General features: G+C 51.0%; 44 protein-coding genes and 1 riboswitch (1 of these 45 running past the window's edge). Of the genes, 24 read left to right on the plus strand and 20 right to left on the minus strand.

Translation table 11 applies throughout. The annotated features are described in order from the left end of the window. Positions 1-666: 666 nt before the first annotated feature. Positions 667-2,952 carry a RelA/SpoT family protein gene (locus H6F94_RS00005; RefSeq protein WP_190800182.1) on the minus strand — a complete coding sequence of 762 codons (2,286 nt, stop codon included), beginning with the start codon at positions 2,950-2,952 and terminating at the stop codon, positions 667-669. 282 nt (positions 2,953-3,234) lie between these two features. On the opposite strand from H6F94_RS00005, the gene patD reads away from it, so the two are divergent. Continuing rightward, entirely contained in the window at positions 3,235-3,615 is a 381-nt protein-coding gene (patD, locus tag H6F94_RS00010; RefSeq protein WP_190800183.1) for a heterocyst frequency control protein PatD, read from the plus strand. Positions 3,616-3,673: 58 nt separating this feature from the next. Here the strand turns inward: patD and dusB are convergent, their stop codons facing one another. Further along, positions 3,674-4,729 carry a tRNA dihydrouridine synthase DusB gene (gene dusB / locus H6F94_RS00015; protein ID WP_190800184.1) on the minus strand — a complete coding sequence of 352 codons (1,056 nt, stop codon included), beginning with the start codon at positions 4,727-4,729 and terminating at the stop codon, positions 3,674-3,676. 188 nt (positions 4,730-4,917) lie between these two features. Here dusB and malQ point away from each other — a divergent pair, with 188 nt between their 5' ends. Next, positions 4,918-6,441 carry a 4-alpha-glucanotransferase gene (gene malQ / locus H6F94_RS00020; RefSeq protein ID WP_190800185.1) on the plus strand — a complete coding sequence of 508 codons (1,524 nt, stop codon included), beginning with the start codon at positions 4,918-4,920 and terminating at the stop codon, positions 6,439-6,441. Positions 6,442-6,576: 135 nt separating this feature from the next. Further along, positions 6,577-7,809, plus strand: a complete 1,233-nt coding sequence (locus tag H6F94_RS00025; protein WP_190800186.1) for a hypothetical protein — start codon at positions 6,577-6,579, stop codon at positions 7,807-7,809. A gap of 20 nt (positions 7,810-7,829) precedes the next feature. On the opposite strand, the gene H6F94_RS00030 is transcribed toward H6F94_RS00025, so the two are convergent. The 4 genes from H6F94_RS00030 to pdxA all read right to left on the minus strand — a co-directional run bounded on the left by H6F94_RS00030 (position 7,830) and on the right by pdxA (position 11,807). Beyond that, positions 7,830-8,561 carry a PP2C family protein-serine/threonine phosphatase gene (locus tag H6F94_RS00030; protein WP_190800187.1) on the minus strand — a complete coding sequence of 244 codons (732 nt, stop codon included), beginning with the start codon at positions 8,559-8,561 and terminating at the stop codon, positions 7,830-7,832. A gap of 31 nt (positions 8,562-8,592) precedes the next feature. After that, a complete protein-coding gene (locus H6F94_RS00035; RefSeq protein ID WP_199320098.1) occupies positions 8,593-10,293 on the minus strand; it encodes an ABC1 kinase family protein in 1,701 nt (566 codons plus the stop codon). Positions 10,294-10,401: 108 nt separating this feature from the next. Next, complete coding sequence (locus H6F94_RS00040) at positions 10,402-10,722, minus strand: DUF6825 family protein (RefSeq protein ID WP_190800188.1); 321 nt, start codon at positions 10,720-10,722, stop codon at positions 10,402-10,404. A gap of 53 nt (positions 10,723-10,775) precedes the next feature. Then, complete coding sequence (gene pdxA / locus H6F94_RS00045) at positions 10,776-11,807, minus strand: 4-hydroxythreonine-4-phosphate dehydrogenase PdxA (RefSeq protein ID WP_190800189.1); 1,032 nt, start codon at positions 11,805-11,807, stop codon at positions 10,776-10,778. Between the two features lie 207 nt (positions 11,808-12,014). On the opposite strand from pdxA, the gene H6F94_RS00050 reads away from it, so the two are divergent. Continuing rightward, positions 12,015-12,197, plus strand: a complete 183-nt coding sequence (locus H6F94_RS00050) for a YqaE/Pmp3 family membrane protein (RefSeq protein ID WP_190800190.1) — start codon at positions 12,015-12,017, stop codon at positions 12,195-12,197. Positions 12,198-12,301: 104 nt separating this feature from the next. Here H6F94_RS00050 and H6F94_RS00055 read toward each other — a convergent pair whose 3' ends face one another. After that, positions 12,302-14,851, minus strand: coding sequence for an adenylate/guanylate cyclase domain-containing protein (locus tag H6F94_RS00055; RefSeq protein ID WP_242040905.1), 2,550 nt, complete (start codon positions 14,849-14,851; stop codon positions 12,302-12,304). A 266-nt stretch (positions 14,852-15,117) separates the two neighbouring features. Next, entirely contained in the window at positions 15,118-16,881 is a 1,764-nt protein-coding gene (gene recN, locus H6F94_RS00060) for a DNA repair protein RecN (protein WP_190800191.1), read from the minus strand. Between the two features lie 166 nt (positions 16,882-17,047). Here recN and H6F94_RS00065 point away from each other — a divergent pair, with 166 nt between their 5' ends. The 8 genes from H6F94_RS00065 to H6F94_RS00100 all read left to right on the plus strand — a co-directional run bounded on the left by H6F94_RS00065 (position 17,048) and on the right by H6F94_RS00100 (position 26,262). Continuing rightward, positions 17,048-19,141, plus strand: coding sequence for an ABC1 kinase family protein (locus H6F94_RS00065; RefSeq protein ID WP_190800192.1), 2,094 nt, complete (start codon positions 17,048-17,050; stop codon positions 19,139-19,141). A gap of 69 nt (positions 19,142-19,210) precedes the next feature. Next, positions 19,211-19,969, plus strand: coding sequence for a ribonuclease III (rnc, locus tag H6F94_RS00070; RefSeq protein ID WP_190800193.1), 759 nt, complete (start codon positions 19,211-19,213; stop codon positions 19,967-19,969). 104 nt (positions 19,970-20,073) lie between these two features. Continuing rightward, a riboswitch (cyclic di-AMP (ydaO/yuaA leader) is annotated at positions 20,074-20,226 on the plus strand. Between the two features lie 87 nt (positions 20,227-20,313). Next, positions 20,314-21,168 carry a nitrate ABC transporter permease gene (gene ntrB, locus H6F94_RS00075; protein WP_190800194.1) on the plus strand — a complete coding sequence of 285 codons (855 nt, stop codon included), beginning with the start codon at positions 20,314-20,316 and terminating at the stop codon, positions 21,166-21,168. A 165-nt stretch (positions 21,169-21,333) separates the two neighbouring features. Then, on the plus strand, positions 21,334-22,755 hold the full coding sequence (locus tag H6F94_RS00080; RefSeq protein WP_190800195.1) for an ABC transporter substrate-binding protein: 1,422 nt from the start codon (positions 21,334-21,336) through the stop codon (positions 22,753-22,755). 65 nt (positions 22,756-22,820) lie between these two features. After that, positions 22,821-23,660: an ABC transporter ATP-binding protein gene (locus H6F94_RS00085; RefSeq protein WP_190800196.1), complete on the plus strand. Its 840-nt coding sequence runs from the start codon at positions 22,821-22,823 to the stop codon at positions 23,658-23,660. Positions 23,661-23,782: 122 nt separating this feature from the next. Next, on the plus strand, positions 23,783-24,976 hold the full coding sequence (locus H6F94_RS00090) for a glycosyltransferase family protein (protein ID WP_190800197.1): 1,194 nt from the start codon (positions 23,783-23,785) through the stop codon (positions 24,974-24,976). Between the two features lie 80 nt (positions 24,977-25,056). Continuing rightward, positions 25,057-25,638: a DUF6508 domain-containing protein gene (locus tag H6F94_RS00095; RefSeq protein WP_190800198.1), complete on the plus strand. Its 582-nt coding sequence runs from the start codon at positions 25,057-25,059 to the stop codon at positions 25,636-25,638. A gap of 135 nt (positions 25,639-25,773) precedes the next feature. Then, positions 25,774-26,262, plus strand: a complete 489-nt coding sequence (locus H6F94_RS00100) for a peptidoglycan-binding domain-containing protein (RefSeq protein ID WP_190800199.1) — start codon at positions 25,774-25,776, stop codon at positions 26,260-26,262. Positions 26,263-26,388: 126 nt separating this feature from the next. Here H6F94_RS00100 and mnmG read toward each other — a convergent pair whose 3' ends face one another. Next, positions 26,389-28,305: a tRNA uridine-5-carboxymethylaminomethyl(34) synthesis enzyme MnmG gene (gene mnmG, locus H6F94_RS00105; protein WP_190800200.1), complete on the minus strand. Its 1,917-nt coding sequence runs from the start codon at positions 28,303-28,305 to the stop codon at positions 26,389-26,391. Between the two features lie 354 nt (positions 28,306-28,659). On the opposite strand from mnmG, the gene preA reads away from it, so the two are divergent. The 3 genes from preA to H6F94_RS00120 all read left to right on the plus strand — a co-directional run bounded on the left by preA (position 28,660) and on the right by H6F94_RS00120 (position 32,083). Further along, positions 28,660-29,796, plus strand: coding sequence for an NAD-dependent dihydropyrimidine dehydrogenase subunit PreA (gene preA / locus H6F94_RS00110; RefSeq protein ID WP_190800201.1), 1,137 nt, complete (start codon positions 28,660-28,662; stop codon positions 29,794-29,796). Between the two features lie 328 nt (positions 29,797-30,124). Next, a complete protein-coding gene (locus H6F94_RS00115; RefSeq protein ID WP_190800202.1) occupies positions 30,125-31,498 on the plus strand; it encodes an L-serine ammonia-lyase in 1,374 nt (457 codons plus the stop codon). A gap of 369 nt (positions 31,499-31,867) precedes the next feature. Further along, on the plus strand, positions 31,868-32,083 hold the full coding sequence (locus H6F94_RS00120) for a hypothetical protein (protein WP_190800203.1): 216 nt from the start codon (positions 31,868-31,870) through the stop codon (positions 32,081-32,083). Between the two features lie 66 nt (positions 32,084-32,149). On the opposite strand, the gene H6F94_RS00125 is transcribed toward H6F94_RS00120, so the two are convergent. After that, positions 32,150-32,506, minus strand: a complete 357-nt coding sequence (locus H6F94_RS00125; RefSeq protein WP_242040906.1) for a hypothetical protein — start codon at positions 32,504-32,506, stop codon at positions 32,150-32,152. 488 nt (positions 32,507-32,994) lie between these two features. On the opposite strand from H6F94_RS00125, the gene H6F94_RS00130 reads away from it, so the two are divergent. The 3 genes from H6F94_RS00130 to H6F94_RS00140 all read left to right on the plus strand — a co-directional run bounded on the left by H6F94_RS00130 (position 32,995) and on the right by H6F94_RS00140 (position 35,513). Continuing rightward, on the plus strand, positions 32,995-33,555 hold the full coding sequence (locus tag H6F94_RS00130; RefSeq protein WP_190800205.1) for a Uma2 family endonuclease: 561 nt from the start codon (positions 32,995-32,997) through the stop codon (positions 33,553-33,555). A gap of 232 nt (positions 33,556-33,787) precedes the next feature. After that, on the plus strand, positions 33,788-34,147 hold the full coding sequence (locus H6F94_RS00135) for a hypothetical protein (protein WP_190800206.1): 360 nt from the start codon (positions 33,788-33,790) through the stop codon (positions 34,145-34,147). Positions 34,148-34,457: 310 nt separating this feature from the next. Then, a complete protein-coding gene (locus tag H6F94_RS00140; RefSeq protein ID WP_190800207.1) occupies positions 34,458-35,513 on the plus strand; it encodes a coiled-coil domain-containing protein in 1,056 nt (351 codons plus the stop codon). Between the two features lie 1,448 nt (positions 35,514-36,961). On the opposite strand, the gene H6F94_RS00145 is transcribed toward H6F94_RS00140, so the two are convergent. Both H6F94_RS00145 and H6F94_RS00150 read right to left on the minus strand, forming a co-directional pair. Then, on the minus strand, positions 36,962-37,375 hold the full coding sequence (locus tag H6F94_RS00145; RefSeq protein ID WP_190800208.1) for a hypothetical protein: 414 nt from the start codon (positions 37,373-37,375) through the stop codon (positions 36,962-36,964). Positions 37,376-37,797: 422 nt separating this feature from the next. Next, a complete protein-coding gene (locus H6F94_RS00150) occupies positions 37,798-38,124 on the minus strand; it encodes a hypothetical protein (protein WP_190800209.1) in 327 nt (108 codons plus the stop codon). A 1,199-nt stretch (positions 38,125-39,323) separates the two neighbouring features. On the opposite strand from H6F94_RS00150, the gene H6F94_RS00155 reads away from it, so the two are divergent. Next, complete coding sequence (locus H6F94_RS00155; protein ID WP_190800210.1) at positions 39,324-42,947, plus strand: WD40 domain-containing protein; 3,624 nt, start codon at positions 39,324-39,326, stop codon at positions 42,945-42,947. A gap of 88 nt (positions 42,948-43,035) precedes the next feature. Here H6F94_RS00155 and H6F94_RS00160 read toward each other — a convergent pair whose 3' ends face one another. The 4 genes from H6F94_RS00160 to H6F94_RS00175 form a co-directional block, all read right to left on the minus strand. Beyond that, the gene (locus H6F94_RS00160; protein WP_190800211.1) at positions 43,036-43,704 is read right to left on the minus strand and encodes a response regulator transcription factor; all 669 of its coding nucleotides are present in this window, start codon (positions 43,702-43,704) and stop codon (positions 43,036-43,038) included. Then, the gene (locus H6F94_RS00165; RefSeq protein WP_242040907.1) at positions 43,701-45,203 is read right to left on the minus strand and encodes a sensor histidine kinase; all 1,503 of its coding nucleotides are present in this window, start codon (positions 45,201-45,203) and stop codon (positions 43,701-43,703) included. The genes H6F94_RS00160 and H6F94_RS00165 overlap by 4 nt, the downstream gene beginning before the upstream one ends. 11 nt (positions 45,204-45,214) lie before the next feature. Next, complete coding sequence (locus H6F94_RS00170) at positions 45,215-45,796, minus strand: cytochrome b (protein WP_313949187.1); 582 nt, start codon at positions 45,794-45,796, stop codon at positions 45,215-45,217. Between the two features lie 267 nt (positions 45,797-46,063). Continuing rightward, entirely contained in the window at positions 46,064-46,345 is a 282-nt protein-coding gene (locus H6F94_RS00175) for a hypothetical protein (protein ID WP_190800212.1), read from the minus strand. Between the two features lie 291 nt (positions 46,346-46,636). On the opposite strand from H6F94_RS00175, the gene H6F94_RS00180 reads away from it, so the two are divergent. Both H6F94_RS00180 and H6F94_RS00185 read left to right on the plus strand, forming a co-directional pair. Continuing rightward, entirely contained in the window at positions 46,637-47,140 is a 504-nt protein-coding gene (locus H6F94_RS00180; protein ID WP_190800213.1) for a DUF192 domain-containing protein, read from the plus strand. Between the two features lie 358 nt (positions 47,141-47,498). Beyond that, positions 47,499-48,590: a hypothetical protein gene (locus H6F94_RS00185; RefSeq protein ID WP_190800214.1), complete on the plus strand. Its 1,092-nt coding sequence runs from the start codon at positions 47,499-47,501 to the stop codon at positions 48,588-48,590. 47 nt (positions 48,591-48,637) lie between these two features. Here H6F94_RS00185 and H6F94_RS00190 read toward each other — a convergent pair whose 3' ends face one another. Next, positions 48,638-49,627, minus strand: coding sequence for a zinc-dependent alcohol dehydrogenase family protein (locus H6F94_RS00190; protein ID WP_190800215.1), 990 nt, complete (start codon positions 49,625-49,627; stop codon positions 48,638-48,640). A gap of 720 nt (positions 49,628-50,347) precedes the next feature. Here H6F94_RS00190 and H6F94_RS00195 point away from each other — a divergent pair. Further along, positions 50,348-51,856, plus strand: a complete 1,509-nt coding sequence (locus H6F94_RS00195) for a peroxidase family protein (protein ID WP_199320099.1) — start codon at positions 50,348-50,350, stop codon at positions 51,854-51,856. A gap of 125 nt (positions 51,857-51,981) precedes the next feature. Here the strand turns inward: H6F94_RS00195 and H6F94_RS00200 are convergent, their stop codons facing one another. Next, positions 51,982-52,221, minus strand: coding sequence for a hypothetical protein (locus H6F94_RS00200; RefSeq protein ID WP_190800216.1), 240 nt, complete (start codon positions 52,219-52,221; stop codon positions 51,982-51,984). A 179-nt stretch (positions 52,222-52,400) separates the two neighbouring features. Between H6F94_RS00200 and H6F94_RS00205 the strand changes: the two genes are divergently transcribed. Beyond that, positions 52,401-55,241, plus strand: coding sequence for an NACHT domain-containing protein (locus H6F94_RS00205; protein WP_190800217.1), 2,841 nt, complete (start codon positions 52,401-52,403; stop codon positions 55,239-55,241). Between the two features lie 9 nt (positions 55,242-55,250). On the opposite strand, the gene H6F94_RS00210 is transcribed toward H6F94_RS00205, so the two are convergent. Beyond that, the gene (locus tag H6F94_RS00210) at positions 55,251-56,111 is read right to left on the minus strand and encodes a class I SAM-dependent methyltransferase (protein WP_190800218.1); all 861 of its coding nucleotides are present in this window, start codon (positions 56,109-56,111) and stop codon (positions 55,251-55,253) included. Between the two features lie 318 nt (positions 56,112-56,429). On the opposite strand from H6F94_RS00210, the gene H6F94_RS00215 reads away from it, so the two are divergent. Further along, on the plus strand, positions 56,430-56,816 hold the full coding sequence (locus H6F94_RS00215; RefSeq protein WP_190800219.1) for a hypothetical protein: 387 nt from the start codon (positions 56,430-56,432) through the stop codon (positions 56,814-56,816). Positions 56,817-56,842: 26 nt separating this feature from the next. Here the strand turns inward: H6F94_RS00215 and H6F94_RS00220 are convergent, their stop codons facing one another. Next, positions 56,843-57,671, minus strand: partial view of a Sll1247 family protein gene (locus tag H6F94_RS00220; RefSeq protein ID WP_190800220.1) — the 3' portion only. 509 nt of this gene lie beyond the right edge of the window; the window shows 829 of its 1,338 coding nt (coding positions 510-1,338); the start codon falls outside the window, past its right edge; the stop codon is at positions 56,843-56,845.

Genomic DNA, 57,671 nt, shown 5'->3' on the forward strand with positions numbered 1-57,671 from the left:
TAACGGCTTCGATCGCTTTGGTGCGTAGGTCATAACTGTAAGGCGCAGGCATGGGTGTATCTCAATGCTTCTCTCTCTAGAATAGCGTCCTAACGTGCGTGCGTAGGGCTATAATAATTAATAACGTCGCGAATTCCAGGCATGGCAAAGCCCCCATAAAAAACTCAATCTTTGAGCTGCTTTTGCTAGAGCCTATTACGACCAGCAGTACAACGAGCAGCACAAACCAGCGCCACAGGTAGGCATAGAAACCCATGACTAAACCCTGCCCAGTAAACCTCCGTAGCAAAGGTGATTCAGCAGTTAGAAGTACGCTTAACGACTAAATTGCAGAATCACCGAGTTAGCAGCACTCAGTGAATAGAACTCAGTGAACAAACCAGGAATAATGCCGGTATAATACAAGATACTACACACGAATTATGATGTCGTCAAGCTCCACAAAACCATGCAAGAAGTCGTACACGGCTTGAAGCTCAGCAGCCATCAGCCACTGAGCAGTTCTCGGTGCGATTCTCAATCGGTAATGCAAAGGGCTTCTACACCTCATGCTGAGTAGCAATGGGTGGACTGAAGCCAAAAAACAACGGGTCAAAACCGACCGATCAAAACTGACCGGTCAAGACCAATGATTCAAGCTGATATCAGAACCATCAAGCCCACAGTTCACGACTCATCATGACTAAGACGACGAATCAGAATGGTATCCGACATTCTGTCGATGCGGTCGAGCGTGCGTTGCAACTGTTCGCGGTCGGTCACCTCAATGCACATATTGATAAACGCCGTCTCGCCCGGATTGGTTTTGACCTCTGCATTGCGCACATTGATATTGCTATCGGCCAATCGAGTCAGAATGTCCTTCAGCACACCTACTCGGTCGATAACCTCAACCTGGATATCAATGGGATAGGTAGGTGCACGACCTGTGTCTTCCATGCGATTCCAACTGACGGGCACTAAGCGATCCCCAGGAATACTGTCGGCATTTGTACAGCCCTGCCGGTGGATGGAGATACCTCGCGCGCTGCGCGTCACCACCCCGATAATGGCCTCACCCGGCACCGGTTTACAGCAGCCCGCTAAGTGATAGAGCAGCCCCTCAACGCCAATGATTGGCGACTTACGATTACCACCCGTGGACGCAGGCGCGGTTGGTGTGGGACGGATGCTGAGCAGAGCAGCAGCACTATCGCTCAGGCGGGCCGTTGGGTCGGGGGATACCTGAGACTTGACGTTCTCCCGTAGCTTATTGACAACAGCAGTAATCGTCACTTCGCCGTAGCCTAAACCCGCTAGGAGATCTTCTGAGCTGTGATAGTTGCATCGTTCGGCAACCAAGCGCATCTGGTCAGACTTCAGCAGGGATTCGAAGCCTTTTTTGCCGATTTCACGCTCTAGGAATTCACGGCCTCGGGCTAGATTCTCTTCACGGCGGGAGCGCTTGAACCACTGACGAATTCGGTTGCGAGCTGAGGCAGTCGCAACAAAGTTAATCCAATCCAAGCTGGGATGGGCGTTCTTGTTGTTCAGAATATCGACAATGTCACCATTCTTGAGCCTGGTGTCTAGAGGCATCATGCGCTCGTTGACACGGGCACCACAACAGCGATTGCCCACCTCTGTGTGAATGCGATAGGCAAAATCAACAGGGGTTGAGCCTTGAGCTAGCGCAATCACATCGCCCTTCGGCGTAAAGACATAGACCTCGCTATCAAACAGATTTTCGCGGATCGAGTCTAGATATTCCTGAGCATCTTTGAGATCGCTTTGCCACTCGACTAATTGCCGTAGCCAGGTGAATTTTTCATCTTCAGGCTTGACGGCATTGCTGGTGCCAGATTCTTTGTATTTCCAGTGGGCAGCAATTCCATATTCGGCAACATGGTGCATCTCCCGCGTGCGAATCTGCACTTCTAAAGGCCGACCGCTGAGGCCAATGACGGCGGTGTGCAACGATTGGTAGCGATTGGGCTTGGGCAAGCCGATATAATCTTTGAAACGTCCAGGAATTGGACGAAAACAGTCGTGAACGACTGCCAGGGCACGGTAGCAATCGCCATTGTCACCATTGATAATGACCCGTACCGCAGCGACATCGTAGATCTCGTGGTACTCCTTGTTTTGGCGCTGCATCTTTTGGAAGATGCCGTAGAGATGCTTGGGGCGCCCAGTAATATCAGCATCGCGGAGGCCGGTTCCAAGCAGCCGTTCGCGCAGCAACTCTACCGCTCGATCAATATGCGCTTCCCGTTCGGTCCGCTTTTCGCTGACCAGTTCCTGCATGCGCCGGTAGTCTTCTGGCTCCAGATATTTGAACGCCAGATCCTCCAGTTCCCACTTAAAACGCCAAATCCCCAGGCGATTGGCCAGGGGAGCAAAAATCTCACGAGTTTCTCGAGCAATGCGACGCCGCTTGGCATCAGGCAGATGCTCTAAAGTTCGCATATTGTGCAGCCGGTCGGCTAGCTTCACCACGATGACGCGAATATCCTGGGCCATTGCCAGAAACATGCGTCGAAAATTCTCAGCCTGACTCTCGGTTTTGCTTTCAAAGTTAAACTTTGAAAGTTTGGTAACGCCCTCTACCAGGCAACGCACTTCTGCACCGAAATGCTGCTCTAATTGCTCAGCAGTGATCTCAGTGTCTTCAACTACATCGTGCAGGAAGCCTGCAGCGATCATGGCGCTACTCCCACCCAAATCGCGTAGCATACCAGCTACAGCAACAGGGTGAGCAATGTAGGGTTCACCGGACTTACGGTACTGGCCTTCATGCAGACGATAGGCGAAGTCAAAGGCTCGGCAGATCAGAGCAGTATCGCTGCTAGGGTCGTTAGCCCGTTGATTCTGGATCCAACAGGACTGAAGCCAGTCAGGAACGGCGAAATCTAGAGATGACAGGACTAGCTCTGAGTCCTGTTCAGAGAGCGAGGCTACCGTCAGATTCATACTGCTGAGCCTATTCAGGTTGGTAGAAGATGGCTGTTGTTTTTATTGTAAAGAGTGTATCAGAACACACATGTAACAAAAGCAAAGATCATTGCCAGGGCAGTTACCTCTACCAATGGTTTACTCCTCTCTACAGCCTAAGAGAGACCCAGAAGCGTTTTCAAGTGAGGTTTGTGTGGGGCAAAATGGCAGATTACCGAGCCCTGACTTAGTTTTCCCATACAGGTCAACTCTGCTTGCTCCGGCAACTATATAGAGATTTGATCACAATTCTGGTTTGCCATGTTGCCTGACCCACACCGCCAGTCCTATCTAGCCTTTCAAGAGCGTTTGGATCAACTCCAAACCTTAGTCGGAAAGGCGAATCCAGCTCCCGCCCAATTGCTCCAAGTGTTTCTGGAAGCTCAACAGTTTTTTCAGGTGCAGGTGCTGGGTCTGGACGCAGAGGTATTACCTTTAGAAACCGAGCAGCAGTTGCGAGCCTACCAAACCGAAATTCAGCGGGAGTTGCGTCTGCTAGGAACCGATCTGTCGTTTTTGCAGGCAGCTCGGAAGCCAGAAACGGTGCAGCAACGTCAGGGACAAATCCAACAGCGTCTAGCTACCCTAAGCCGTTACTGTAAGGCCATCTTAGGTGAAGGCGGTGAAGGCGCAGGGGCTTAATTTCAGGGCTCAAATAGGTTCGAACAGGCCCAAACTAAGTCTAGGAACCAGCCTGGGATCAGAGCATGACTGGCTCAGCGAGTTCTGACAGCTCTACGACACCCTCGCGCCGGATTCGCTCCATCGCTTCATCCAGCAGGTCTGACCCTTCCTGCACAGTTGCGATGCGGCACAGTTTACCGCGCAGGTCCCCGGCACCGTAAAACCCCTTGGCATACCAGGTCAAGTGCTTGCGAGCCTGACGCACGCCGCGCTCACCTTTGTACTCCCACAGCGCCCAGAGATGATCACGTGCGCACTCTAGCCGTTCCAAAACTGTAGGTGGGACTTTATGCTCCCCAGTCTTCAGGAAATAATCAATTTCACCAGCCAGGAAGGGATAGCCGAGCGTGCCACGTGAGCACATCACGCCATCAGCGCCGGTTTCTTCCAGGCACTTCACCGCTGCTTCCACCGAGAACATATCGCCATTAGCGATCACGGGGATCGAAAGCTTCTCCTTAACCTTGCCGATCCAGTGCCACTTAGCAGGGCCGTTGTAACCTTGAGCACGGGTGCGGCCATGGACTGTGATCAGCTGGGCTCCGGCATCCTGCATGCGTTGGGCAAATTCCAGAATATTGATCTCCGAGTCGCACCAGCCCAAGCGAGTTTTGACAGTTACAGGTACTTTCACAGCCTTGGAGACCGAGCGCACAATAGCTTCGGCAACTTCCGGCTGACGCAGGAGCGAGGAGCCGCCACCATTTTTGGTGATTTTATTGACTGGACAACCCATGTTGATATCTACCAAGTCCGCGCCTTCCTCCACCGCTTTTTGGGCAGCTTCTGCTAAGAAATCAGGGCGGCAATCGAAGAGTTGAATACCAATGGGGGTTTCGTCCCGGTCTACCTCCATGATCTTGGGCAGTTGCTTGACGTAGTGCAGCCCAGTTGCATTGACCATCTCGGTATACATCAGCGACTCTGGCGAGTAACGTCGCACCAGCCGACGAAACACTTTGTCAGTAACACCTGACAAAGGCGATTGCAAGACTCGGCTATGCACCGTGAAATCGCCAATGTTGAGCGGGGCCGCTAAGCGGGCTTTCAAGCTGGGAGGCAGGCTAACCATAACGAAACACTGACGCAAAATGACTGGGACGGGACGGCACACTGGGCCCAACCCTAAACTCAACATCGAGCTGAGCCCTGTCTCCATCTTGCCTGTTAGTCGCATCCATTGGTGGGGAGAGTTCTAACCGCATCAGAATTCAATAGGATATTGAGTGATTTGCCTTTTGCTTTTGAGGTCTTCTCACCATGCCCTTTCCTCGTTCCAGTGGCATTTTGTTGCACCCGACTTGTTTACCAGGCCGCTATGGAATTGGAGATTTGGGGCTAGAGGCGTACCAGTTTGTAGATTTTCTAGCTCGCAGTGCTCAGCAACTATGGCAAGTGTTGCCGCTGGGTCCAACTGGTTTTGGCAACTCGCCTTACATGTGTTTCTCTGCAATAGCAGGCAACCCATTGCTGATTAGCCCCGAAGTGTTGAGAGACAATGGCTTTCTGGGCGAGGATGACCTGCGCAACGTGCCTGACTTTCCCTTAGATCAGGTAGATTTTGAGCGAGTGGTCGCCTGGAAGCTGCCACTGCTACGCAAAGCCAGTCAAAACTTTGCCCAGCATGCTACTGCGATCCAGCAGATGGAATTTGATGGCTTCTGTCGTGGTAAGGCGAGCTGGCTCGATGACTACACGTTGTTTATGGCGTTGCTAAATACACGGGAGGAGGCAACCTGGAACCAGTGGCCGCACGAGTTGCGCCATCGCAAGCCTGAAGCATTAGAGGCAGCGCGGCAGCAGCTAGCCGACGAAATTTTCTTCCACAAATACATGCAGTTCGAGTTCTTCCGGCAATGGTCTGAACTCAAGCGCTATGCCAATGATCAAAACATTCAAATTATTGGCGATATCCCAATTTATGTAGCGCACAACAGCGTTGATGTTTGGGCTCACCCAGAAATTTTCCAGCTCAACCCAGAAACTGGCGAACCGCAAGAGATGGCTGGCGTTCCACCCGATTATTTCTCAGCGGATGGGCAGCTTTGGGGCAATCCAGTTTACAACTGGCCGTATTTAGAATCGACCCGCTTTAGTTGGTGGATCGAACGCATTCGCGCTTTGTTGACTTACGTAGACCTGATTCGCATTGACCATTTCCGAGGGCTGGAGGCCTATTGGTCTGTGCCTGCCGGCGAGGAAACTGCGATGAATGGTCGCTGGATTAAGGCCCCCGGCTATGCGCTATTTGAGACGATTCGAGAAGAACTCGGTAGCCTGCCTATCCTGGCAGAAGACCTAGGGGATATTAGTCCAGAGGTGCTGCAACTGAGGGATCATTTCGAGTTTCCTGGCATGCGCATTCTGCAGTTTGCCTTCGGCAATGATGCCAAAAATCCGTTTTTACCGTTTAACTTCAGTGCCAATAGTGTCGTCTATACCGGCACTCACGACAACAACACGACCGTGGGTTGGTACAACCAAATCTCTGATTACGAGCGAGGTCGCTTGCACGAATACTTGGGCTGCACAGGCTCCTATGGCATCGCCTGGGACATGATTCGATTGGCCCTCAGCTCCGTGGCCAACCAAGCCCTAATTCCGCTTCAAGACATTTTCAGTTTAGGCTCGAATGCCCGTATGAACTTTCCCAGCAGTGCCGAGGGCAACTGGGCTTGGCGCTATCGCAGTGAAGCCCTAACCGAGGACTACAGCAATCGCCTCAAAGCCATGGTGAAGATCTACGGTCGCTATGCTGAATTCCCTGGGGCCAGGCTGGAGTGAGAGGGAGCTGAGGCAGGAGAGCCAGACCATAGCTCAGCCAAAAGCGAGAGGTGCAGAATCACTCTCTAGCTACAAGTTGCTCAGCGTATCCTGCGTAACTATCAGGATTAGGAGCTGTTGCCTTGATGAGCCGCTATGGAAACCAAACCTGCCCAGCCCGCTACCCTGAAAGATGTGTCTGCCCCTGAAACTAAGCCGTTAAGCCAGTCACCAGTTCAATCATCGCGTGTGAAGTTTGCGCTGTTTAGGTCTATGGTGGGTGCCCTTGCTAATCTTGGCCAGGCTTTCAGAGAACGAGTGACGCAGGCGGGTGGTGCTGCTGCCCAAACTGGCAAAACAGTCCTGGGCACCGCAACTGGTCTCGGCACAACGACAGCTAAGCACAGCCACCGCCTGCTCAAGCAAGCAACTGAAAATACGGGGCAGGCGTTTACCTGGGTCAGTGAAAGCCCCTTGCTGCGTCGTGCCTCAAAAGCAGTACGTATGGATTGGCTACTCGGCATCCTAGACCGGGTCGACCTGGTCAAAGCCGAAAACCAGGTCAAAAAGCTCCAGCAAGAACATCCCGAGGATTCTCCTAGCCAAATTGCCCATCGCCTGATGCTGGAGAAGGCAGTCTACACCGGTGGTATTGGCCTTGCGACCAGTCTGGTTCCTGGTCAAGCAGCAGCGCTGCTGACCGTTGACCTAGCAACCACCACCCTGCTCCAGTCTGAAATGGTTTATCAAATCGCTGCTGCCTATGGGCTTAGCCTTCAGGATCCAGCCCGTAAAGGCGAAATCCTGGCAATTTTCGGGCTGGCCTTGGGTGGAGGAAGGGCCATCAAGGCTGGTTTAGCCCTGCTACGCAATACCCCAGTCGCTGGAGCAGTGATTGGCGCAGGTGCCAATGCAACCATGCTCTACTCATTAGGGTATGCAGCCTGCCGCTTCTACGAAGCGAGACTTGATACGTCAGTCCCTCAAGCGACGCTGGCCGACTCTAAAACAGTAAGCGATAACTATTTGGCAGCAGCGATTGCTCAAGAAACAGTGATGGATCAGATTCTGGTCCATGTGATCCTGGCAGACCATCCTGATCAGTCTTGGCAAACTATTCTGCCGGAGCTTCAGGCTTTGCAGTTTAGCCCTACCTCTTTAGAAGCAATTGAGCAGCATATCCGCTCGCCCCAGCCGCTCGACAGCTTATTGAATCAGCTCAATAAAGACTTCGCTGTGCCTTTACTAGCTCGTTGCTATAAGATTGCTCAGCTCAACCAGACAAGCTCGCCAGACGAAGACCGGGTGCTCAATCAGATCGCTAGCAAATTCGACATTAGCCTCGATTCAATTAGGAAGATGGCTCTACTGGAGCAGCGCTGGAATTAAGGCGCTTAAGTCGGTGCTAATCAAGTCAGCGCATCCAAAGCCACAATGACCACAGTGATATTGTCTCGTCCCCCCCGGTCCTTGGCAGCATCAACCAGGGCAATTGCAGCTTTCTCGCAGGAGCGGATTTGCTTAAGCCGGTCGGCGATCAGGTGATCGGACAATTCCTCAGTCAAACCATCGCTACACAGCAAGAGCCGGTCCCCAGCCTGAAAATCAAACGCCTGGATTTCTATAGGGTCTAAGTCTTCTCGGCCCAGACATTGAGCCAAGACGTGCCGCCAGGGATGGCTGCGGGCTTGGTCAGGACTAACCTCTCCATGCTTCAGGGCTCGGGCAATCCAGGTGTGATCCTCTGTAATTTGCTCAAGCTTGGGACCCCGCAGACGGTAGAGCCGCGAGTCTCCAATGTGAGCACACCAGGGCTGATCACCCTCGAACAGCACGATCACAACTGTCGTGCCCATATCTGAGCGTTCTGGGTGCTCGTGTTGGTCTTTAAGGATCGCCCGGTTGGCCGCTTGCAATGCGCCCTCTAGAAGGCTTTTGGGTGGCTGACCACTACTCCAGTGGTCCTCTAAGTAATAGCGGATCGTCTCTGTTGCCAGGCGGCTGGCCTCCTGCCCCCCGGCATGACCACCCATGCCATCAGCCACCACAAAGAAGCGTCCCTCACGGTCGATATGATAGGCGTCCTGATTGGCTGAACGCAGGAGGCCCCGATCCGTTACACCTGTGAACAGTCGTTTCATGGCGCAAAACAATCGAATCTAAATCCCGGTACTAAAACATTTGCTCCGTACGATTGATACGCAGAAGCACTCGAATAAATGCGCCCACTGCAACCGCAGCTAAAACTCCCATACCAAGTGCTAGCCAACCTTTTCCACTGATCAGTAGCAGCGTTGCCGAGAGGACAAAGGAACCCGCTAGAAGGACGTAGTTAGTGCCCATATTGACACTCCCAAGCCGTCGCAGCAACCGGTCTGTCTCTTGAGACCGCACCCGAATGCGAATGTCACCCCGTTCAAGCTTATCGATCGTGTCATCAATTCGCCGAGGCAGACCCAAGGCCGTGTTGCTGACTTGAGCCGCTTGCCGCCCAATCTGGCTGATAATATCGCCGCCCGTTTCGAGGGGAGAACCGTTGCCGCTCATCATTTCTGTCGCAAAAGGTTTTGCGACCTCCATAAAGTTGAAGTCCGGATCCAACCCTTTCCCCAGACCCTCTAGAGTTGAGAATGCCCTCAAAACGAAGGTAAATGTCGCTGGGAAGCGAAAAGGTTGATCGTAGGCCAGCTCATACAGGTCGTCGCTGATGGATGCAATCGAAACATCAGTATGAGCATTGAAGGGCTGGTCCATGAAGTTGTCGAGCATGTACTGGACCGAACGCCGTACAGGCCCCATGTCGCCAGTGGGCACCAATGCGCCAAGATCAACCAGCGATTGCACAACTTCATCGGCATCCTTTTGGGCAACGCCAAAGAAGGTGCGCATCAGCTTAGACCGAGTAACCGGCTGGATCTGGCCCATCATGCCGAAATCGTAGAAGATTAGCCCCCCATCGGGACTAACCGCCAAGTTGCCGGGGTGAGGATCTGCGTGGAAGAAACCGTTCGTGAGGATCTGCTGCAGATAGGTGCGGGCCCCAATGTGAGCAATCTCCTTGCGATCTAACCCTGCAACCTCTAGGGCTTCGTAGTGATTGACCTTAATGCCAGGCGCGTATTCCAGAGTCAAGACCCGTGGTGACGTGTAGCGCCAGTAGATACGCGGCACGATGACCTGCGGATCGTCACGGAAGTTGCGACGAAAAGTATCTGCATTACGCCCTTCGTTGAGATAGTCAACCTCCTCGTAAAGGATGCGACGGCACTCGTCGTAGATCCCTATCCAGTCTCGGCCCTTGCCCCATTTCGGGTGGTTTTGGTAGCGATTGGCTATCTGGCGCAGAATCGCCAAATCGATTTCGAATAGTTTGCGCAAGCCGGGTCGCTGGATCTTGACTACGACCTCTTCGCCGGTTTTAAGCTGAGCCCGATGCACCTGTCCCAAACTAGCGGCAGCTAAGGGCGTTGGGTCAAAGAACTGATACAGCTCTGGAATGGTTTTGCCAAACTCTGCTTCGATGATCGCCTCAACCCTGTCGTAGCTGAAGGCAGGCACCTTGTCTTGAAGTTTGGAGAGCTCCTCGACATACTCAGCAGGAAACAGGTCAGCCCGAGTCGAAAACAGCTGGCCAACCTTGATGAAGGTAGGACCGAGATTGAGCAGAGTTTCACGTAGCCAGATAGCACGAGATCGACGACGCCTTGAGCGAGCTTCGTCAGTTTTGCCACCGGGGTAGCTCCACTTCTTCCCATCCAGCCAGAGATAAAGCAGCAGGGTTAAAACCGCCTGCCAAATATCCACCTGGCGACGGGTGGTGGAATAGTTCTCCCGGCTCCAGCGGTAAGCAGAATCAGAGGGCAGGACGGACAAGGCGGTTTTCTCTCGGTTCTTTGATGCAGTGCCTTTGGGGCAGGGTGGAATAGGGGAATGAGCCTCTACTACCTACATACAGAGTAGGACCGGGAGGTTAAAAAGAAATCAGCCTTGACGGCTACTCCGGTAGCGCTGGAGTTCTGAGCGTAATTGCGCAACCTCAGCCCGTAGCTCGTCAATTGTGGCTTGGAGGTCATCGCTTCCAGTTTTGACCAAGGCTGAGCGGCTACCTAGCATGGCACCTTGCTCATCCGCCAGGGCTCTATCCTGCGCTTGATTGACAAAGCTACGCATCTTTTCACGTTGCTCGGCGTCGAACTTGCCGAGTTCGCTTAAAGCATCAGTGAAAGCATCTTCAAGTTGCTCCAGCAGCATGTTTGCCACCGCTCGACCGAAGAAGAAAGCACGGACTTGGGGACTACTCATGAACAGCTTGGAGGTCTATAATGCGTCGTCTGAGGAAATTATAACCCGACTGCCTAGACCAGAGACCTCTGTCGCAGTGCTGTCAAGCTGGCAGCAAGAGCAATAGCCTCCAGAAGACTGGTTGGATCAGCAATGCCGCGTCCGACAATATCAAAAGCGGTGCCGTGGTCTGGAGAGGTGCGCACAAAGGGCAAACCGATGGTTGTGTTGACAGCTCGGTCAAAGGCCATGAGCTTGACCGGAATCAGACCTTGGTCATGGTAGAGCGCTAGGTAGGCGTCGTGAGCACTGCAACCCGGCTGGAACCAAGCCTGACCGGGTTTGACCCAAAGGGTATCTGGCGGGACTGGACCGCTGAGGTTGACAGCCGGATTTTGGGCTTGCCAATCGGTCAGAGCACTGCGCAACCAGTCGCGCTCCTCGCTGCCGAGTTGCCCGTCCTCACCGCTGTGGGGATTGAGGCCAGCGACCGCAATTTGAGCCTGACTCAAACCGAAATCGGTTTGCAAACAATGCCACAACAAGTCGAGCTTACGGTGGATCAGGTCAGGGTTTAGGGTACTGGGCACTTGGGCGAGGGGAATGTGCGTGGTTACCAGCAGGGTGCGCAGTAGCCAACCGGTATGGGGTGAGCGAGCCACAAACAGCATGCCAAAGCGCTCAGCACCGCTGAGCTGGGCCAGCAACTCAGTCTGGCCTGGATAGTGGTGGCCTGCTGCTTTCCAGGCAGACTTGGCAATGGGAGCTGTGACCACACCATCGAACTCTCCGGCCATGGTGCGCAAAATAGCTTCTTTTAAATAGTCGAAGCTGGCTCTGCCACTCTGGGCATTGCCCGAGCCGGGTGTGATTTGAGTTCCAGTGTCCAGTTCCAGCAACTCGATAGCATCAGGCTCAGCCAACGGCGTTTCAGTCTGCCGCCGCAGTTGAGTGTAAGCCTGCTCCAGCACGTGACGCTCACCCACCACGGTCAAGCGGCAATTACTAGGCAGATGGGCTAAGGCTTTGAGCACGACCTCCGGTCCAATACCGGCAGGATCTCCTAAGGTCAGTGCCAACTTGGGTAGATGAGACGTTGACAGCATGAAGGGACGGAGTTCTCTTACAAGTTCTCTAGAGCAAAGTTCTCTAGGGCGAAGCTCTTTAGGGACTTCTCTAGGGCTTTTCTAGGTTAGCTGAGCCTGTAGTTCTGCCTACAGAATACTGATTTCAGCCCAAGGCGGGAGCCAAGCAGCTATCTGCTTGTGCGAAGACTGAAGAAGCCATTGAAGAGCTCATAGAGAACTACAACCATGAATATTTTGAGAATCATCTTTGCTATCTTGTTGCCGCCCCTCGGCGTGTTTCTAACCACGGGTGTTAGCAGCGCGTTGCTAGTCAACATCTTGCTCACCCTACTAGGTTATGTGCCCGGCATTATTCATGCTGTGTGGATTATTGCCAAGCAAAACGAAGCTTATGGAGACCGGGCCTAGATTTGAGCTCTAGAGTTTAAAACTCTTGATTTTTAAACTCTAGGTTCAATCTCTAGCTCAAGCCCAGACAACGCCTTTTAACAACGCAACTCCGGCCCCAGCTTCTATTTTTCGACGATGTTCCAAACTCCGTCCCAAGCTGGGCCCGGGGGATTGCGGATCAAACTTTGACAACGCTCAATGTGTAGCAGGGTAGCTCGGTCATTAGGGCGCATCGTGAAGGCGTCACGAAAGTGATTGATCGCAATCCGGAACTCTCGACAGTCGTAAGCTTGCCGCCCCCTCTCATACACCTCTAGAAACCGGCTGAGTTCTGAGTCTAATTGTTCACCGTGAGAGCCGATTAACTCGTATAGGGTAATCGGCTCATTACGGTTACGCACTCGAATCGTATCTAGCTCGCGCGCTCGGATGTGATCCTTGCACAAGGCATAGGTGTGCTGGCTGAGGATGATGTCGCACTTGTACTGCTTGGTGGCATCCTCTAGCCGAGAGCTGACATTTACACCATCGCCGATCACGGTGTAGTCCATACGCTTACGGGAGCCGATGTTGCCCGAGACAACCTCGCCGGAGCTGATACCAATGCCCACCCGTACTGGGGTTAGGTTATCGGCAATTCTAGCCCGATTGAACTCCTTGAGCAGTTCGCGCATTTCTAAGGCTGACTGAGTAGCGCGGTGAGCATGGTCGGCAAGAGTCATCGGCGCACCGAAGACTGCCATGAGCGCGTCCCCAATGAACTTGTCGAGGGTGCCTTCGTACTTGAGTACGGCCTCGACCATCTTGTCAAAATAGCTATTGAGCAGCGAAACGACCTCGCTAGCGCCCAGATCCTCGGTCAGGGCGGTGTAGCCGCGGATGTCGGAAAACAGGATAGTTACATCCCGCCGTTCGCCTTCCATCAGGGAGTCGTCAGCAGTCGCCAGAACCCGCTCAGCAACGTCTTTGGTCACGTAGCGATAGAGCATGGATTTCATGCGTTTTTCTTGGCTGATGTTTTCCATCACTACCAAGCCGCCACAAACACCGCCTTCAGGGTCAGAAAGTGGATTGACCGAGAGGTTCACACTCAGTTCGCCCTGCTTGCCATCTGGCCCCATCAGCCTTAAATCTTGACCGGGGAAGTCTAGCTTGCTCTGGTTACGGAGGCTCTCGTGCAGATTGTGTTCTAGCTCGTCAAGCGGCACAATGTCCCAGACAAAGCAGCCTTCAATGCTCTGGGCCTCTGTCAGGTTGAGCAGTTTGTAAGCCGCTTCGTTAATCGTGACGATCCGCCCTTCCAGATCGGTGGAAATCACGGCATTGGACAAGCTGCGCAGTACGTCTTCCTGGTAACGCTTTTCCCGCGAGATTTGCAGGTTCTGCTCGGTGATGCGGCGGTTTTGCTCGGTGATGCGCTGGTTTTGATCCAGCACACTCTCGAACAGCTGGGCATTCTCCAGAGCGACCCCAGCCTGGATATTGAAAGCCCGCATGAATTCTTCATCGGAGCTGGTGAAGCTGCCCTGGTGCTTGTTGATCAGCTGGGTGACGCCAATCAAATCTCCCATTGAGTTAAACACCGGCATGCACAGCATGTTGCGAGTGCGATAACCGCTTTTGCGATCGGTAGAAGGATCAAAGCGGGGATCGGCATAGGCATCGGGGATGTTCAGGGTGCGGCCCGTGGAGGCGACAAAACCAGCGATGCCTTTGTTGGCTGGAATGCGGATCTCCAGAAGTGCGCCGTTTTTGCCTTGAGCCACCTTAGACCACAGCTCATTATGTTCGCGGTCCAGTAAAAACAAGGTACTGCGGTCAGCCTGCATCAGTTCGCGAGCCTCGTCCATCACCGCCTTGAGTGTGCGGTCGAGGTCCAAACTTTGGGAAAGAAATGTCGTCGCCTTGAGTAGAGCAGCAACTCCCCGTTGGTTGCGAGCAGCGACATAGAAACGCTGACAGCTTTCCAGGATGATGCCGATTGAGTTGGAGAACTCACGGAAGCGCTCCTCATCTTCATGGCTAAAGGGCTGCTCGCCGTTCTTGTTCAGCAACTCCACAACGGCAACCACCTCGCCCTCGGAGCTGTGAATTGGCATGCACAGGATCGTATGGGTTTGGTAGTTAGTTTTGCGGTCAATGTCTGGGTTGAACAAATCGCAGAGCGAGACATCCGGGATGTTCAAGCACTCGCCAGTGGTAGCTACATAGCCCGCAATACCCGTGTGCATGGGCAGCCGGATCTCGAGAGACTTCTGGCCCTCCCCTTGCGCAATTTTGGACCAGAGTTCCTCGCGTTCTGGATCTAGCAGAAAAATAGTGGTGCGATCTGCCTGAAGAATTTGACCAATCTTGAGGGTAAAAGCCTCAAGAATCTGGTCGAGCAGCGCTTCTAAATTGTCGTTATGAGTTAAATCAATCGCTCTTAAGGAATAGGTAAATTCCGTGGTGAAGCGATCCAACAAGTTTTTAAAACGATCTAGCGTTAAGCCCTCGACTCGCTTCGAAAAACCCCGATAGCCCTTATGCTCAACCAGAGCTGTCAGTAAGCCAATCGAGGGTGCAACCGGCATCTCTAGGCTGATGGCATTGGGTTCGGAGGAAAGCGGCGGTAGTGGGCTCAGGCTACGGTTAGAATCGTCGGACTCAGCGGAGGCAGAGGGGCTCGGCATATTTGTTATCGGATCCAGCAGTAACCTGGCAGACGGAGCACTCTATAAGAAAATTGTGACAAAAGTGACAAAGGATGTGTGATAAATTGCTCCCTGATTGCTTCAATCCTACCCAGGCTGCATCGACCTTTTTCATCCCTTTCACGAGCTACCAGCCTGCATCCGGACAGTCGCCTCAACCATGCTGACTCTCCGCCCTATAGGCGCGGTTTAGCTCTGCTCTAGCCCTGTTCTTCAACCTCGGCTTGCTACTGCCTTGTTGAGCCTTACTGAGCCTTGGCTGTTGCCTGACGGTTGTGGTGCGACTGAGACAGCAGCGCATCCGCCAAGGCCAAAGCTTCTTGAGCAGAAGTTCCGCCAGCAAGCTGAGCTAGTTCTTCGCGTCGCTGCTCCGGCTCAAGCTGACCTACGCGAACAACCGTGCGCTCAGAGGTCTTAACCGCTTTGGTTTTGCGACCTTTCTCACCTTTTTCTTTAATAGGCGAAATTTCTGGGATCTGCCGTTTATCGACGCGGAAGTGAGTATCGGCCATCGCTGCCACGATTGGCTGGTGAGTCACGCAGAGCACCTGATGGTGCTGGCCGAGCTGGTGCAGTTTCTCAGCAATTGCTTGCGCCACCCGCCCAGAAACCCCCACGTCGATTTCATCGAAGATCAAGGTGTCTACGGGATCTACCTGAGAAAAACAAGCTTTCAGCGCCAGCAAGAAACGGCTCATTTCCCCACCTGATGCGGTTTCACTCAAGGGTTGTAGAGGTTCACCGGGGTTGGGACTGAATAGAAATTGCACGCGCTCAGCCCCATAGGCGGTGGGCGTAACTGGCGTCAGCTCCACCTGGAATTGCACCTTATCCATGGCTAGAGGCTTGAGTTCCTGGATCAGACGGCCTTCCAGATTACGCGCTGCCAGTTTGCGCAGTTGCGTGAGCTTAGTACAGGCGGCGGTGAGGGTACTTTGCTGCTGCTGTACTGCTTCCTCTAGCGCTTCTAGAGAGGCACCGGCATCGTTGAGCTGGGACAGCTCGGCACAGATGCGCTGCTCGTATTCGATTACCTCCGCGAGAGTGGAGCCATATTTGCGACACAGGACCTTGAGTTCGCTGACCCGCTGTTCCACTTGCTCTAGACGGCGAGGGTCAGTTTCCAAGTCTTCGCCGTAAGCATTGATCAAGCGCCCCGCTTCTTCTACCTGAGCCAGAGCACTGCTGACTAGCTCCAGAATCGGTCCTAGCCCCGGGTCGTAGCTCAGCAGCTGGCTGAGGGTCGCTTCAGCATTGCCTAAGAGGTCAGCACAGGCCAGCGTGGTGCTGTCCTCGTTTTGGTAGAGCGCCTGATAGATGGTGTAGCTCTGCTGCTGGAGTTCGACGCTGTGGCTGAGGCGATGACGCTCTTGCTCCAAATCTTCCAGTTCTTTGGGGTCTTTGAGGTGCGCTTGGGCTAGTTCTTTGACCTGATACTCCAGGATGTCCAACTGCTGAATACGCTGACGCTCGCTGGTCAGGCGTTGTTCTAAAGCCTGTTGAGCTTTGACTAGGGCAGCGTGGGCCTCGGCTACTTTGGTGCGTTGCTTCAACAGTGGGGCACCGCCAAAGTCGTCGAGCCAATCGCGGACGCGAGCGCCTTGGAGCAACTGTACTGTCTGACCCTGAGCCGTGATTTCGACCAGCAGGTTGTGTAACTCCTGCATTTGCTGGCGATTCACCAAGATGCCGTTGATCCGAGAGCGGGAACTGCGCTCAGAAATTTCCCGCGAACAAACTAACTCTCCGTCTAGGGAGTCGATCTCTTGGCTAGCGAGCCAATCCTTGAGTCGGCTATTCAAATCAAAACTAGCCTCAATCAAGGCCCGCTCAGATCCGGTGCGGACGGATTTGCTACTCATGCGTCCGCCCAAAGCTGCCGAGATGGCATCTAGAATGATCGATTTGCCAGCACCAGTCTCACCGGTCAACACGTTCAAGCCCGAGCCAAAGGTTAGCTCCAGCCGGTCGATCAGCGCAAAATTCTCGATGTGAAGCGTCAGGAGCATGGGGAAATTAACAAACCGACCGGTAGAGGAATCCTGACGTCGTCAGGGCTATCAATAACTAATGATGAAGCGGTAAGGAAATCCGGAAACTCATTTTACGGTGGCCCTCCTAGTGGGACGGGCTGCACTTGTTACAATACGTTACGAGATCTTTTGTCTTAACCCCATGGCTATATCCCCAACGGTAGTTGATTCGCGGCGGTCGGCAGTTCGACCCACTGACCCTGAGGTTGTCCTGAACGAAGTGGTCTTGCAACGGCTGACTCAGCAGGAGCGCGTCTTGGCGACTGGGGAACTCGCGTTGGAGTCCTACGATCCGCAACTCGTCGCCTTGCACTATAGTCGCCAGCCCTGGACGGTGTTGCGCCGTTGTGTTGCGGCTCTGTGGCCCATTCTGACGCTGGCCTTTAGCTTGTGGTGGGACAAAAGAACTGGAGCGGAGCTGCGCAACGAACGGCGTCGGGCTATCCAACTGCGCGAACTCCTGACCCGACTGGGACCGGCCTATATCAAGATTGGTCAGGCTCTCTCCACCCGGCCCGATTTGGTGACATCTACCTATCTGGAGGAACTCGCACAGCTTCAGGATCAGTTGCCTCCGTTTGCCAATGCCCTCGCTTTCCAGTTTATCCGGGAAGAACTGGGAGGATCGCCCCAAGATATTTACGCTGAAATTTCTGCCGATCCAATCGCGGCTGCCAGTCTCGGGCAAGTTTACAAGGGGAAGCTCAAGACTGGTGAAGTCGTGGCGATCAAAGTGCAGCGCCCTGACCTGGCGGGTCAAATCACGCTAGACATGTATATCCTGCGCGGTCTAGCCGGTTGGATTCAGCGTCGATTCTCCTTCATTAAAAGCGATTTGCAAAGCATTCTTGATGAGTTTGCTTATCGCATTTTCGAGGAGATGGACTACGAGCACGAGGGCGCTAATGCCGAGCGTTTCTCTCAGCTCTACGGGCATATTGAAGGCATTTATGTGCCTAAAATTTACTGGCAATACACAGCCCGTCGTGTCCTAACCATGGAGTGGATTGACGGCGTTAAACTCACACAATTGGATACGATTCGCAGCAAAGGACTAGACCCCAGAGAGATCATCGGGGTTGGTGTGCAGTGCTCCTTGCAACAGTTGCTAGAGCATGGTTTCTTCCACGCGGATCCTCATCCTGGCAACCTATTCGCCATGAACGATGGCAAGCTAGCTTACCTTGACTTTGGCATGATGAGCGAGGTCAAGCCGGAGCAGCGCTACAACTTAATCGAAGCGATTGTGCACATAGTCAATCGCGATTTTGAAGAGCTAGCCCAAGACTACGTCAAGCTCGATTTCTTGACTCCCGATGTAGACTTAAGGCCGATTGTGCCCGCCCTAGCTAGCGTGTTCAGTCAAGCGTTGGGCGCGAGTGTCTCTGAACTCAACATTAAGAGCATCACCGACGAACTCTCGCAGATGATGTATGACTACCCGTTCCGGGTACCGGCTTACTATGCGTTGATCATTCGTTCGTTGGTGACCTTAGAAGGCATTGCGATTAATGTCGATCCAGACTTCAAAGTTCTCAACGAAGCTTATCCCTATGTCGCCAAGCGCTTGCTCAGCGATCCGGCACCCCAATTGCGTTCTGCTTTGCGCGATGTCTTGTTTAAAGATGGTTCTTTTCGTTGGAATCGCTTAGAGAACCTGCTGCGCAACGCAACTAAGGGCAGCAAAGATTATGACTTGAGCAAAGCAGTGGATCAAGCGCTCGACTTTCTGATGTCAGAGAGAGGTGAATTTATTCGTGAGCGCCTGATTGACGAGATTGTCAAAGGCATTGACCCGGTGTACGTCATTCAGGGAACACCGAATCCAGCTAGCGAACATTTGCAGCGAATCTGGGCAATTTTGCAGCAAAACGGCAACTTTGATCCACTCAAAGTTTTACCCGTTGCAGGTCAAATTCTATTTAAGCCAGAAACTCAGCAATTGGGCCGTCGCGTCGTCTCTCGTCTAGCCCAGCGCACGCTAGCACGGCTGATCCGAGAGTTTCTCCTGCGTGAAGAAACGACCCAGCCTGGGGCCAATCGGCCAACAACTAGGTCAACAACTGGGCCAATAACCGCGGTAAGGCCTGCCCCTGCATTGCCTGCACCGTCCTCACGCCCAGTTCAGTTCCCTCGTCTACCGGTGCCTGCCTTCACCAACCTGACGGCTAGTCTGAACCCTGAAACCCAACCCAGCAAAAAATCCAACAACCGATCCAACAACTGGGAGTGGTAGCACTCTAAGTTTATTAATCTAATAGGGATCCGGGCCACTGCTCCCGTTGCGCTTTCCCCCTTCAGGCTCATGGCTTCCTTCAACGAACTCCCTTATCCCAGGCGCCAACGTCAGCTTGTGCGCCTGGTTCAACGCCTCGGCTTACCGAAGAATGCAGCCGTAAACTGGCAGCTTCTAGATCTGGCGCTCACCCACCCCACTGCCAACCCACACCACAACAATGACCGGTTGGAATTTCTAGGGGATTCGGTGTTGCTGCTGGTGGCCTCGCAGTTTCTGTATGAGCGCTATCCCAAGGCCAAGGTGGGGACGTTGACTGAGTTGTGCTCGGTCCTGGTTAGTAACCTGCGGCTGGCAGACTTGGCTCAGGGCTATGAGCTGGGCGACGATCTCGAAGCTGCCGACTACTACCGGCACAACACTTCAGAGCTAGCCGATGCCTTCGAAGCGATGCTGGCTGCGCTCTATCTCAGCACTGGTGACCTCAGCCTCATTCAGCCCTGGTTACTGCCTCAGCTAGAAGCACAGGCTGAAGCTCTGCTAGCGGACCCAACTCCAACCAACTACAAGGCAGCCCTGCAAGAGTGGACCCAAAAACATCATCAGCGCTTACCGGAGTATCGGCTGACCTCTGAACTCGGCCCTCCCTCCCCACATTACGTGACAGAGGTTTGGTTTGATGGCCATTGTATTGGCCAAGGCGAAGGACGTTCCAAAAAATCGGCAGAACAGGCTGCAGCTCGCGTCGCCTTCCATAGCCTAAATCCTAAGTTAACAACCCAGCTTAGTTTAGGTACAGATGTTACTAGTGAACCTACTAGCACTTAAGCACTGAGGCTAGGCACTAGCCGTGAGAAAGATTGACTGCCTTGAAAAGCGATGTTACTCTGCAAAGTGAAAATTAAGTCGGCCTAATTCGGGGTTCTTGACAAAAGGTATCGGTACCAAAAGGAACTCGGAAGCGGAGGAACCAAATTGTGGGGCTTATCTCTAACCTCCTTCACCAGAAGCGAGGATAAACACGAGAGGGACATCTCTCAGTCCTAGCCCGTCAGCTAACTCCGTCGGCGTTGGGAGGAGACTGAAGAGTCAAAATTATTTGATTCGTCAGGATCCCATCTGGTATTGGTACGGTTCAGTTCCTTGTACCTACCTTCGATAGGGAGATATTGATGACATTTCAACTGAATCTTGCTGTGTTTGCCGTAGCTGGGCAAGCGGCTTGGAAGCGGGCTAAACCCATCGTGCTTCGCGATGTTGTTGTGCTACCGGCACTGGGATTTCTGGGCGTTATTCTGCTGTGGTGGTTTATCTCGACCTTTAATGCAGAGTTGATGCCGACCCCAGCTCAAGCTCTGGTCGCCAATTTAGATTACATTTTGAACCCATTTTATCGGCGGGGACCGGGAGACTTAGGCATCGGTTGGCTATTGCTAGCCAGTCTTCGCCGCGTTCTATTAGGTTTCTTATTAGGTGCGGTCGTTGCTATTCCTTTAGGTTTTCTTGTTGGCATGTCTAGACCGGCCATGCTGATCCTCAACCCCCTCATTCAAATTTTTAAGCCGGTCTCACCGCTGGCTTGGCTGCCGATTGCTTTAGCAATTTTCAATCTGGCTGATCCCTCAGCTATTTTTGTAATTTTCATTACCTCATTGTGGCCAACGATTATTAATACAGCCTTGGGAGTTTCGAGCGTCTCCAAAGACTACATTGATGTGGCCCGAGTTCTAGAAATGCCTCGTTGGCGGCGCATTACCAAGATTATTTGGCCAGCTAGTTTGCCCTATATTTTCACGGGTTTACGGATTAGCTTAGGTATTGCCTGGCTCGTAATTGTCGCCGTAGAAATGCTAACGGGTGGTATTGGTATTGGTTTCTTTGTCTGGGATGAATGGAGCCGTCTTAACCTAAGTTCTGTGTTTCTAGCCATTCTGGTGATTGGTGTGACGGGGTTAATTCTGGACTACGCAGTTGGCAAACTTCAAGAATTAGTCACCCACCGTCCTGTGCGTCAGAGCAATTTCTAGACCTTCTCCAACCGCGTGCTTGACGGCTAGTAACTGACATTGGGCTAACTGGTGATGGGCGGCTATGAGATGTCCAACTCCCAGTCCTAGTTTGCCTAGTCAGGTAGCTATTCGCTGACCCTGCAAAGGCTCAGCTGCTTTGTAAAAGCTTTGATGGGACTAACGATGAGTGACACACACTGGAGCCGTCGCGACTTCTTGCTTGGAATGGGTGCTTCTGCGGCGGGTACGGCTCTATCCTCCTGCGCCATCAATGCCAACCGTGCCCCTCAGGGTTTATCTGCTGAGGCTTCGGAGATTAAAGCCGTTGTTGATCCCAGCACTCTAGAAAAACCGAATCTCACGATCGGTTATGTGCCGGTCAACGACTGTGCACCCTTTGCGATTGCTTGGCAGAAAGGTTTCTTTCGCAAGTACGGTCTGAACGTCAAACTCAGCCGGGAGGCAAGTTGGGCCACCTCGCGTGATGGGATTATTTTCGGCCGTCTTGATGCTTCACCAGTCGTATCTGGAGCCGTAACCAACGCCCGCATCGGTGCTGAAGGCGCACGCCATGCCCCTTTGTGCGCCGCTATGACGCTTCACCGGCATGGTAATGCCATGACCATGAACCGGGCAATGTGGGAAGCGGGGCTGCGTCCTTGGTACGAATACAACGGCGACTTAGAAGCCTTCGGACGAGACTTCAGAGCCTACTTTCAGAGCCAACCCCCAGAACGTAAAGTCTGGGCCGTGGTGTTAAGTTCAGCGATCTACGAATATTTCGTTCGCTATCTATCAGCAGCAGCCGGAGTTGATCCCATGAGGGAATTCCGGATCATCATCGTTCCACCGCCGCAGATGGTGACAAATGTGCGCATCGGCGCCATGCAGGCCTACATGGTGGCTGAGCCCTGGAATACCCGCGCGATCACCGGCAACCTAGGGGTCGGCTTCACCTTTGCCCAGGGCAAAGAAATTTGGTTGGGACACCCTGACCGACTGCTGGGGGTGATGGAATCCTTCATTGAGCAAAACCCCAAAACCTATCGCTCCCTGGTCAAAGCGATGATCGAGGCTTGCCAGTATTGCAGCAAGCCAGAGAACCGCGAAGAAGTGGCACTGCTGATCACTGAGCGCTCCTATACAGGCGCAAAACCCAAACAAGGTCCAGCAGACAAATTTACCCGACCGGCAATTGTTGGTGACTATAACTACGGTGGATTTGATGGCAAAGACCGTACAGTCAAGGCAGAAGATACTACCATTTTCTTTGATATTCCTGACAATATTCCCAAACAACCTCACGAGCACTCGACCTTTTTGTGGCGCTCCCGCAGCATATGGTTAATGACTCAGGCAGCCCGTTGGGGACAAATTAAGGAATTTCCCAAAAATGCAGAAGAATTAGCAGCTAAGGGGTGGAGAGCTGACCTTTATCGCGAGATTGCTTTGGAGTTAGGCATCGAGAGCCCCAAGGAGGATTACAAAGTTGAAGCTCCAGAAGTATTTATAGATAAAAAAGGTTTTGATCCCAGCGACCCGGTTGGCTATCTCAACAGCTTTGAGATTCGAGCCAATCGTCCCAGTCGCTTTTATTTGTCTTAGATCTGGCCTCTCCTCTGGATGGTCTTTTGGTCCCACCCTTATTTCAAATCGTTTAGGAGTCGCTCATGGCCCAATCTACTCCCTACCCTGCCAACGCTGCTGACAGCAGAGCCGGTGCCCTCACCTTCTTAGAAGTTGAGAACTTAGTGAAGGCATATCCCACCGCTGATGGCAGTGACTTTGTCGTCTTAGATGGCATTAACTTGAGTGTGAGCGAGAACGAATATGTTTCTGTGATTGGCCACTCAGGATGCGGCAAATCGACCTTACTGAAAATCGTAGCGGGCTTAGATCGGGCAACATCAGGTTCTGTGCGCTTGCAGGGCAGCGAGATTCGCAAACCCGGATCGGAACGCATGATGGTGTTTCAGCACTACTCCCTATTGCCCTGGCTCACCGTGCGCGAAAATATTCGCCTGGCTGTAGACGAAGTTCTAGAAAAGGCTTCTCGCGCCGAGAAAAATGAAATCGTCACTCAGCATTTGGCGATGGTCAATCTCAATGCTGCCGCTGATAAATATCCAGATGAGATTTCGGGTGGGATGAAACAGCGCGTAGGCATTGCTCGGGCTCTGGCAATTCGTCCCAAAATGCTACTGATGGACGAACCTTTTGGGGCGCTGGATGCTCTCACCCGAGGCAAGTTGCAAAAACAAGTGCTCGATATTTGGGAAAGCCAGCGTCAGGCTGTGATGATGATTACGCACGATGTGGATGAAGCCATCTATATGTCCGACCGCATTGTGTTAATGACCAATGGCCCTGCCGCTAACATTGGTGAGATTCTGCAGGTGCCCTTCCCCCATCCTCGCAATCGTCAAGCTATGCGTAGCTCTCCTGAATATTTTGAACTGCGGAACCACATCTTGAACTTCTTAGACCGCTATTTCACCCAAGACGAGTAACTTCGCTCCTGAGATTTCAGTTCCAAAAGCTCCATCCAAAATCTCTATTTGGTAAAGGTTGCCCTTGGGCACGAAGGATCATCCGCGCTGTTCCGCTCTAGATAGCTTATTGATGGTTCTTCATGGCTGACTTTCATCTCAACCGCATTCCAACCTTTACCCTTTTACAAGACCAATCTCTAAATGAAATGGAGCAACGCCTGCTTCAGGTTTCCACTCGGATTCCGATTGGCGTTATCATCCCAGCTCTCTACTCTGACTTGTGCAGCCCGGCGATGGGCCGGATCATTCAAGAGCTGCGTCAGATGGAATTTGTCAAGCGAGTTTACATTGGTCTCGATCGAGCCGACGAGGACGAATTTCGTAAGGCCAAGGAGATCATTGCACCGCTTGAAGACAAGGGCATTCTGCTGTGGAGCGATAACCCTCAACTCCAGGCAGTTTTGCAGACTATTGAAAACGTTTTACCCATCGGACCCCGCGGCAAAGGTAGGGTGGTTTGGACCGTCTTGGGGTATGTTTTAGCTAAAGCCGAGGTATCGGTTCTGGCCTTTCATGACGCCGATATCATCACCTATGATCGCGACTTTTTAGTGCGCTTACTCTACCCAGTGGTGCGGCTGCGCTATCAGTTTGCCAAGGGTTTTTACGCTCGCTATGCCGATCGCCTTTATGGTCGAGTCGTTCGCCTTTTTTACTTTCCTTTTGTCCGCTCCCTGCGCGAGATTCTCGGCCATCTCGACTTTCTGGAATATATGGCGGACTTCCGTTATCCCCTCTCGGGAGAATTTGCCACTTTTGCCACGATTGCTCAAGAAATTCGTTTTCCCTCAGATTGGGGTATTGAAGTCGGTATTCTATCTGAGATTTACGATCTAGTCACAGTGCCTCGCATTTGCCAAGTGGAGCTAACGGGCCGTTACGATCACAAACACCAGAAGGTTGGAGCCGAGGCGCATCTGGGACTGATGAGAATGGTTTCAGACATTGCTCGAACTTTTTTCACCCATATTGCCTCGCAGGGTTTAGTCCTGAGCAGTGAGTTCTCGCAGACTCTCAAACTGACTTACCTCTCCCATGCTCGTAACTCGGTGCGAGTCTATGAAGGTTTTGCTGACATGCACGGCTTGCAAAAGTACGACTTGCACGAAGAACTCACAGCCGTCGAAGCCTTTGCTCAAGCCCTGAATCTTGCTTTTGAGGACTTCCGTCAGCATCCCTTCGGTTCCCCCCTGATTCCACGATGGCAACGGATTGAAGTTGCCCTAGAAGGTATCACCCAAAAGCTGATGGAAGTGTTAGAGGACCCTCTGTAAGCTATCTCTACAGGCTGAAAAACAAGCTAGAACTTTCCATCCAGACTATTTAAGCCATTTAAACCTCTTTGAGAATTCTAATGACTACCACCATCACCGTTGAGAATCTTGACAGAGTGCTAGCCTTTTTGCCCTTATTTGAAGACCAAAACCTCAAACTTTATAAGTTTGAGCCAGAAGCAAGCCTCTTTGATCCCTACTGCTACTCATTCGAATTTTTAAACTTTCTAAATAGCCTAGAACAAGAAGGCCTAACCCTCTCGTTCAACTGGGCAGCTTGGAGAGCCGAAGCCAAACACTTTGTTGAAGATCCAAGCCTTCTCAATGCCGCCCCTCTACCAACGCTCCAACAACTACTGACCACTCATATTTGTACTGAGCAATTTTTAGCAGACGGATATCTGGCGCATCTGATCGACAACGGGCATTTCTTGGCCATTCTGAAACGCCTGACCAGTATCCGTGCAGGCATGATTCTAGACCAGGCATGGCAATCCAGTCAGCCTGAAACAACACCAGTTGCCGAGCTAGCGACGGGCCCAGCCATTTCAGCCATTTCGGATCACGCTGCTAGGCCGAAGGATTCCAAGTTGAGCAAAGCAAACCAAAATAGACTGCGCGAACGCTTCGAGCAGTTGATCACCCGCTCAGGTGAGTCTTAATCACCCAGACAGGTGAGTTGACTTGCAGCAGTGGGGCAGTAACTTTGAACCTGTCGGTGCACAGTTCAAGTGCCTCAGTTCAAATGCCTCAGTCCAGGGCACAGTCTCAGGTGCACGAGTTCAAAGGGGTTTGCCATGAGATCTCTAAATCCTCCAGCCACGGTTTCACCGGGCAGAACTTATACAAATAAGCCACTGCTCTATCGGGGTTCCCGCAGTGCGGAAGTGATGGAAGTTCAGAAACTTCTGGCTCACTGGCAGATTTATTCAGGTCCTTTTGATGGTGTTTTCAATGCCACGGTCGAGAATACGATCAAGGCCTTTCAGCACCGAGTCTTCTTACCGGAGGATGGCGTCGTTGGCTCTCAGACTTGGCAGGCCCTTTACACTGGCTCTCCTGTCGATTTACCAACACTAAGTCTGGGTAGCCAGGGAGATGAAGTTAGGCTCCTGCAAAGTGTTCTGCGCCTGACCCGAGACTATCTCGAACCCAACTGGGTAGACGGCGACTTTGGGGCAGCGACCCAACAAGCAGTGGTTACTTTTCAGCGTCGTTATGGCCTAGTCGCTGATGGTACTGTTGGCCCATCAACCTGGTATATGCTGAGCAAGTTTCCCCACTAGCGTTCGCTCTGGTTTTATTCTGATTTTCTAAGTTTGTTCTGGTGCTCTAGACCCTTCCCTGGCTGTGTGGAAGGGTCCTTTTTTTGGTTCTGAACACTGGTAAACACTCTTTGGTGCTAGACGTTTCTAGGCAATTACAGCTGCAGCCGCTAGCCGGTCTCGCACTTCTAAATGCACCAGCAAGGCATTAATATCTGCCGGATTGACTCCGCCAATACGCGACGCCTGCCCAACTGTCAACGGCTTGATCTTCGTGAGCTTTTCTCGCGCCTCCATTGACAGCGTCTCGATGGCAAAGTAATCGAGATTTTGGGGCAGCTTCCGATGTTCCTGGCGAGCAACATGGTCAATTTGATGCTGCTGGCGTTGGATGTAACCCGAGTATTTAATCTCGATTTCTGTCCCCTCTTTTTCCGCTAATTCCAAACTGGAATCACCTAGGCCGTACCGTTCTAAATCCGCGTAATGAAAGCCTGGGCGACGCAGCAATTCCGCCAGCGTAATCGAGCCTCTAATCGACTCACCACTTTCAGCCTGGATCGCCAAACCTACCGGATCATGGGCCTTGACCCGCTCACGATTCAAGCGTTCCTGCTCAGCCTGAATGCGCTGGTACTTGTCGGTGAATAACTGCCAGCGACGGTCATCAATCAGCCCCACTTCTCGTCCCAGAGGCGTCAAACGAGCATCGGCATTATCCGAACGTAGAATCAGCCGGTACTCGGAGCGGCTGGTCAGCATTCGATAGGGTTCGCGCAGTTCTTTGGTGCAGAGGTCGTCAATCAGCGTGCCAATGTAGCTCTGCTCCCGTGGGAAAATTACCATCTCCCGCTCCCTCACCAATTGTGCCGCATTGATGCCCGCAACCAAGCCCTGCGCTGCGGCTTCCTCATAGCCCGTGGTGCCGTTGATTTGACCAGCGCAAAACAAGCCTTCGATTTTCTGGGTCATCAAGGTGGGGAAGCACTGCGTAGTGGGGATGTAGTCATACTCCACCGCATAGGCAGGACGCAGCATGGCACAATGCTCCAGACCCGGTAGAGTCCGCAACATCGACAGCTGAATGGTCTCCGGCAAGCCGGTCGAAAACCCTTGAATATAGAGTTCGGGGGTATCTCGCCCTTCTGGCTCGATGAAAATCTGGTGGCTTTCCTTATCGGCAAAGCGCACAATTTTGTCTTCGATACTGGGACAGTAGCGCGGTCCCTTGGCATCGATAAAGCCCCCGTAGACCGGCGACAGGTGCAGATTCTCCCGAATAATGCGGTGGGTTTCAGCAGTCGTGCGGGTCAAATAGCAGGGTAACTGTTCCCGTTCAACCCACGCCTCTGGATCAAAGCTAAACCAACGCACGTCGGTGTCTCCGGGTTGCGGCTCCAAGCGGCTGAAATCAACTGAACGCCGATCCACACGCGCTGGCGTCCCCGTCTTCAGCCGTCCTGTCTCAAAACCCAGCTGATTCAAGGTGTCGGTGAGTCCCTCAACCGCGAACTCTCCAGCCCGGCCCGCACTCATCGACTTGCTGCCGACCCAAATCCGGCCACCCAAAAACGTGCCCGTGGTGAGAATGACAGCCCGGCACTTGAAGCCAACGCCAAAATAAGTCTCAACGCCAACAACCTCTTGATTCGGTCCTAAGACCAAATCTGTAACCATGCCCTCGCGTAGACTGAGGTTCTCGGTGTTCTCCACAACCGTTTTCATTACGCGGGCGTACTCGCGCTTGTCAGTCTGGGCCCGCAATGCCCACACAGCTGGTCCGCGTGAGCTGTTGAGTACGCGCTTTTGCAAATAGGTACGGTCAGCTATTTTGCCAATCTCGCCACCTAGAGCATCTACTTCGTGCGTGAGCTGAGACTTCGCCGGTCCTCCCACAGCTGGGTTGCAAGGTTGCCAGGCGATCCGGTCTAAATTCAGCGTCAACAGCAGCGTTCGGCAACCCGAGCGGGCTGAAGCGAGGGCCGCCTCACAACCGGCGTGACCGGCACCAACCACGACTACATCGAATTCATCAAGGAACTGAACGTCCTGGAGGGAGCGCATGGAAAACCTAATCTGCCTGAGCTAACACTTTAAATTCTATTGGATCGCCTGGTAGCAGCGTAGACTCACTCACTGCTCAGCCCCCTGCACTCGATTTCGTCTGCCTTTGCTGCGTCTGGCTAAGCTGTGCTGATTTGCTTACTGCTTACAAACGATTACTATTGCTCGCAACTTTAATAGCTTGCTTTTTAAGCTTTGATTTGAGAGTTATTGATTGATTCGATTCCCTTAAAACTTCAATTTTGAAGTAGCTTAAAAAACCTGAAAAACCATAAGCCAGTAAGCCTGGATACAATCTCTATTTTCAAACTTGTTTAGGGTATAGGCTGCTCTCACATCGCTGTTGAAGCTCTTATGACTGACAAAAATTTAAGTATTACCGTCAATGGTCTAGAGTTTGATAATCCCTTTGTGATTGCCTCCGGTCCCCCTGGCACCAATGGCCATGTGATTGCCAAAGCATTTGATGCGGGTTGGGGAGGCGTAATTGCCAAAACGATTGCCCTAGAAAGCGACAAAGTTGTTAATGTCATTCCTCGCTATGGCAAATTACGAGCTGCCGAGAGCGGCGAAATCATCGGTTTTGAAAACATTGAACTCATTTCTGATCGTTCATTTGAGGTCTGGCTAGAGGAGTTTCGGGACCTCAAACGGCAGTACCCCAACAAGATTTTAATCGCCTCGATTATGGAGGAATATCGCAAAGAAGCCTGGCAGGAAATTGTCACTCGGGTGCAGGCAACCGGAGTCGATGCTTTAGAACTAAATCTCTCCTGCCCTCACGGGATGCCAGAGCGCAAAATGGGGGCGGCCGTTGGTCAAGATTGCAGCATCACCGAGGAAGTGTGCAGTTGGGTCAAGGAAGTCGCAACCATTCCTACCTGGGCCAAGATGACCCCCAACATTACCGACATTACCCAACCGGCCCGCGTTGCTATCGACCAAGGCATCGACGGCATCTCAGCAATCAACACCATCCTCAGCATCATCAGTATTAACCTTAAAACTCTACGTCCTGAACCCTGTGTCAAAGGCTGGACGGTTCCCGGTGGCTATTCCTCCCAGGCAGTGCGCCCCATTGCTTTGCGTATGGTTATGGAATTGGCGCGGAGTCTACCAAACATTCCAATCTCGGCCATTGGCGGCATTCACCAGGGCGCAGACGCCATTCAATTCATGCTGTTAGGCGCATCAACGGTGCAGGTTTGTACTGGTGTTATGCTCAAGAACTACGACATGGTGGCAGAACTCCAGGAAACTCTGGCTGCCTTTATGAGCGAGCACCAGTTTGAGTCAGTGCGCGACTTCATCGGCCTATCGCTGCCCTACTTCAGTACCCACGCCGATCTCGTAGACCGCATGCTCAGCTCCCGTTCTCGCACCACCGCTCAGAGCCGCGATGATGATTGGGCAGCCCAGCCGATCACAAGCCTGACCCATGAACTGACAACTACAGAATCCGAGCAGCCCACCGCAGTTGCACCCCTTTAGTCAATAGCCTGCTAAAAGCTGCGAATTCTACTTACAGTCGTCACTCAGACTCTTAAAGCCCCCATCCAAGCCTTGGGGGCTAGTTTTTGGGCTAAAAACTCGTGTCAATTCTAGGTTCAGTGCTGCGTCAATCTAAAGAATTCTCAAGTCTAAGGTGCAACCAATGACTTGCCAAACTAGGCTGCACAAGGGGCTCAGACCTTCTAAGCTTCAGGCCATCGACTGATAGGTATTGGTTGACAAAGATAGCATAGAGGCAAGCAAAAACAGATTCAAACCTTAATCGTGCTTAATCATAAAACTCAATTAAAAGTTCAGGGTCCTAAAAATGGTGATCAGTGTTTTCGAACTTTTCAAAATTGGTATCGGTCCTTCTAGTTCTCACACCGTAGGCCCCATGCGCGCCGCCCGGCAATTTGTGGTCGAGTTGCAAGATAAAGGGCTCTTGAGTCAAACCCAGACCGTCAAAGTAGAACTCTTCGGCTCACTGGGAGCGACAGGCAAAGGTCACGGCAGTGACAAAGCTGTACTATTGGGCTTAGAAGGTGAAATTCCAGACCAAATCGACCCAGCCATCATCGACGCCTGCTTAACGCGAATTCGCACCCAAGGCCAGCTATTTTTACTCGGCCAGCACCCAATTCACTTCTCTGAGTCAGAACATCTCCATTTTTACTGGAAGGCTCTTCCTTTTCACCCCAATGGCATTCGTTTTTACGCTTTCAATACGGCTAATGAGGAACTCCAGAGCGCAACTTATTATTCAATTGGTGGCGGCTTTATTGTCCAAGAAGAGACTAGAAGTCAGCCAGCCCCAACAAAGCTGATCTCTGTCCCTTATCCCTTTTGCAGTGCCGCTCAACTGCTCGAATTTTGTCAAACTCATCACTTATCCATCAGCCAATTAATCTGGGCTAATGAAACCTGTTGGCGCTCTGAAACAGACATCCGCCAAGGGCTATTGCACATCTGGGATGTGATGCAAGCCTGTGTTCACAATGGCTGTCACCACGAGGGCATTTTACCGGGCAGCCTGAAAGTCAAACGCCGTGCCCCTGAGCTCTACCGCCAGTTAGTTAGCCAGGTAGAATCTAGCCCCACCGACTCCCTCAGCATTCTCGATTGGGTGAATCTCTACGCGATTGCGGTCAATGAGGAAAACGCAGCCGGTGGACGGGTTGTGACGGCACCCACCAATGGCGCAGCAGGCATTATCCCTGCCGTTCTGCACTACTTTGCCCGCTTTTGTCCCCATTCAAACCCCGAACAAATTATCAAGTTCTTCCTGACTGCTGGCGCGATTGGCACGCTGTACAAAGAAAATGCTTCGATTTCAGGTGCCGATGTCGGTTGCCAGGGAGAAGTTGGCGTGGCCTGTTCTATGGCAGCGGGAGCTTTGGCCGAGGTTCTAGGCGGCACGCCGCAGCAAGTTGAAAATGCCGCTGAAATCGCTATGGAGCACCACTTGGGCATGACCTGCGATCCCGTGGGTGGCCTAGTGCAGATTCCTTGCATTGAACGCAACGCTATGGGCGCAGTTAAAGCAATTAACGCCGCTCGTATTGCGCTACGGGGCGATGGCCGTCACTTTGTTTCTCTCGATAAAGTCATCAAAACTATGCGCATGACCGGCGCTGATATGCACAGCAAATACAAAGAAACGGCGCGGGGAGGGCTGGCCGTTAATGTCATCGAATGTTAGTCAGAGCAACGCGTTATACATAGGGCAACGCCTGCCTTGCCCCTACCGTGGGTGCGGGCTATTGCCCAGCCTAAATTTGAAATTTAATCCTGACCCACTTGCCAGATAAAGCCAGCTTCGGTATTCTTTGTTTTCAGCCACCCACGGCTAACGTCTAGGTAGGGCGCTTGGAACACCCTGCCTAGACTGACCCCTAGACCATGTCAACGGTCTAGGAGCTAAAGGTAGTCTATCTGACTATCTGACCCCCTGGGCCGTGGTCGAAGGGGCTGTGGGTGGCTAACAGACAGTCTTTTGCTTGAAAGCTTTTACACAAGCTTTGGCGGGCTGGTCTGTTCTTTTCACCCACCCATATTTCCAGGAATTCCCATGCGTACGACCACGTTCGGCACGCTCCCCATTGGAGCAACCTTTTACTATTTGGGCCATGCAGCAATCAAACTCGTCAGCGGTGGCCTGAACACCCCTGGCAAATTTAAAGGGCTCCACGAATCCGACCACCCAGGTTGGAACATCTACAACGGCGATGCTGTAATTGCCGCTCAACTACCAGATCCCAACCGAGAGCCATCCTCCCCAAATTGAAACCCTAGACAAGGCAAAGCCTGCCTTTAGAAACTACAAAGGCGGGCTCAACTGTGCTTCTAAAATTCAAGCTTTGGCACTCGGCTTCGTGCTCTGGCCCTCTGGCGTCTCAGCTTTGGTTCTGGGTTTAGAGCGACGGCGGATATGCTCACTCTTACGCACACCTCCAGCCATTTCGTATTGAACGCTATCTTTGCCGTATGTGAAAGCAACCCCAATCAGCATCTTCTCTGACATATCACCCAGAGTTTTCTCTAACTCAGCCATCTCTGTTTTGACCGAGTCAATGATCGCGATTGTGGTGTTGTAAATTTCAATTTTTTCGCGCAAATCTGCAATCGTGCCGCTGAAGTTGCTGAGGCTCAGCGAGCCGCCAAAATCCAGCGCAGGACTAATTGCCTTAAGCCCAGAAGCCCGTTTCATCGCATTTTCCAAAACCCTCGTCGTCGATTTCTTGCGTCCCATCTCTCGGTACCTAACTCATTCAAGAACTAGTCCAGGATGAACTATTTCCCTAGCACAACACCTCAGAAAAACTCAGGAAAATTTTCCCGCTTCCCTCCGTAATCCCCGAAGCCTCCTCCGTGTGTTTGCCAGGTTCCACTGCAAATTTTCTTAATACAAACTTGCACAGCTACCCTCCAGCAAGCAGTCTCAGTCACCCAGTTCAGATCATCAGTCACCAAACTCAGATCATCTGTTACCCAGTCCAGATCATCTGTCACCACAAACCTGGTGACTTATACCGCCAACCGGGTGACAGTCACCACCAATCCTGTGACAGCTACACAGTTCAGGGTGACAGTCACCACACATTGCGCAACAGTCACTCAATCACTTCTGGCGCAGGAAACCACAATTGAACCCGGATAATAGAGGAGTGCTTACTTGCAAGCGAGAGGCGGGTGAAGATGACGCTGCAATTACTCAGGCGAAAATTCACAGTCGAGCAATATCACCGCATCGCCGAAGCAGGAGTCTTAACCGAGGACGAACGGGTAGAACTGATTCGGGGAGAAATTCTGGAAATGTCGCCAATTGGCAGACGACATGCCGCTTGCGTGAATCGACTAGTCAGCCTATTTGCCCAACGCCTAGCCGACCAGGCAGTTCTTTCTCCCCAAAATCCAGTTGAACTTAACAATACTTCCGAGCCTCAGCCAGACCTAGCTCTGCTACAACCTCGCCCAGATTTCTACGAATCAGGACATCCAAAACCAGCAGATATCTTCCTGCTCACAGAAGTAGCAGACACCACAGCCAAAGCCGACCGAGAGCTAAAAATTCCTCTCTACGTTGAAGCTAGTATTGCTGAAGTCTGGCTAATAGATATTACTGGGCAGTGTATCGAGGTCTATCGCCAACCATCACCCACTGGCTACCAGAGCGTAGAGAAATTTCAACGAGGCCAGACCCTTTTGGTTCAAGCGTTTCCTGACGTCAGGATGCTAGTGGATGAAGTGCTGGGATAAATGCACTCTTCAGGAGCAGCTTGTGCTTATCTCATGGTTCTTGAGTTCAGCTCTATTGGGCTGCACCCTGATCTAACGGTGTAAATCAGGGTGCCTGCGTCTTCACAACCCTACTCGGAGATCCCGTGAGGCTGCTGCATCTGATTTGTTAGCCTAAAAATGAACTTCATAGTGGCGCCTCCTCACAGAAGCCTGTTATAACTGGGAGAACGTACTCAGGGCTACCTCACTCATGCTGGAAACTGAACTAGCTGTGGCGACGGTCAAGATTGTACTAGATGTTCTAGACAAAGTCACAGGGGGAGCTTTAGAGGAAGTTGGCACACAACTCCTCCAATATTTGAAAACCAAACTTCAAGGAACCTTGAAGCTAGATAAGGTCAGAGAAGATCCAGCACTACTAAGAGCAACCGTTTTAGACAGAGCCTTAGAAGACAAAAGATTTAAAAGTGATCTGGAACAGCTCGTATTAAAATTTCAAAAACTAGAAAGCAATACCGCAAAAACTATTCAGAATAATCAGTCTGGAGTTAACATCAATGCTGAAAACAGCAATGTTGTAGGACAACAGTTTTTTCGTAACCAACAATAACTACCACACTCTGCGCAATGAAGATTTAGAACCTCTTAGTTTAGCGGGCAAACTTCTTAGCTACTTCAAGGTTCTAATCTTTTTAATATCAGCACTTACTTTCTGGTTCCTCTTTGGCTGGTTTGCCGATTACTCATTTCCTTACGGTGAAGCAATTCAACTGATTTTGTGTTGCTTTAAAGGAACTGTTGCAGCCAGAGTCAATAGTCTACAGAAACAACTACAGGACGCCGAACTCCTATTAAAGGCAAAGAATTCAAAACAGCAAGTAGAAAGGTTAAATAATCTTGATTCCAAAGCATGGTTGTATTTGGAGATTTTGGGGGGTCTAGGCAATCAAAAGGCTACTAGTCATGAGCGGATTGCAAAGACAATAGAAGCTTTGAGGCAAAAAAGGCTTGACATCAAAGATGAGTTAGAACCACGAAAACCAGAAAAATATCGTACATTAGAGAAATTACAGACTAAAGCAAAGGAGTTCTTTGCATTTCTACCTTTGCTGCAAGCTCAGAGGGATTTTGAACGAATTGAGAAAATCTTAAGCGAATTGATTTTGTATACCAAGAGTGGCCAGCCTTCAGAGACAATCATTGAAAATATGCTTGAAGAATTATCCTTTAAAGTCGCCAGGAACTCTAATAAAATTAGTCCTACTAGGCTAAGTCTCGTCTATAGAATTCAGGAATTGCTGTATTCGATATCTCAAAAAGAAGTTTCCAATCTTAGCAAGTCTGAGTTGAACAAGCTTAATGAAGATATACTCAATGAAATAATATCTCAAAGAGACATTTTATCTAAGGAATTCAATAAATTATTAAGAGAGAAGCATGCAAAACAACAAGAGTTAGAAGAATACTCTGAAAACCTAAAAGGATTGAATCAAGCCATTGCTGAACTCGAAGCAGAGATACTAGAGCTTCGTGAAGGAATCAAACAACGTGCCCAATCAGATCGAGTTAAACAAGGTCAAATCAATAGTCTAAATAGCAGCTTGAATGAGTCAAATAGAAAATTACTTGAATTGCAGGACCAGAAGAAATCTTGGATTAATAAAGAGAACAACTTGCTTCAGAAGATTGATCAGCAGAACAATGAAATCTCCCAACTGACTAGTCAACTTAAAAAGTATTCTCGAATAAGAGTCCTAGAAGGGGAATATATTGGAAATTTAAGCAACAAAAATAGCAAATATCACTTCAATGGAAGATGTCCAGATTGGAAGATGCTGGTGGGGGAGTATGTATTGAAGCTAGATGATTCACGAGAAATCCTAAGCAGTAGTAACCCTACTATTTTCTTGAGAGAAGGGCTAGGAGAATGCGAAGTATGCTCAGGAAAAAGAAACTCGAGAAGACGAATACCATGAAGCGAGCAGTTTTTAAAGTTTGCTTTCCCTAAAATAGTCTCTAATTCAACCTCAAATACTGACAAACAGGCTGAGCGCAATGTCTCAACTGAGGAGTAAAGTAGGCTAACGGCACAGTTAAGCGGTAGCAGATAACCTTGAACTAAATATCAAGACCTGTCAGATGTCCCCTCTAGCGAGTTTATGGGCAGACAGAACTGTTAGGCTGCGACTAGCGCATTGAAGCAAAAGCCTAAATTTTAGCTAGGTGGGCAATGCCTACCTAGCTATTCAAAAGCAGAACAAGTTATTCGAAATATTTAGTCAAGAACAGGTGAGAGTTGTCCCTCGTCGGTACAAAGGCAGTAATGAACACTTACTGTAACTTCCCTGTCTCCTTGTGGAACACGGCATGTACCTGTATTGAAGCCATCAATCTGATACCCAGGACGATTGCCTTCTCCACCAGAACAAACCATGTATGGATTTCCATTCCCGGACCAAGTGCCTATTTGCACAGGCTTGAGAGGCGGAAGACCGGAACGCGACTTTCTGTAAGTTTCTGTACATCCATCACCCGGTGCAGCTTTAATCCAGTAAGTTGCCATGTTTAGCTCCGTATCATAAATTTGTGAACTCGAAGTCTAGCTTGACGCTAAACACTTGTAGACACGATCCATAACGCCACCAAATGAGACAGCAACATTGCAGCCGCTTAGGATTGGCGTCACCCACCTTAACATCAACCAAGAATAAATCACGAATAATTTAGTGATCCAGACCACGGCAAATTGCCATTATAGTCTGCCGCTACGTGTATTCCCTCTACAGTGCTTCCAGTATCAGAGATGACCCCGTGATAGAAAATCTTTGCACCGTTTGATGCTTTGGTTCTCTCAACAAACATTCTGTTTTCGGTAAAAACAATTAACATGTCATCGCCATAGTAATGCTCCCACCTTTGCTCATCTTGCCCTATGCTATTGTCGCTTCGAGTCCAAGTACCTCTATGGACCGCACCTTCTACAGTTTGAATGTTTGTACAAGTTCTCGGATCTGTCATTTTGCCTCCAAACGGACAATAGTTTTTAGGTGAATAGTACTGGCTCAAAGACATTGAAGTATAATCAGGCTAACAACTGCGTTTAGCGGATGCAAGTAACATTAAACTAATCATTAAAAATTTTCTTCATTCCGCTGCAACGCACTTGTTAGGCTTCTAGTATAAGAACCAGATTCAGCCTTCTTTATCAAGATAATTCTATATTGTTCTTCCACCACTCTTCGTCTGGATACTAGTACAAAACTGACAACATATAGAGTAGCTCTTATCTCGTCTAGCCAATAGTAGACTTGCCGTCCCTGGACGTAAAAACTTATAAAACTACACAACTTTTACATATAGGTTAGCCTTCTGTTCCTGTAGTGCTACAACACCGCACTACAGGAACAGAAGGAAACTTCTTCAATCAATCCAACATAGTCGCAGTTGCAACAGCGTTCCCAAAAACTTGATGTCCAGAGTCGTCAAACCCAACGACAGTAGATCGACCATCCGAGCTTTCATCCCGAACTTTCATTGGACTCTGAACCCAAGGCTTTGTGCCATTGGGTGGAGACTCCTTGTGATACCCCACGATGGCTAGATATGCATCTTGTCCCGCATTGTTATTATCGGAAACCCAGTCAATGGTATCGAGGTAGTTTCCTTTCTTCACCAAAATATTGCCTGTGTCTACAGAGCAAATCCATATCTGATGTTCGTACCACGCCGCGAAACTGAACCGAAACAACATACGTTTTGATGGAGGAACTTTAAGGCGATGAGTCCATCCTTGTTGGGGAATAATCCCGTCAGGACCAATATTCAAACTTTCAGACATCTTTTAATCTCCTGGCAGTACTTGTAACAGGCATTAGAGTAGTGAGATTCGTGGAAGCTTAACTATTATTAGGCAGAATCATTCTGTCTAAAATCCCATAGAGGACGGATAGGCAGAACGATTCGGCATAACACCTGAAATTGAATTCACCCTAACCTTCACAGATTTGCTTTGCCATCCGTGCAAAGTCAGCAAAAGGTCAGAGAAAAGTCAGATACACTCATTACAATCCTGCTTGAATCACTGCCTTAACCAGGAACCTTAAACAGGCTAACGTTCCTAGTCAGCGGTTGCCAATACCTTTGCAACACTACAAGTGGCTTCGGTCAATCCGCTGCACCCGAATGTTAGGCGGTCGCTAATGATAACTGTGCCCTTAGCCTAGGAGATCACTATTGATTGACAGTCAATCATAGCTTGCCTTAGATTCCATAATAAGCACATGCGACCTCTTCGCCAGCAACGTATACACACAAATTGACGCCTACTGGGACTCTCCACTTTCTCTTGACACTTACGCACGCCCTGGCCGCTTCACCATTGGGAACCCAGTCAGGAAGGTCAATACACTTCTTTCCAAGGTCCAAAGGAAGCTCTAGACATACCTTATTATCTTTAACAGTCACTGAAACGCAATCGGCTAATATGTAGCTTTCTGGTGCAGTTTCCTGAGAGCTAATTGAATCTGCAATAGCTTTTACCTGATCGGCGGTAAAGGTGTCTTGAAGCTTTGGAAATAATTCAGACATTTGTAACGACTCCAAAAATAAAATGAAGGGCTGACCGCACTTAGCGCACCAACTCAATTGTGTCCATAAGACTGAACCCACTCTAAGCTCCACACACCTGCTTTGTCAGTAGTGGAAAGTTAGGAAAAGGTCAGGGAAAAGTTAGATACACCCACACATGCTTTGAAGAACCGCCTCAATCGAGGTTGAGTAGGCTAACTATTATTAGGCTGAAACTTTCTGTAGAACACTCCAAAACAGATGGATAGGCAGACAGTTTCTGCATAAAGCCCCAAATCGGGTCAATAGACAGAATCTTTCAGCAGAACGCGCTCAGTCTAGGTAACAGGCAGAACTCTCGACATATTTGCAGACTTAATTACGGTTGCTAGCAACCGTACCATTCGGTACCTGCCTCACTAATCAACTGCGAGCTATCTCGCATAAGACATTGATAAGCTCTCGCCGCCTGCTTTGCCAGTAGGAAAAAGTCATGAAAAGGTATGTTCCCTTTAAAGGAATCATGAAGACTGGGGGGGGAAGTGGGAGAAGGTTGGTAAAAAGTGGGGTATGCTTCGGGAGCAGACACACTGACTTAGTTGTGTCAACAGTGAGAGGGTGCTGAGCGATACATATTGATGTTTGGCTAATTACTTCTGTGGTTCGTTTGATATGACGATCAAAGAATCTCTTCGGTTTGTGAAAGCTGATGTGGCTCTGAGTAGTGAGCTGTGTCTTAGCTTGGGTTTAATTCATGGCAGGCACAGTAGTCCCAAAAGTTGCACCACAACAATTGGTACGGATTCAAGCATTAACTCCTGCGACCTCTCATCTAGGTTGCCGATTGCAGACGTGAGTTCTGTACGGTGGGCAACATCAGAACATGTCACCGCACAAACTGATGCAGCTGAGCCTAGAAAAGAATCTTGACACTAAGCAGAATCAAGCCTTGCAGAAAACTGCAAGCATAAAAGATTGATGGCCGATATTATGTACCTAGCCTTTTAGATAGAGGCAGGGCGTAAATCAGCTAGGGATAAATAGGGGAAAGACTGGGTGAGTTCACGACCAAGCCCGTGAACAGGTCACCAATCAAATCTCAGGGTGTACTGCGATACAAGGCAGAGAATCCAGGAACACAAGCCTCTTTGCTGAAGCGTTTGTTGTCCCTCGTGACGACCGCCTAGCCATACTGATGACCTTCATAGATTTCGCCGTCCATGACAACTGAAGAAGCCCTCAAGATCGTAGATTCTGCGCTTGGCAAGAAGCGATTGAATCGAGTCCAGGAATTGGTGTTTAAGCATGCTTGGGAAGGGCAAGCTTATTCCGAGATCGCAGCCAGCTCTAGTTACGATATTCACTACATCAAAGAAGTCGGCTCCAATTTGTGGAAGCTGCTTTCGGAGGCTTTGGGAGAGAAAGTTACCAAGCATAATCTCCAGGCGGTTCTGAGGCAATACGCAGCGAGTCAGGCTGAGCGAATTCTCTCTGTACAGACTGCCACTCACTCCACTACACAGGCCGCTAGTCCCAGCACTCCAGTTGCTTACACTCCCAGGCCAGCCCTCAGCCGAAAATGCCAAGACTGGGGAGAAGCCATTGATGTTTCAGTGTTCTACAGCCGCACTCAAGAACTGACTACTCTGGAGCGATGGCTGATTCAAGATCGCTGTCGCCTAGTGACAGTGCTGGGCATGGGAGGCATTGGGAAAACGGCCCTGGCAGCAAAGCTAGCCGAGCGAGTTCAGGATGAGTTTGAGTATCTGATTTGGCGCTCTCTGCGCAATGCTCCCTCGATTCAAGAGATGCTGGCAGATTTGATCAAATTTCTGTCACTGCAGCAGGCTATTGAACCGCCTGAAAGCGTTGACGGCAAAATCTTGCAATTGATGGGCTATTTGCGCAAGCACCGCTGTCTTTTGATTCTCGATAATGCCGAGACTATTCTGTGCAGCGGTGAGCGCACTGGGCGCTATCGAGAAGGCTATGAAGGCTATGGGCAACTGCTCCGCTGTCTTGCTGAAACTCAGCACCAAAGTTGCCTGTTATTAACTAGTCGAGAAAAGCCTAAAGGATTAGCAGCCAGAGAAGGCGAAACGCTGCCAGCTCGTTCTCTGAAACTGACCGGGTTAAGCGAAGTAGCAGGCCAACAATTGTTTAAAGCCAAAGGAGAATTTTCGGGCTCTGCAAAAGATTGGCAGACTTTGATTGAGCACTATGCAGGCAATCCCCTAGCATTGAAGATTGTTGCGACCAATATTCAGGAGATGTTTGATGGGGATGTATCGCAGTTTCTAGCGCAGGGCACCACTGTTTTCGGTGACGTTTGGGAGCTATTAGACCAACAATTTGAACGGCTCTCGGCATTAGAACAACAGGCCATGTATTGGCTAGCAATTAATCGGGAGCCAGTTTCTCCTTCAGACTTGCGCAACGATTTAGCAACGCTGCCAAGTCAGCGCGAGCTGTTTGAAGTGCTGGAGTCTTTGCAACAGCGCTCGTTAATCGAAAAAGCTGCGGCCAGTTTCACGCAACAGCCTGCGGTGATGGAATACATGACCGAACGGTTGAGCCGTGAGGTTAGTGAAGAAGTGATCCGAGGTTCGCCGTCACTCCTAACCCGTTGTGCTCTGATTAAAGCTCAGGCCAAGGACTATATCCGAGAGACGCAAATCCGCCTCATCCTCAAACCCGTTCAAGACAGGCTTCTAGCTGCACTGAAGAACCGGCAGAAGGTTGAGGAGCAACTCACTCGGATTCTGAATAATCTACGCGGTCAGCCGAAACAGCAAACTGGTTATGCTGCGGGTAATGTTCTGAATTTGCTTTGGCAACTGCAGAGCGATCTCAGCGGTTGGGATTTCTGTAATCTGAGCGTTTGGCAGGCTTATTTACCGCATGCGGCTTTGCGTGGTGTTAGCTTTGCTCACGCCGATCTTAAAAGCTCAGTGTTCGCAGAAACTTTCGGTGGTGTTGTCTCGGTTGCGTTTAGTCCCGATGGGCAACTACTCGCCAGCAGCGATACCAGCGGTGAGATTCATATTTGGCAGGCTAGTAACGGTCAGCAACTCGTTGCTTGCAAAGGGCATTCTCACTGGGCCTGGGCCATTGCCTTTAGCCCCGATGGGCAATGGCTAGCAAGCGCAGCAGATGATTACTCCGTCAAATTGTGGGATGTCAGAACAGGGGAGTGCTTACGAACTTACGAGGGACACACTTACTCGGTTAATACAATTGTCTTTAGTCCAGACGGCCAAATGCTGGCAAGTAGCAGCCAGGATGCAACCATTCGCTTGTGGAATGTTAGCGCGGCTGAACCTGCTTGTATTCGTACTTTGCAAGGACATGAGGGTCGAGTTTGGTCACTTGCGTTTAGCCCCGATGGTCGAACTTTAGCCAGTGGATCTGAAGATCTAACTATTAAGCTCTGGGATATTGCAACTGGTGATTGCTGCCAAACTTGGGAAGGACATAGCAAGTGGGTTCGTTCAGTTGCCTTTAGCCCCGATGGACAACGGCTGGTCAGTGGCAGCTATGACTGTACGGTGAAGCTTTGGCAGGTTAATAGTGGCGAATGTCGCCAAACCTGGCAGGGACATAGCAATGCAGTCACCAGTGTTGCCTTTAACCCCGTTGGCGATTGGGTCACAAGCAGCAGCTTCGATCAAACGCTGCGCGTATGGGACCTGCAAACGGGTCAGTGCTTCCGAACCTTGCAAGGACATAGCAATCGTATTTGGTCGGTTGCAGTTAGTCCCAATGGACAGCAGTTAGCCAGCGGCGGTGATGATCATGCAGTCAAATTGTGGGATATCCGAACAGGACAATGTACCAAAACCCTGAAAGGCCACACGAATTCAGTATTGTCGATTGCCTTGCATGCCGAGGGTCAAACTCTGGCGAGTGGGCATGAAGATCAGACGGTTCGATTATGGGATACCGAAACCGGCGAGTGCTTACGAACCCTATACGGGCATACCAATCGGGTTTGGGCTGTAGCCTTTGCGCCGCAATCTGAAATGATCGCCAGCGGCAGCGCCGATCGCACAATCAAACTGTGGAATTGGCAAACAGGCGAATGCCTTAAAACGCTGCGGGGCCACAACAGTTGGGTTTGGGCAATCGCGTTCAGTCCTGATGGCCGACATTTGGCCAGTGGCAGCTATGACCACACGATTAAGCTTTGGGATGTGGAAAGCGGCGAGTATCTGCAAACCTATGAGGGACATAGTAGTTCAGTCGTCACAGTTGCGTTTAGTGCCGATGGTCAACAGTTGGTCAGTGGTAGTTTTGACCAGATGATTAAGCTTTGGGATTTGGGTACAGGTGATTGTATTCAAACCCTAAAAGGACATACCAATAGTGTTTGGTCAGTCGTTTTTCATGCCAATGGTCAACAGTTAATCACTGGCAGTCTTGACCACACGATCAAGCTTTGGGATCTGCGCACTGGGCAATGCATTCAAACCTTGCAAGGGCATACAGCACCCGTGATGGCCGTTGCCTGTAGCCCCGATGGTGAGCAGTTAGTTAGCGGTGGTTTTGACCAAAAGCTCAAGTTTTGGGATTTGCGCACGGGTGAATGTACAAAAACACTGCACGGGCATACCGGTTTAATCTCAGCACTCCGCTTCAAACCGGCCTGTGCTCAAAGTGAGGAAGCTCCCATTTTGCTCAGCGGTAGCTTTGATCAGACCATTCGGTTCTGGGACATTAAAACTGGAGAATGCCTGCAAGCGCTAAGAGCACCTAGACCTTATGAGGGTATGAATATTACTGGTGTAACCGGCTTAACCGAAGCGCAAAAAGTCACACTGATTGCCTTGGGAGCAGTGGAGTAGCCCGATTTTTGTATGGGTTTTATATAAGGCAGGCTAGGCTTTTTATAAAACCCACACAAATATAGAACTGAATATATTAGGCTTGTCCTTAAGCTTGAAAGCGATAGCCGACGCCTCGGATCGTCTTGATGCGGTCTTCGCCCAATTTCTTGCGCAGATAACCGACGTACACTTCAACCACATTTGAACCAGGGTCGTAATCGTAACCCCAAACTCGATTGAGCAGCTGTTCTCGGCTGAGCACTTGTCCGGGATGACGCAAGAAAAATTCCGCTAGGGTGAACTCTCGGGCGGATAGCTCGACTTGCCGCTCCCCAACCCAGACTTCGCGAGTTCGGAAATCCAGGAGAATATCGCTAACACTCAGATTTAGAGGTCCAGTAGCTTGCGGTAAGCGGCTGTCACGTAAGCGGGCACGCACTCGTGCCAGTAGCTCCTCAAAAATGAATGGCTTGGTGACATAGTCATTGGCTCCCCCTTCTAGACCCGTCACCGTATCATCGACGCCATCTCGCGCGGTAAGAATAATCACGGGCAAGCGATCGCCCCGGCCTCGTAACTCTTCGAGCACTGTTAAGCCGTCCTGCCCGGGCAAGCCTAAGTCCAGAATCAGCAGGTCAAAGTCCTCACTGTTAGCCAGTTGAGCGGCTTCAGGACCATCCTTAGCAATCGTTGTCGTGAACCCTTGAGCTTTGAGAGCTTTAGCTAGAAAAGTCGCAATGCGGGGTTCATCTTCGGCGATGAGAATACGATTCATCGCAGTAGCGGCGTTCCTTGGTCAGATGTGTAATGGGGCGTGTGATGAGGCCGAGCCGTTTCAGCTGAACGCACTAGAGGAATCAGCACCGTAAAGGTTGCTCCTTCACCGACTCGACTAAACAATTCCACTCGGCCACCATGCGCTTTGATCAGGGCTTGAACAATCGATAAGCCTAAGCCTGCCCCTTCAGAGCGCCGCTGTCCCTTGGCAGCTCGGGCAAAACGTTCAAAAATTCGTTCCTGGTCTTCTGGGGCAATGCCTTCGCCGGTGTCGCGTACCCAGAAGCGAACCTGGTCATCAGTGACCGCTGAACCTAAGGCAATAGTGTCACCATCGCTGGTGTACTGAGCAGCATTTTGAGCCAGGTTCATCATGGCTTGGGTGATGCGTTGACGGTCCACGACAATGTGACCCGTTCCTTTCATTTCTAATTGCCAGTTTCGCGGTGCGAGAACGATGGCCTTCGCATAGAGTTCTTCGGTTAGAGTGCTGAGATCTACAGTTTGCAGTTTCAAGAAGTTGGGTCGCTCGGCTTTAGCGAGCAGCAGCAAATCATTCACGAATCGGCTCATGCGGTCCAACTCATCGGTGACCAAGGCAATTGTTTCCCGCCGCTCTTGGGGATCCTCTGGCAACAACTCTAAGTGACAGCGAATAATCGTGATCGGGGTGCGTAGCTCGTGGCTAGCGTCCTTAATAAAATCTCGCTGGCTGGTAAAGGCAGCTTCAAGTCGGTCAAGCATTTCATTAAAAGTAATGCCGAGCTCTGCGATTTCGTCCGCTCCCTCGACTGGGATGCGTTGAGTTAAATCAGACTCATTGATCGAGCGGGCGGTTGCAGTAAGGGTGCGCAGGGGAGCCAGGACTTGTGCAGCAGTTGCCCAAGCCAAAGCTGCGGCTACGGCTAGCACTGCTAGCGCTACCTTAATCACGATCACAACGGCTTGGTCCAGACCTTGCCGCTCATCATCGGTGCAGTAAACCACCACCAAGACACCACGTGTTTGACCGGCGATTTGCAGCGGCTCAGCCCAGTAGAAGATCCTGCCAGTTGAGGTCTTCGCTTGCGCGTGCTCGGATTGGGTGAGTTGCATCCAGTACTGAACTAGAGCCGGGTCGAGACTAGCCAGGTCGAGGGGAGCCTTAGAACTAGAGCGGTAGATTTGACCATCTAGCAGCGCGAGCGCAAAATCATCCTGTTCGGGTGGAGCGTAGCGAGACAAAAACGCATCAAAGACCGCAGCACCATCTGAGCCAAAGGGTTTTCCGGTTACTGGATTACGCTGTTGGGCAAGCTGGCGAAATTCGGCGACTTCCTGAGCAGCCAGGCGCTCAGCCTGAACATTAATCCGGTTCGAAAAGATCCGATAGGTGACCAGAATTGACGTCACTGTGGAAAAAGCTGTAAGCAGGAAGTACCAGGCCAGTATGCGGGTCTGGGCTCCACTAAAACATTGGCGCCACTTGTACCATCGTTGGGTCCGGGTCATATTCATCGTTTTACTGCCTATCGGGCTAGAAGGGTAGATTTAACGGCACCCCAAGCCCGACGCCAGGTTGCGCGTACAACTTGCCACTGGTTGGCCACATGCAGAACGATGAAGGCTAAAAACGTGTAGGTTAGCCAAAAGTGCAGACTCCTAGCCAGTTCAACTACTGCTTCATTGACCGGAAAGATGTCTGGAAACTTCAGACCAAAGAAGGGCACGTTATTGCTTTCGTAGGAGTTGGAGAGAAAGAGGCCACTGAGCGGGGCTACCAGCATCAGGAGATACAGAATGCTGTGCAAGACAAAGACTCGAAGCCAAGCAGGGGTCGCTTTGGGGAGACGACGCGTATATTTGCTCCATGACACCCGCAGTAGAACCAAAATTCTGGCAAGCAGTAACCCTAAGAGCAGCACACCGACAGATTTATGCAAGCCGTAGAGCGGTTCTCTAAAGAAGAGATCTTCGGGTAGCCGTGGCATCACGATACCGGTAACGAACATGAGCAAGAAGCAATTTGCCATTGCCCAATGCAAGGACATTAGCTGCTTAAAGAATGAGGTTTTTCGCTTGGTTTTGACGACTGTTGCGACTTGACTCACGTGGATTGACCTCCTAAGTTTTCAGATTTAGCAGGCGGTGTGACTTTAGTATCAGCAGTGGGTGTAAGTTAGCCCTGAAGCTTGAATGAGATAGCTCTTAAGTTGCCAATCTAAGAGTTTTCTTAGATTGGCAAAGCGAGAACTGGCATAAAGGGTGCGCCCTGACAGTAGGCACTTGATTTAGCGCTTGATTTAGCAATTAGTTTGCTGTCAGGACGCAGCGTTCAGAAGTAATCGGCCAATTACCTTAGCCAAGATTATTGAAGGTTATCGATTAAACTGGGGCCACTGGGCTCGCTGCTCTGTCTGCGCTTGAGACCCACTAGTTTGGCTGGTCGTTTGGCTGGTAGCTTCATTGGTTAAGCCTTTCTCCAGCACTTGTGTTCGCTCAACAGCTTGAGTCGTAACTGTTGCGTTGTGGGATCTCTGCGCTGCTTCCAGATTGCGTACACTATGCTGAGCGTCAGAAGGTCCAATTTCAGCTTGGGCAGTGGGCACCAAAGCTAGGCTAAATACAGTCGCGAGGGTAAGCTTCTTCAGTAAATCCATGATGTTGCCTCCTGTTTTTGAGCAGTTGAGTAAGCTTGATTGGCTTACATCTTCATCATGAAAAACCTTGCTAAATTCAGCCTGAAGCTTGTGTGAGCCCTTTCTTAGGTTGAGGCTTTTATGTGCTTTTTCTTATTTTGTTCAGGTTATTTTGTTGAGGCTACTGAAGACACTACTTTTTAGGTGTCTTGGATTGAGGCACAGGCGCAATAGCCAGCGAAGCGATGTGTCCTTTCCAGGCTTAGGCTAGGATCAGTTTGCTGCTGGCTTGGAAGTGGGAAAGGATTGGGCATGACAGACCGAAGCAGGCGAAGGATTTTAGCAGGGCTGTCGGGCTTTCTGCTGATGGGTTGTGCAACTTCGGCTCCAGCGGCATCACCGACGCTCCAGGCGCAGAAGCCTGCTGAGATGCGTCAAATGCTGCCGATTAGCGCTCGCGCTCAGATTGGGCGAGAGGTAATTGAACTGGAAGTGGCGCAAACTCCCGAGCAGCAGGAGATTGGGTTGATGAACCGCACCTCGTTGCCTGCCAATCGCGGTATGTTGTTTCCGTTTGATCCGCCCAAGACGGTGAGTTTCTGGATGAAGAACACCAAGATTGCCTTGGATATGGTGTTCCTGCGCGAGGGTCGGGTGCAGAAGATTACTCGCAACGTGCCACCTTGCACGGCGGATCCCTGTCCGCTCTATCCCTCTGATGTGGTGATCGATCACGTGCTGGAGTTGCGGGGGGGGCGGGCAGCTGAGTTGGGCTTGCGCGTGGGTGATTCGGTGCGAATTGAGTTCCCGAACTAGATTTTGAACTGGATTTTCACAGTTTGGTTCTCAGATCTGACTCTTTCATCCGGTTGCTGAAATAGACCGGGTGGAAGGAAGGACAAGACTGACAGAGAGCGGGTACTAACCGGCCCTTTGAAGAACAGATGTGCAGCAAATTGCAGTTTTCGGTCAGGTGGATCGCAGGATTCGGTCTGCGCTGGTTCTGTTCTTGGCAATCGATTTGGCATTAAGGAACGATGCTTTCTTAATGGTCTTTCTTTAGCGTGGGACGCAGATAACTGGGGCCTGTTTAGAAGCGAATTTGAGCGAAAAACTGGCTTGATCAACTGAGTTTGGCTAGATCGTTGCAAATTTAGTAATCGAGAATACAGGCATGGCAACCGATTACATTGTGTTTGTTCACGGGGTTAATACTCGTGAGCAGCGCGAACAGTCTTCTTACGCTGATGATTTGTTTGAGCGGATTCAGGATTGCCTGGTGCAGGATAGTTGTCAGCGTGGCGGACTTTCAGTGAAGGTTAAATCGGTGCCGCTCTATTGGGGTGATGTGAATAAGCAAGCGGAGGATGAACTGCTCGCTAAGCTAAGAGACCCACAAGGTTGTTGCTGGGATAAGCTCTGGTTTAAGGAGTTTCGCGCTAAGCAGTTGTTGCAGTTTGCGGGGGATGCAGCTCTATTTATTAGCCGCAAAGTTGGTTCCAAGATTGTTGATGAGCTGAAGCAGCAGGCGCTTGCGCACTTAGAGGGCTATCAACCAGAGGACCGGCTGCATCTAGTGACTCACAGTTGGGGCACGGTGATCTTGTTTGACATTCTGTTTGCGGCGCGTTGGGACCAGAAGGGCATGCCGGGATACCAGAGTGCGCAGGCGATAAGGCAAGGCATGTTTGGTATGGGACCGAACCCCGAGCAGGGCATTCGTCTGGCCAGTATTCACACGATGGGTTCGCCGATTGCGCTGTTTAGTCTGATTGATGTGGTGCAGGGCAAGGATATTGAGCGTGGCCAACGGGAACTGACGCAGGGTGAGAGCGTTCAGATGAGTTCGCACGACATTACGCCGCAGTTGCAGGAGTTGCTTAAGAATATGCACCAGATGTTGGGGCTGAAGAAGCTGCCCTGGCACAACTTTATCCATCCTGGGGATCCGGTGGCCTATCCTCTGGCTTGTCTGATGTCGGACCTAGTAGATGGCAAGAAGCGATACCTCGATATTCGAGACCGGGTGCTGCGCAATTCCACCCTGCTGGACTATCTGAACCAGCCGGTGAGCCAGTGCTTTTTGTCGCTGTTGCATGGGGGCAGTGCCCACAGCAGCTACTGGAAAAACCAGGAAGTGGCTGAGACAATTGCGCAAACGATTCGAGATTCAGCGAAACAATCACTGACGGCGCTGCCCTGCTGTTCGTTGCCAGATGGACAGGGGATCTCACCCGCTTTGGTCTCAGGGCGGCGAGGGGTCTGAGCCTAGATGCAAACTCTAAGCTCAAACCTTAGATTCAAACTCTGGACTCAAACGGTCACAACAATTTTGCCGTTTTGCTGGTTGGATTCCATGTAGCGATGGGCTTCAACGATGTCGTTAAGGGCAAAGCTGCGGTCGAGGATAGGTTTGAGCTTGCCAGATTGCAGACCGTCATAGACATAGCGTTTGCCCCGTGCCAGTCTCTCAGGGTTCTGGGTAATTTCAAAGAGGATATAGCCTCGGATAGTCAAGGTTTTGGCGAGGGCGGCAAACAGTGGAAAGGGGGTGGGCTCTGGGCTGAGCGCGCCGTACTCGAAAATGGTTGCGCCAGGAGCGGCGGCTTGGGCGAGGGTTTCGAGGAAAGGACCGGCGACAGGGTCGAAGATCAAGTCGGCTCCGTGTCCGGCGCTGAGTTCCATGACGCGGCTGGGTAGGTCTTCCTCTTCAGTGACGATCACCTGGTCAGCACCCATGTCGAGCAGAGCTTGTTTCTTGGCAGCAGTGCGCGTGCTGGCGATGGCTACGGCTCCAGCGGCTTTGGTGATTTGAATGGCGGCGAGGCCAACGCTACTGCTGGCCGCGGGAATCAGAACGTAGTGGTTGGACTGGAGTTGGCCGTATTCGATTAGGGCACCGTAGGCGGTGAGGTATTGCATCCAGATCGCAGCGCCTTCCTGGGCGGAGAGGGTTTCAGGATAGGTCGCGACGGCGTAGGCGGGGACGACGGCGCTTTCGCCGTAGACGCCATACTTTTGCATGGAAAAGGCGGGAATGCTGCTGACTCGATCGCCCACCTGGAAGTCGCTAACGCCGGGTCCAATGGCATCAATGGTGCCTGCTGCTTCGTAGCCTAAGCGTGAGGGCAGTTGGGGGTCTTCTAGATACTGCCCTTGGCGAAACATGACTTCAGCTCGGTTGAGGCCAATGGCTTCGACTTTGAGCCTCACCTCGCCTTCGCCGGGTTCTTGCAAAGGCAATTCTTCTAGCTTGAGAACGTCTGCGTCGCCGGTTTGGTGAAAGCGAACGATTTTTGCCATTGTGAAGCTCCTGAGCGGTTAGCACTAGGGGTTTCTACCCAAGCGCTTTGCTCTTGCACTCTAGCAAGGAAGTCTTGACCTGGCTGAGATGCTTGCCTGCTGGGTAGCAGCAGATGTACACCAACTGGGGGGAGGGTATCTCCAATTAGGGCGCTTTGCGCTCAGGTTGGGAAGGCAGTATCTCCAAGTGGGGAGCTTTGCGCTCCAGGTGGGAAAGCAGTATCTCCAGGTGGAGGTTTTTGCTCTCCAGTTGCCGAGAAGCTATCTCAACCTAAAAAGCTTTGCGCTCAGTCTGGGGAAAACCTATCTAGAGTTGACAGCATTAGGCGCTAGTTAGACAGATGTTATCTCTAGCGAAATGCGGTTACTCGCATTAACCTAAAAAGCTCAAGTCAGTCAGGCCAGCCGTGAGTCCCTGAAACAACAGGCTCCCTTTAAGGCGCGCGGCGTATATCTTTACCCAGGGAAAGGCTGACAGGACCACCGGCTTTTTGCCAGGGAAGGCTAAACAGGATCCCAAGTCAGAAAAGCAGCGAACGCTCCTGGTTGGCAATCTCTTGCGAACGGCAAGTTTTGCGTAATTTTACAGACTATGCAGAGTTGTCATGATTTCGTTATTTCTAGTTCCAAACGGTTAGATTCGTTACACTTTTCGCTGTTCCAAACTACACCCAATCAACAGCGGATTTTTAATGACGATTTAATCCAAGGAGAATGAATATGACTCGGCATGGCTATATGCCCCTAGGCGGTGACAACCCGCCCAGATCCATCTATTACGACCAAGGTAAATTCGGGCGGCTTTTTCCATCACTCCCTGCTTTCGCAATGGATAGCCCGAAGCTGCGAGAGGCGCTTAAGGAGATTGGTAAGCAGGGCGGCATCATGGACCCTAAAGATGATCTAGATGATCCTATTGGTCTGATCACCAACCCCGCAAAGAACGTTGACAATCCCAACAACCCAAATTTGACTGCTGGCAATACGTTCCTGGGTCAATTTCTCGATCATGACATGACCTTCGACCCCACCTCCAGCCTAGAACGTCAGCAAGATCCTGAAACGATTGCTAACTTCCGTACCCCTGTTTTAGAACTAGATAACTTATACGGTTCTGGACCAAACGTCTCACCGTATCTATACGACCAATCAAGCGAGGGTGGGGGCATAAAATTCCTGGTGGAATTGATTCCTGGATCGGATGCCGTATCTCGTGACGGAAAGTTACGCTTTGACCTGCCGCGCAATAGCCAGAACGTTGCTTTGATTGGCGATCCACGCAACGATGAGAACTTGATTGTCTCGCAGCTGCATCTTGCCTTTTTGAAGTTTCACAATGCAGTCGTGGACCATGTGAAATCGAAAACGGGTTGGACTCATCCAGGGGAAGTGTTTGCCGAGGCACAGCGCTTGGTTCGGTGGCACTATCAGTGGATTATCGTCCACGAATTTCTACCCGCCATAGTGGGCAACAAGACACTAGAGAGGGTGCTGACGAAGGGGCGCAAGTTCTACAATTGGCGCAATCTGCCGTTTATTCCAGTCGAGTTTTCGGTGGCCGCCTATCGGTTTGGGCATTCTCAAGTGCGCCCCAGCTACCGCGCTAACTTTGGGCCAAAGCCAGATAATAGTGGGGAATTTATTGCCTTAATCTTTGACGATGGCAAACACACTTCCCCCAATCCAGATGCCGCGGATCCTAACGATCTGCGAGGCGGCAAGCGAGCGGCTCGTCGTTTTATAGACTGGCAGACCTTCTTTGATTTCGGCGATAAGCGAGTCCGGCCAAATAAGAAGATTGATACGAAGCTTTCCTCGGTGTTGTTTGACTTACCTGGCATTCCGGGTGCAGAGCCGCAATCACTGGCGCAGCGTAATTTGCTACGTCATCTCACGTTCAGCGTTCCATCAGGGCAACGCGTCGCCAAAGCGATGAGTGAGGACATACTTTCGCCTGAGGATTTAGCAGATCTCAAACCATACCAATTGGAGACTCGTACGCCTCTCTGGTTTTACATTCTGCGCGAAGCGGATGTACTCGGTAAAGACGGAAGGCACTTGGGACCAGTCGGTGGACGCATTGTTGCAGAGGTCTTTATTGGTCTGCTAGAGGGAGACCGTTTATCCTACTTGCGGCAGGATCCAGAATGGAAACCCACCCTAAGTAATACCGGAACCTTCACGATGGTTGATCTGCTCAAGTTCGCAGGTGTGGTGACTAATTTGTAGGAACCCAATTGGGTAAGGGTGCAATCTAGGGTGAGGGCGATCGCTAAGTTTCCACGCGATTGCCCTCACTTAAAACTAATGCGAAGCTCGTAAGCTGTTGACGCTAAGAGATTCTGCCCAGGGCTTTACTCTTGCCCTCTAGCAAGGAGGCTTTTGATTACCCTCTGTGCAGGATTGGCCTGGCTGAGGTGCTCGTCTGGGGAGGGGCGGCGGATGCGCACGATTTGGGGAGATAGCATCTCCATGCGGGGAGCTTTGCGCTCCGGTTGGGGAGGTAGTATCTCCAGGTAGGGAACTTTGCGCTCCGGTTGGACGACTTGCTCCGCTAAGTGGGCAGCTTTGCGCTCTGGTTGGGGAGATAGCATCTCTAGTTGGGGAGATTTGCGCTCTGGTTAGGAAAATGCATCTCAAGGCTGTGCGAGACACTCTTCAACTAGGCAAGCAACTTTAGAATTAGCCGAGGAGACCCTGCTTAAAATGTTTTGGCTGTCTCTAACAGGATCGCCTAGACTTGTAGGCATCAAATTTTAGCAGCGGTGTCTTCATGACAGACGACAAGCAGGGGCAAGATCCGCTCAGTCTAGAAAAGCTCAAGGAACAAATTGCACAGATTTTGACAGGCTGGGGACCGCCTGGTATTGGGATTGGGTTAGCTGCTCATTTTGCTAAAGAGAAGCAATGGCAGGAGGCTCTACTATCCTTGTTTTTGGCAGCAGTCATATGGTTTTCAACCAAGCTATTTAAAAAACTAGATCCGCGAACAGATTCTCTTTTAGAAGCAATTCTCACTTGGCTAGAAAGAGCTATACCAAAGCTTTGGTGGAGTCTAACTTCCAACTTTCAAGGCAAGTATTACCAAAACCTAATTTATACCCATCAAGACTTTAAGATGGAAGGCTTTAAACTTGGAACATCAGTTCTGACTCTAGAGAAAGTATTTGTGCCGTTGCGAGTTGCGGCAGGAGATCCAGAGCAAATCTCGGCAGCAATGGTTCAAGAAAAGCAGGCAACTGGCGAGCTAGGTATTTGGGATTTTCTGATTCCTAAGAAACTACCCGGTCAACGCAAAAAAGAACTGACCCGCTGCTGTATTGCTGTGATTGGTCCACCGGGTTCAGGTAAGACTACGGTGCTGAAGCATCTAACTTTAACCTATGCCAATAATGCTCAGCGCCGACAACACCAGGAAGCTCGAAATCTACTCCCAATCTTGTTGTACTTGCGAGATATCAAAGAGGTAATTACACAGCAGAATGCACCTAGCTTGTCGCAGGTGATCACGGAGCAATTGAAAAACCGGCTGCCTGCACTGAGGCTCGAACCACCCTCTAATTGGTTTGAAACTCGGCTGAGGCGCGGCAAATGTTTGGTGATGCTGGATGGGCTAGATGAAGTAGCTGATGCCAAGCAGCGCCAGCAAGTTAGCGCATGGGTTAATCAACAAGTAGAGGCTTATCCTGAGACCGCATTTATCTTAACCTCAAGACCTTTTGGTTACCGCAGTGCGCCTGTCGAGCAAGCAAACACCATTCTGGAGGTGCAGCCATTCAATCTCAAGCAGATAGAGCAGTTCATTGAGAGTTGGTATCTGCAAACTGAAATCAAGGAGCGAGCGGGAGAGGATAACCCAGGAGTTCAAGCTGAGGCTCAAACTCAGGCAAATGATCTAATCGAGCGAATCAAACAGAACCCACCGTTGGCAGCAATGGCACTCAATCCGTTGCTGCTCACGATGATTGCAACTGTTCACCGCTATCGAGGGGCGCTACCAGGTCGCAGAATACAGCTTTATGCTGAAATTTGTAATGTGTTACTAGGAAGACGACAGGAGGCCAAGAAGATCCCTGATCGGCTTACGGTTGAGCAGAAGAAATCTGTCTTACAGGTCTTAGCCTTAGCACTAATGCAACAGAAAACTCGCCAATTCACACCAAGCAGGGATGAGCACCTAATTCAGGATGCATTGGCAACTGTAGCAGGCACCCAAGAGAAACCTATTGAGTTCCTCAAGCAAATCAGAGATGTGAGCGGCTTGCTAGTTGAGAAAGAATTGGACCTTTACGAGTTTGCCCACAAGAGTTTCCAAGAATACCTAGCAGCAGTTCAGATTAAAGAAGCACAACAGGAACAGCTTTTAATTGAGAATGTCAATAACCCATGGTGGGACGAAACTATCCGCCTTTACGCTGCTCAGAGCGATGCCACTAATCTGATTCGTGCTGCCCTTAAAAACCCAACTGTCATATCTTTGACACTTGCTTATGAATGTTTAGAAGAAGGAGCACGAATCCAACCTGAGGTGCGGAGGCAACTGGAAGACAAACTAGAAGCAGGCTTGGAGTCTACAGATTTAGAGATTGCCAAACTAGCAGCAGAAGTGAAGTTGTCACGACGATTGAATAAATTACTTCGAGTGGATGACTGTGTAGAGATTGACGTGGGTTACATCACTTGTGCAGAGTATCAGCTCTTTATTGATGAAAAGCTGAACGCAGGTGAGCACCGTCAGCCCGATCACTGGAAAGCTCGAAGATTTTCACTTGGGGATGCAACTAAGCCGATTACTGGTGTGCGCGCTAGCGATGCTAAAGAATTCTGCGACTGGCTAACTCAGAAACATGCCATACCAAGTACCCGATATAGGTTGCCTACTGTAAATGAAGATAAGAATCATCCAGATACCGAAAAACAAATTGGCTGCTGGTGCGAAGTTGAAGGAGGCACTGTTATCAGAGGGATCGAGCCTATTCAGTGGCAGGCTTGGAAGGGAAATCTAATTAGTGCCCTCGACCGCGACCTCGACCGCGTCCTTGTCCGCGACCTCGACCGCGACCGCGACCTCGTCCGCGACCTCGTCCGCGTCCTTGTCCGCGACCTCGACCTCGTCCGCGACCTCGTCCTCGACCGCGACCTCATCCGCGTCCGCGTCCTCGACCGCGTCCGCGACCTCATCCGCGACCTCGACCGCAACCTCGACCGCGTCCGCGTCCGCGACCTCGTCCGCGACCGCGACCTCGACCGCAACCTCGACCGCGTCCGCGACCTCGTCCGCGACCTCGTCCGCGACCTCGTCCGCGTCCTCGACCTCGACCGCGACCGCGACCTCGACGGTAATTACAGCTTTGCCCGCTCCTACCTACTATCGACCTCTATTTCTTGGCACCTACTATCAGATGTTTATAAGAGAGCATCTAGCAATAAAAAATTGTCACAAGTTACGAACGTAAGTCGTCAAGAGCTCGAAATGCAGAGCCAGAGCTACCCAGAAAAGGGAGATGAAGCCCTCAGGCTCTACGCTTTTTTTGTCCTACTAGAAGAACGACGCGAAGGTCGTATGCCTGCCTGGGAAGGAATTCGAATCGTGCGAGAGCGAGTACGGGAGTAAACCCATTTATCAATAGGAAGCAGAACGCTCGATTGATAGGTCAGGTTTTCTCCTGCCCACATAGAGAAAATGATCTGACATCCCAAGTCCTTCCAAGGTATTACCCGTTTCCTCAATTAAATCTAACCAGGCTTCTACTTCCGTTGATGCAAGATTAGCCATCACCTCTTGGCAAGAATTTGCAAAAGACTCAGTACCAATCAGAGCGATTCCATCGAAACCAGCTTCAAACAACTCTCGAAATTCCTGAGAGGTTGTCAAGTGAGCATAGCCAATGGGAGCCGCATGTTCTGGGTCAAGATTTCCATCTTGCAAAAACTGCCGGTGAAAATCCTGACGAGGCAGAACCGAATGAGGATTATTTTGTAGCAGATCTCGAAGATAGGCCAGACGATTAATGCCTGCGGCAAACAGCAAACCATTGGGCTTGAGCACTCTAGCTGCCTCCTGAATCGCGCGTTGCCGTTGCTCAAGCGAACAGAGATGGTAGAGCGGTCCCAGAAAAAGAACTGCATCCAGTACACCAGCATCGCAACAATCAAGTTCTGTCGCTGAAGCTCGATGGACCCCAGCCACTCGTTCATGCAAATCAAAGCCTTGAAGCCTAAGGTAGGCAGCATCCAGCAATCGTTGCGAGATATCCACCAGGTAAACCGAACAACCCCACCTTGCTAGCAATTCTGCATAGTGACCAACGCCAACACCAATGTCAGCAACTGTCGCTCCCTCCGGTATCCATTGCTTCAAGTAGCGAGCAGTAATCGCAAACTCAACTGGAGAATACTGAGACAAACGCACCGACTCAAAATCAAAAATCGAGTTGTCGTAATACCGAGCCACCCTTGCTTGCATCTCATCAAGATCGCTCATCTCGTTCTCCTAGAACACTTCACGCCCCATAGATAGTCAGAGAGCTATAGATTTTCGCGCTAGCTACTTTACAAGCTCCGACAACTCCGCTAAATTCTTGAATTAATCCGGTCATCGACGCCGCCTAAGAGTCGCGAAGTGGCTCTTAGACGGCTGACCCCCAAGCTGATTAGTCCAGCCCGAGGGCTAGAGGGAGTTTAACACTCCCAAAGATCTCTCACCTTATGTGGCTCCAGCGCGGGGTGGCGTGATTGGACCGGGGGCAGTTTCTTAATGGAATTGCCCCCTCAAAAACCATCACTAAAGGAGAATTTCCGCGTGCAATTCAGCCATCCCCTCACCTCATTTGGGGTGACAATTCCACTTGCCCAACAACTGACTCGACACCTTACCCAACAACTCCAATTGTTGAATCTCAGGCAGCGACTCATTCGTCACCTGCAACACTGGCAAGCTCAATTTCTCAGCCACGCATTTGTCGCCCACGCCGACAAAACCACAGCAAATCAGCCCATCGCCATCACGGAGCAAACCGCAGACAAACAGGCTCTCAAAGTCTTGGTCATGGGTCCACCCAAAGCCGTAGACGACTGCATCCGCAATCTCTACCGTCTCGGCTTCGCCCAAATCTGGGAATGGAGCAGCGCCCAACCCAGCAGCAAACCCGGCGAAGTCATGCGAATTTTGACCCGCAGAGTTCTCTAAACAGAATTCGCTCTGAGCAGAACTAGCTAAAACGCGTCAGTCTGAGGCCTAATCTTGGGGAACGCGCGAGGCGCAGTTAGCTTGCGCAACTCCTCATCCGTCATTGGGCACTCAGTCTGAGCAAAAATGCGCTCCCGCTCCCCCGTCCCCAGAGGGGTAGGCTGGCTCACTTCCACCAAATTGAACTGCGTCTTACTATCCGTGTGGATCACCGCAGCAATCTGAAATGTTTCCAGAAACTGAATCAGCCAGTGACAATCCTTCTCCGGAAGATGCCGATAGTGCTCCACCAGACGAGCAATTTGAGCATCCAAATGCGCTCGGCTCTGGGGGCTAATCAGCAGCAGCTTCAGCAACATAAAAATCAGCGTCAGAGCCGCATCCTCAGACACAAACTTCAGAAACATTTCAGTCGGTTTGCCATCCCGACTCGCCGTCAGCAACTCAATCACGTGATTGCAGGTGCGCAAGCGTAACGCCCCGTCCACCACTCGGCTCCCATACTCCGGGTAAGTCTGTTGCAAGCAACGCTCCAACCGCTTCGCCAACACCGTTGGCAGCGCCGGCAACACCGGCCCACCAGGACTGACATGCAACAGATAGCGATACAGACTGACCTTGAAATCCTTGAGAGTGAGATCCTGCGTCTGCTTCAGAAACAAGCTCGCCAAATCACGGTAGTCGAAGAGCGTGCGCTGGCAGATCACCCGCTTCATCAAGTCCACCGCCGCCGGTCCCAACGCCGTCGGGTTACGCGATTCAGCCGCATTGGGGCAACCCGCCCGTGCCGAATAATGCGTCAGCTCCAGACGAAAGCGAGATTTCCAAGCATCTGCCAATTCCTTAGCAATGCGG

Origin of the sequence: Leptolyngbya sp. FACHB-261, from assembly GCF_014696065.1 — a bacterium.
Classification (GTDB): Bacteria; Cyanobacteriota; Cyanobacteriia; order FACHB-261; family FACHB-261; genus FACHB-261.

Coding starts and splice junctions, on each gene's coding strand:
- H6F94_RS00005 (WP_190800182.1), bottom strand. CDS start 2,952: ATGAATCTGACGGTAGCCTCGCTCTCTGAACAGGACTCAGAGCTAGTC.
- patD (WP_190800183.1), top strand. CDS start 3,235: ATGTTGCCTGACCCACACCGCCAGTCCTATCTAGCCTTTCAAGAGCGT.
- dusB (WP_190800184.1), bottom strand. CDS start 4,729: ATGGTTAGCCTGCCTCCCAGCTTGAAAGCCCGCTTAGCGGCCCCGCTC.
- malQ (WP_190800185.1), top strand. CDS start 4,918: ATGCCCTTTCCTCGTTCCAGTGGCATTTTGTTGCACCCGACTTGTTTA.
- H6F94_RS00025 (WP_190800186.1), top strand. CDS start 6,577: ATGGAAACCAAACCTGCCCAGCCCGCTACCCTGAAAGATGTGTCTGCC.
- H6F94_RS00030 (WP_190800187.1), bottom strand. CDS start 8,561: ATGAAACGACTGTTCACAGGTGTAACGGATCGGGGCCTCCTGCGTTCA.
- H6F94_RS00040 (WP_190800188.1), bottom strand. CDS start 10,722: ATGAGTAGTCCCCAAGTCCGTGCTTTCTTCTTCGGTCGAGCGGTGGCA.
- pdxA (WP_190800189.1), bottom strand. CDS start 11,807: ATGCTGTCAACGTCTCATCTACCCAAGTTGGCACTGACCTTAGGAGAT.
- H6F94_RS00050 (WP_190800190.1), top strand. CDS start 12,015: ATGAATATTTTGAGAATCATCTTTGCTATCTTGTTGCCGCCCCTCGGC.
- H6F94_RS00055 (WP_242040905.1), bottom strand. CDS start 14,851: ATGCCGAGCCCCTCTGCCTCCGCTGAGTCCGACGATTCTAACCGTAGC.
- recN (WP_190800191.1), bottom strand. CDS start 16,881: ATGCTCCTGACGCTTCACATCGAGAATTTTGCGCTGATCGACCGGCTG.
- H6F94_RS00065 (WP_190800192.1), top strand. CDS start 17,048: ATGGCTATATCCCCAACGGTAGTTGATTCGCGGCGGTCGGCAGTTCGA.
- rnc (WP_190800193.1), top strand. CDS start 19,211: ATGGCTTCCTTCAACGAACTCCCTTATCCCAGGCGCCAACGTCAGCTT.
- ntrB (WP_190800194.1), top strand. CDS start 20,314: ATGACATTTCAACTGAATCTTGCTGTGTTTGCCGTAGCTGGGCAAGCG.
- H6F94_RS00080 (WP_190800195.1), top strand. CDS start 21,334: ATGAGTGACACACACTGGAGCCGTCGCGACTTCTTGCTTGGAATGGGT.
- H6F94_RS00085 (WP_190800196.1), top strand. CDS start 22,821: ATGGCCCAATCTACTCCCTACCCTGCCAACGCTGCTGACAGCAGAGCC.
- H6F94_RS00090 (WP_190800197.1), top strand. CDS start 23,783: ATGGCTGACTTTCATCTCAACCGCATTCCAACCTTTACCCTTTTACAA.
- H6F94_RS00095 (WP_190800198.1), top strand. CDS start 25,057: ATGACTACCACCATCACCGTTGAGAATCTTGACAGAGTGCTAGCCTTT.
- H6F94_RS00100 (WP_190800199.1), top strand. CDS start 25,774: ATGAGATCTCTAAATCCTCCAGCCACGGTTTCACCGGGCAGAACTTAT.
- mnmG (WP_190800200.1), bottom strand. CDS start 28,305: ATGCGCTCCCTCCAGGACGTTCAGTTCCTTGATGAATTCGATGTAGTC.
- preA (WP_190800201.1), top strand. CDS start 28,660: ATGACTGACAAAAATTTAAGTATTACCGTCAATGGTCTAGAGTTTGAT.
- H6F94_RS00115 (WP_190800202.1), top strand. CDS start 30,125: ATGGTGATCAGTGTTTTCGAACTTTTCAAAATTGGTATCGGTCCTTCT.
- H6F94_RS00120 (WP_190800203.1), top strand. CDS start 31,868: ATGCGTACGACCACGTTCGGCACGCTCCCCATTGGAGCAACCTTTTAC.
- H6F94_RS00125 (WP_242040906.1), bottom strand. CDS start 32,506: ATGAAACGGGCTTCTGGGCTTAAGGCAATTAGTCCTGCGCTGGATTTT.
- H6F94_RS00130 (WP_190800205.1), top strand. CDS start 32,995: ATGACGCTGCAATTACTCAGGCGAAAATTCACAGTCGAGCAATATCAC.
- H6F94_RS00135 (WP_190800206.1), top strand. CDS start 33,788: ATGCTGGAAACTGAACTAGCTGTGGCGACGGTCAAGATTGTACTAGAT.
- H6F94_RS00145 (WP_190800208.1), bottom strand. CDS start 37,375: ATGTCTGAAAGTTTGAATATTGGTCCTGACGGGATTATTCCCCAACAA.
- H6F94_RS00150 (WP_190800209.1), bottom strand. CDS start 38,124: ATGTCTGAATTATTTCCAAAGCTTCAAGACACCTTTACCGCCGATCAG.
- H6F94_RS00155 (WP_190800210.1), top strand. CDS start 39,324: ATGACAACTGAAGAAGCCCTCAAGATCGTAGATTCTGCGCTTGGCAAG.
- H6F94_RS00160 (WP_190800211.1), bottom strand. CDS start 43,704: ATGAATCGTATTCTCATCGCCGAAGATGAACCCCGCATTGCGACTTTT.
- H6F94_RS00165 (WP_242040907.1), bottom strand. CDS start 45,203: ATGAATATGACCCGGACCCAACGATGGTACAAGTGGCGCCAATGTTTT.
- H6F94_RS00175 (WP_190800212.1), bottom strand. CDS start 46,345: ATGGATTTACTGAAGAAGCTTACCCTCGCGACTGTATTTAGCCTAGCT.
- H6F94_RS00180 (WP_190800213.1), top strand. CDS start 46,637: ATGACAGACCGAAGCAGGCGAAGGATTTTAGCAGGGCTGTCGGGCTTT.
- H6F94_RS00185 (WP_190800214.1), top strand. CDS start 47,499: ATGGCAACCGATTACATTGTGTTTGTTCACGGGGTTAATACTCGTGAG.
- H6F94_RS00190 (WP_190800215.1), bottom strand. CDS start 49,627: ATGGCAAAAATCGTTCGCTTTCACCAAACCGGCGACGCAGACGTTCTC.
- H6F94_RS00195 (WP_199320099.1), top strand. CDS start 50,348: ATGACTCGGCATGGCTATATGCCCCTAGGCGGTGACAACCCGCCCAGA.
- H6F94_RS00200 (WP_190800216.1), bottom strand. CDS start 52,221: ATGCTATCTCCCCAACCAGAGCGCAAAGCTGCCCACTTAGCGGAGCAA.
- H6F94_RS00205 (WP_190800217.1), top strand. CDS start 52,401: ATGACAGACGACAAGCAGGGGCAAGATCCGCTCAGTCTAGAAAAGCTC.
- H6F94_RS00210 (WP_190800218.1), bottom strand. CDS start 56,111: ATGAGCGATCTTGATGAGATGCAAGCAAGGGTGGCTCGGTATTACGAC.